This is a genomic window from Paenibacillus sp. J22P90, from assembly GCF_059692195.1.
Genome location: NZ_JCAUAY010000002.1, coordinates 1,153,429 through 1,211,099, shown reverse-complemented (window position 1 = coordinate 1,211,099; position 57,671 = coordinate 1,153,429). Strand labels below are relative to the sequence as shown.

At 46.8% G+C, this 57,671-nt stretch carries 50 protein-coding genes, 2 riboswitches and 1 other annotated feature (2 of these 53 only partly in view); of the genes, 42 read left to right on the top strand and 8 right to left on the bottom strand.

The window, feature by feature from the left end:
• From AC58UX_RS09985 to AC58UX_RS09900, 18 genes are all read left to right on the top strand, one after another.
• A protein-coding gene (locus AC58UX_RS09985) for a hypothetical protein (RefSeq protein WP_497251953.1) crosses the window boundary here: on the top strand, window positions 1-309 show its 3' portion. It extends 219 nt beyond the left edge of the window; 309 of the gene's 528 nt are visible here — the last part of the coding sequence; its start codon lies off the left edge, out of view; its stop codon occupies window positions 307-309.
• Window positions 310-340: 31 nt separating this feature from the next.
• Window positions 341-490: riboswitch (cobalamin riboswitch) on the top strand.
• A 162-nt stretch (window positions 491-652) separates the two neighbouring features.
• Window positions 653-1,669, top strand: coding sequence for an ABC transporter substrate-binding protein (locus tag AC58UX_RS09980; RefSeq protein ID WP_497251951.1), 1,017 nt, complete (start codon window positions 653-655; stop codon window positions 1,667-1,669).
• Window positions 1,669-2,706 carry a FecCD family ABC transporter permease gene (locus tag AC58UX_RS09975; protein WP_497251949.1) on the top strand — a complete coding sequence of 346 codons (1,038 nt, stop codon included), beginning with the start codon at window positions 1,669-1,671 and terminating at the stop codon, window positions 2,704-2,706. The genes AC58UX_RS09980 and AC58UX_RS09975 overlap by 1 nt, the downstream gene beginning before the upstream one ends.
• A 5-nt stretch (window positions 2,707-2,711) precedes the next feature.
• Window positions 2,712-3,488 carry a heme ABC transporter ATP-binding protein gene (locus AC58UX_RS09970; RefSeq protein WP_497251947.1) on the top strand — a complete coding sequence of 259 codons (777 nt, stop codon included), beginning with the start codon at window positions 2,712-2,714 and terminating at the stop codon, window positions 3,486-3,488.
• A gap of 23 nt (window positions 3,489-3,511) precedes the next feature.
• Window positions 3,512-4,582: a nicotinate-nucleotide--dimethylbenzimidazole phosphoribosyltransferase gene (gene cobT / locus AC58UX_RS09965; protein WP_497251945.1), complete on the top strand. Its 1,071-nt coding sequence runs from the start codon at window positions 3,512-3,514 to the stop codon at window positions 4,580-4,582.
• Window positions 4,583-4,608: 26 nt separating this feature from the next.
• Window positions 4,609-5,169, top strand: a complete 561-nt coding sequence (gene cobU / locus AC58UX_RS09960; RefSeq protein WP_497251943.1) for a bifunctional adenosylcobinamide kinase/adenosylcobinamide-phosphate guanylyltransferase — start codon at window positions 4,609-4,611, stop codon at window positions 5,167-5,169.
• A gap of 37 nt (window positions 5,170-5,206) precedes the next feature.
• Window positions 5,207-6,181, top strand: a complete 975-nt coding sequence (gene cbiB, locus AC58UX_RS09955) for an adenosylcobinamide-phosphate synthase CbiB (protein WP_497251941.1) — start codon at window positions 5,207-5,209, stop codon at window positions 6,179-6,181.
• A complete protein-coding gene (gene cobS / locus AC58UX_RS09950) occupies window positions 6,157-6,978 on the top strand; it encodes an adenosylcobinamide-GDP ribazoletransferase (protein WP_497251939.1) in 822 nt (273 codons plus the stop codon). Before cbiB ends, cobS begins: the two co-directional genes overlap by 25 nt.
• A gap of 26 nt (window positions 6,979-7,004) precedes the next feature.
• Window positions 7,005-8,120, top strand: coding sequence for a threonine-phosphate decarboxylase CobD (cobD, locus tag AC58UX_RS09945; RefSeq protein WP_497251937.1), 1,116 nt, complete (start codon window positions 7,005-7,007; stop codon window positions 8,118-8,120).
• The gene (locus AC58UX_RS09940) at window positions 8,117-9,703 is read left to right on the top strand and encodes a cobyric acid synthase (RefSeq protein ID WP_497251935.1); all 1,587 of its coding nucleotides are present in this window, start codon (window positions 8,117-8,119) and stop codon (window positions 9,701-9,703) included. Before cobD ends, AC58UX_RS09940 begins: the two co-directional genes overlap by 4 nt.
• A 1-nt stretch (window position 9,704) precedes the next feature.
• Window positions 9,705-10,274, top strand: coding sequence for a cob(I)yrinic acid a,c-diamide adenosyltransferase (locus AC58UX_RS09935; protein ID WP_497251933.1), 570 nt, complete (start codon window positions 9,705-9,707; stop codon window positions 10,272-10,274).
• The gene (locus tag AC58UX_RS09930; RefSeq protein ID WP_497251931.1) at window positions 10,271-11,212 is read left to right on the top strand and encodes an RluA family pseudouridine synthase; all 942 of its coding nucleotides are present in this window, start codon (window positions 10,271-10,273) and stop codon (window positions 11,210-11,212) included. The genes AC58UX_RS09935 and AC58UX_RS09930 overlap by 4 nt, the downstream gene beginning before the upstream one ends.
• A 127-nt stretch (window positions 11,213-11,339) precedes the next feature.
• Complete coding sequence (locus tag AC58UX_RS09925; protein ID WP_497251929.1) at window positions 11,340-11,705, top strand: arsenate reductase family protein; 366 nt, start codon at window positions 11,340-11,342, stop codon at window positions 11,703-11,705.
• Between the two features lie 7 nt (window positions 11,706-11,712).
• Entirely contained in the window at window positions 11,713-12,813 is a 1,101-nt protein-coding gene (locus AC58UX_RS09920) for a site-2 protease family protein (protein ID WP_497251927.1), read from the top strand.
• Window positions 12,814-12,839: 26 nt separating this feature from the next.
• Window positions 12,840-14,015 carry an aminotransferase class I/II-fold pyridoxal phosphate-dependent enzyme gene (locus AC58UX_RS09915; RefSeq protein WP_497251925.1) on the top strand — a complete coding sequence of 392 codons (1,176 nt, stop codon included), beginning with the start codon at window positions 12,840-12,842 and terminating at the stop codon, window positions 14,013-14,015.
• A gap of 90 nt (window positions 14,016-14,105) precedes the next feature.
• On the top strand, window positions 14,106-15,272 hold the full coding sequence (locus AC58UX_RS09910; RefSeq protein WP_497251923.1) for a DNA sulfur modification protein DndB: 1,167 nt from the start codon (window positions 14,106-14,108) through the stop codon (window positions 15,270-15,272).
• On the top strand, window positions 15,272-16,447 hold the full coding sequence (locus AC58UX_RS09905; protein WP_497251921.1) for a DNA sulfur modification protein DndB: 1,176 nt from the start codon (window positions 15,272-15,274) through the stop codon (window positions 16,445-16,447). The genes AC58UX_RS09910 and AC58UX_RS09905 overlap by 1 nt, the downstream gene beginning before the upstream one ends.
• A gap of 169 nt (window positions 16,448-16,616) precedes the next feature.
• Window positions 16,617-16,808 (top strand): hypothetical protein, encoded by a 192-nt coding sequence (locus AC58UX_RS09900; protein WP_068666109.1) that lies wholly within the window; start codon window positions 16,617-16,619, stop codon window positions 16,806-16,808.
• A gap of 94 nt (window positions 16,809-16,902) precedes the next feature.
• Here the strand turns inward: AC58UX_RS09900 and AC58UX_RS09895 are convergent, their stop codons facing one another.
• The gene (locus tag AC58UX_RS09895) at window positions 16,903-17,928 is read right to left on the bottom strand and encodes a LacI family DNA-binding transcriptional regulator (RefSeq protein WP_497251919.1); all 1,026 of its coding nucleotides are present in this window, start codon (window positions 17,926-17,928) and stop codon (window positions 16,903-16,905) included.
• A gap of 482 nt (window positions 17,929-18,410) precedes the next feature.
• On the opposite strand from AC58UX_RS09895, the gene AC58UX_RS09890 reads away from it, so the two are divergent.
• From AC58UX_RS09890 to AC58UX_RS09875, 4 genes are all read left to right on the top strand, one after another.
• Complete coding sequence (locus AC58UX_RS09890) at window positions 18,411-19,730, top strand: sugar ABC transporter substrate-binding protein (protein ID WP_497251917.1); 1,320 nt, start codon at window positions 18,411-18,413, stop codon at window positions 19,728-19,730.
• 92 nt (window positions 19,731-19,822) lie between these two features.
• On the top strand, window positions 19,823-21,136 hold the full coding sequence (locus tag AC58UX_RS09885; protein ID WP_497251915.1) for a carbohydrate ABC transporter permease: 1,314 nt from the start codon (window positions 19,823-19,825) through the stop codon (window positions 21,134-21,136).
• Window positions 21,133-21,981, top strand: a complete 849-nt coding sequence (locus tag AC58UX_RS09880) for a sugar ABC transporter permease (protein ID WP_497251913.1) — start codon at window positions 21,133-21,135, stop codon at window positions 21,979-21,981. The genes AC58UX_RS09885 and AC58UX_RS09880 overlap by 4 nt, the downstream gene beginning before the upstream one ends.
• A complete protein-coding gene (locus AC58UX_RS09875) occupies window positions 21,978-23,549 on the top strand; it encodes an alpha-amylase family glycosyl hydrolase (protein ID WP_497251911.1) in 1,572 nt (523 codons plus the stop codon). Before AC58UX_RS09880 ends, AC58UX_RS09875 begins: the two co-directional genes overlap by 4 nt.
• A gap of 451 nt (window positions 23,550-24,000) precedes the next feature.
• On the opposite strand, the gene AC58UX_RS09870 is transcribed toward AC58UX_RS09875, so the two are convergent.
• On the bottom strand, window positions 24,001-25,752 hold the full coding sequence (locus AC58UX_RS09870; protein WP_497252155.1) for an alpha-glycosidase: 1,752 nt from the start codon (window positions 25,750-25,752) through the stop codon (window positions 24,001-24,003).
• Window positions 25,753-25,988: 236 nt separating this feature from the next.
• Between AC58UX_RS09870 and AC58UX_RS09865 the strand changes: the two genes are divergently transcribed.
• The 3 genes from AC58UX_RS09865 to ssuE all read left to right on the top strand — a co-directional run bounded on the left by AC58UX_RS09865 (window position 25,989) and on the right by ssuE (window position 30,246).
• On the top strand, window positions 25,989-26,216 hold the full coding sequence (locus tag AC58UX_RS09865) for a DUF7667 family protein (RefSeq protein WP_497251909.1): 228 nt from the start codon (window positions 25,989-25,991) through the stop codon (window positions 26,214-26,216).
• An 82-nt stretch (window positions 26,217-26,298) separates the two neighbouring features.
• Window positions 26,299-29,544, top strand: coding sequence for a glycosyltransferase family 39 protein (locus AC58UX_RS09860; RefSeq protein ID WP_497251907.1), 3,246 nt, complete (start codon window positions 26,299-26,301; stop codon window positions 29,542-29,544).
• Between the two features lie 159 nt (window positions 29,545-29,703).
• Window positions 29,704-30,246, top strand: a complete 543-nt coding sequence (gene ssuE / locus AC58UX_RS09855; protein ID WP_497251905.1) for an NADPH-dependent FMN reductase — start codon at window positions 29,704-29,706, stop codon at window positions 30,244-30,246.
• Between the two features lie 62 nt (window positions 30,247-30,308).
• Here ssuE and AC58UX_RS09850 read toward each other — a convergent pair whose 3' ends face one another.
• Entirely contained in the window at window positions 30,309-30,464 is a 156-nt protein-coding gene (locus AC58UX_RS09850) for a hypothetical protein (protein WP_497251903.1), read from the bottom strand.
• Between the two features lie 113 nt (window positions 30,465-30,577).
• On the opposite strand from AC58UX_RS09850, the gene AC58UX_RS09845 reads away from it, so the two are divergent.
• The 8 genes from AC58UX_RS09845 to AC58UX_RS09810 all read left to right on the top strand — a co-directional run bounded on the left by AC58UX_RS09845 (window position 30,578) and on the right by AC58UX_RS09810 (window position 42,175).
• Window positions 30,578-31,453 carry a 5'-3' exonuclease gene (locus tag AC58UX_RS09845; protein WP_497251901.1) on the top strand — a complete coding sequence of 292 codons (876 nt, stop codon included), beginning with the start codon at window positions 30,578-30,580 and terminating at the stop codon, window positions 31,451-31,453.
• A gap of 422 nt (window positions 31,454-31,875) precedes the next feature.
• A complete protein-coding gene (locus tag AC58UX_RS09840) occupies window positions 31,876-33,216 on the top strand; it encodes an ABC transporter substrate-binding protein (protein WP_497251899.1) in 1,341 nt (446 codons plus the stop codon).
• Window positions 33,217-33,419: 203 nt separating this feature from the next.
• Window positions 33,420-35,240: a sensor histidine kinase gene (locus AC58UX_RS09835; RefSeq protein ID WP_497251897.1), complete on the top strand. Its 1,821-nt coding sequence runs from the start codon at window positions 33,420-33,422 to the stop codon at window positions 35,238-35,240.
• Complete coding sequence (locus AC58UX_RS09830) at window positions 35,215-36,822, top strand: response regulator transcription factor (RefSeq protein ID WP_497251895.1); 1,608 nt, start codon at window positions 35,215-35,217, stop codon at window positions 36,820-36,822. The genes AC58UX_RS09835 and AC58UX_RS09830 overlap by 26 nt, the downstream gene beginning before the upstream one ends.
• A gap of 127 nt (window positions 36,823-36,949) precedes the next feature.
• Window positions 36,950-38,284 carry an ABC transporter substrate-binding protein gene (locus AC58UX_RS09825; RefSeq protein WP_497251893.1) on the top strand — a complete coding sequence of 445 codons (1,335 nt, stop codon included), beginning with the start codon at window positions 36,950-36,952 and terminating at the stop codon, window positions 38,282-38,284.
• Window positions 38,285-38,356: 72 nt separating this feature from the next.
• On the top strand, window positions 38,357-39,226 hold the full coding sequence (locus AC58UX_RS09820) for a carbohydrate ABC transporter permease (RefSeq protein WP_497251891.1): 870 nt from the start codon (window positions 38,357-38,359) through the stop codon (window positions 39,224-39,226).
• Window positions 39,226-40,044 carry a carbohydrate ABC transporter permease gene (locus AC58UX_RS09815; RefSeq protein ID WP_497251889.1) on the top strand — a complete coding sequence of 273 codons (819 nt, stop codon included), beginning with the start codon at window positions 39,226-39,228 and terminating at the stop codon, window positions 40,042-40,044. The genes AC58UX_RS09820 and AC58UX_RS09815 overlap by 1 nt, the downstream gene beginning before the upstream one ends.
• A 4-nt stretch (window positions 40,045-40,048) precedes the next feature.
• A complete protein-coding gene (locus AC58UX_RS09810) occupies window positions 40,049-42,175 on the top strand; it encodes an alpha-galactosidase (protein WP_497251887.1) in 2,127 nt (708 codons plus the stop codon).
• A 47-nt stretch (window positions 42,176-42,222) separates the two neighbouring features.
• Here the strand turns inward: AC58UX_RS09810 and AC58UX_RS09805 are convergent, their stop codons facing one another.
• Window positions 42,223-43,071 (bottom strand): AraC family transcriptional regulator, encoded by an 849-nt coding sequence (locus AC58UX_RS09805; RefSeq protein ID WP_497251885.1) that lies wholly within the window; start codon window positions 43,069-43,071, stop codon window positions 42,223-42,225.
• Window positions 43,072-43,245: 174 nt separating this feature from the next.
• Between AC58UX_RS09805 and AC58UX_RS09800 the strand changes: the two genes are divergently transcribed.
• A complete protein-coding gene (locus tag AC58UX_RS09800; protein ID WP_497251883.1) occupies window positions 43,246-44,730 on the top strand; it encodes a tagaturonate epimerase family protein in 1,485 nt (494 codons plus the stop codon).
• 73 nt (window positions 44,731-44,803) lie between these two features.
• On the opposite strand, the gene AC58UX_RS09795 is transcribed toward AC58UX_RS09800, so the two are convergent.
• Both AC58UX_RS09795 and AC58UX_RS09790 read right to left on the bottom strand, forming a co-directional pair.
• Entirely contained in the window at window positions 44,804-45,115 is a 312-nt protein-coding gene (locus AC58UX_RS09795) for a hypothetical protein (protein WP_497251881.1), read from the bottom strand.
• Between the two features lie 52 nt (window positions 45,116-45,167).
• The gene (locus tag AC58UX_RS09790; protein ID WP_497251879.1) at window positions 45,168-45,461 is read right to left on the bottom strand and encodes a DUF3055 domain-containing protein; all 294 of its coding nucleotides are present in this window, start codon (window positions 45,459-45,461) and stop codon (window positions 45,168-45,170) included.
• Window positions 45,462-45,665: 204 nt separating this feature from the next.
• Between AC58UX_RS09790 and AC58UX_RS09785 the strand changes: the two genes are divergently transcribed.
• Both AC58UX_RS09785 and tyrS read left to right on the top strand, forming a co-directional pair.
• The gene (locus AC58UX_RS09785; protein ID WP_497251877.1) at window positions 45,666-46,679 is read left to right on the top strand and encodes an HRDC domain-containing protein; all 1,014 of its coding nucleotides are present in this window, start codon (window positions 45,666-45,668) and stop codon (window positions 46,677-46,679) included.
• A gap of 67 nt (window positions 46,680-46,746) precedes the next feature.
• Window positions 46,747-47,007 (top strand) — a binding site (T-box leader).
• A 57-nt stretch (window positions 47,008-47,064) separates the two neighbouring features.
• Entirely contained in the window at window positions 47,065-48,324 is a 1,260-nt protein-coding gene (gene tyrS, locus AC58UX_RS09780; RefSeq protein ID WP_497251875.1) for a tyrosine--tRNA ligase, read from the top strand.
• An 82-nt stretch (window positions 48,325-48,406) separates the two neighbouring features.
• Here tyrS and corA read toward each other — a convergent pair whose 3' ends face one another.
• Window positions 48,407-49,345, bottom strand: a complete 939-nt coding sequence (gene corA / locus AC58UX_RS09775) for a magnesium/cobalt transporter CorA (protein ID WP_497251873.1) — start codon at window positions 49,343-49,345, stop codon at window positions 48,407-48,409.
• Between the two features lie 301 nt (window positions 49,346-49,646).
• Complete coding sequence (locus tag AC58UX_RS09770; RefSeq protein WP_497251871.1) at window positions 49,647-49,874, bottom strand: hypothetical protein; 228 nt, start codon at window positions 49,872-49,874, stop codon at window positions 49,647-49,649.
• Between the two features lie 246 nt (window positions 49,875-50,120).
• Window positions 50,121-50,249: riboswitch (SAM riboswitch) on the top strand.
• A gap of 111 nt (window positions 50,250-50,360) precedes the next feature.
• Between AC58UX_RS09770 and metA the strand changes: the two genes are divergently transcribed.
• The 6 genes from metA to thrS form a co-directional block, all read left to right on the top strand.
• Window positions 50,361-51,305, top strand: a complete 945-nt coding sequence (gene metA / locus AC58UX_RS09765) for a homoserine O-acetyltransferase MetA (protein ID WP_497251869.1) — start codon at window positions 50,361-50,363, stop codon at window positions 51,303-51,305.
• Between the two features lie 49 nt (window positions 51,306-51,354).
• Entirely contained in the window at window positions 51,355-52,524 is a 1,170-nt protein-coding gene (locus tag AC58UX_RS09760) for an aminotransferase class I/II-fold pyridoxal phosphate-dependent enzyme (RefSeq protein WP_497252153.1), read from the top strand.
• Complete coding sequence (locus AC58UX_RS09755; protein ID WP_497251867.1) at window positions 52,521-53,699, top strand: trans-sulfuration enzyme family protein; 1,179 nt, start codon at window positions 52,521-52,523, stop codon at window positions 53,697-53,699. The genes AC58UX_RS09760 and AC58UX_RS09755 overlap by 4 nt, the downstream gene beginning before the upstream one ends.
• 136 nt (window positions 53,700-53,835) lie before the next feature.
• Window positions 53,836-54,972, top strand: coding sequence for a cyclic dehypoxanthinyl futalosine synthase (gene mqnC, locus AC58UX_RS09750; RefSeq protein WP_497251865.1), 1,137 nt, complete (start codon window positions 53,836-53,838; stop codon window positions 54,970-54,972).
• 403 nt (window positions 54,973-55,375) lie between these two features.
• Window positions 55,376-56,323 carry a putative sporulation protein YtxC gene (locus AC58UX_RS09745; RefSeq protein ID WP_497251863.1) on the top strand — a complete coding sequence of 316 codons (948 nt, stop codon included), beginning with the start codon at window positions 55,376-55,378 and terminating at the stop codon, window positions 56,321-56,323.
• A 342-nt stretch (window positions 56,324-56,665) separates the two neighbouring features.
• Window positions 56,666-57,671, top strand: partial view of a threonine--tRNA ligase gene (gene thrS, locus AC58UX_RS09740; RefSeq protein WP_497251861.1) — the 5' portion only. 929 nt of this gene lie beyond the right edge of the window; the window shows 1,006 of its 1,935 coding nt (coding positions 1-1,006); the start codon lies at window positions 56,666-56,668; its stop codon lies off the right edge, out of view.

The following is a 57,671-nucleotide window of genomic DNA, read 5'->3' as shown; positions in this document are numbered from 1 at the left end:
GTTGAGCTAGCAGCTGGTGGTAACGGGATCTTCATCTTGGGAGAAGAGCAGTTCAAAGGCTTGAGCAACCAAGCGGGGTTCGTTTCTTTAGATAACACGATTAATCCTGCAGATTACCCTGACGGGGTTATCGAAATTAAAGAAGAAGGCAAAGCGGCTGAAAAACATTTATATGGCATCCCATTGAACGGGAATAAATGGATGAAAGAGCAAGGCTATGAAGGAAAAGGGCTGTACGCGTTCATTCCTCAGAATGCTCCGAAAATGGACGAGTCCTTGAAAGTCCTTAAAATCATTGCGGAAAAGTAAGAGAACGTCTATAATCGACAAATAGTTGATCGTATAATTTGCAATCATAGGTTCTCATAAGCTTCTTGGAAGGTTATGAGTTTAGGGGAAGCCGGTTCAAATCCGGCACGGTCCCGCCACTGTAATTCAGTCTTGCGAAAGTCTGGAGAGTCAGGATACCTGCCTATGATGCCGTTACAACATCCTTCGAGGAAAAGGATCGCGTTAAATCAGGAAGCAGCGTAAGCATGTGCGTTGCCCAATACCGCGATTTATCGTCTCCTTCGTTCCTAGTGAACAAGGGGACTTTTTTGTTTACATAAGATTGGATCGAAAATGATGAAGTAGAAAGAGGGTTTATTAGATGATACAAACTAGGATCAAAAAGGGGCTTATTTTAACATTAGCGTTTGCAACAGCTATTTCTTTAGCAGCTTGCGCAAAAAAGGAAACCGAAATCTCGGATCCTTCCAAGCTTGGCGGTGAGGGGACGAAGGCACCGACAACAGCAACAACATCAGCACCAGTCACAGCGAAGAAAACGACATATCCTTTGAAAGTGAAGGATGCAACGGGGAAAGAATTTACTTTTGACAAGGCGCCAGAGCGTATCGCCTCGGTTTCCCCAGCAGAGACAGAAGCGCTGTTTGCAATAGGACTTGACGCCAATATCGTCGGTGTATCTGATTTCGATGATTATCCAGAAGCGGCTAAATCGAAGCCGAAACTGGGAAGTATCACGAAACCGAACATGGAGGCCGTTATTGCTTCCAATGCATCGCTTGTCATAACAGGTGTATCCATGAGCGCAGAGTCGGTCCAGAAGCTGCGTGATTTAAATATTAATGTTTTTAAAGTTGAGCCGAAGACGCTAGATGACGCCATTACTAATATTCAAACGTTTGGACTTATTACGGATCATCAGGAGCAAGCGGATAAAATTGTTGCTAAAATGAAAGCAGATCGTCAAAAGGTTGTAGATGCTGTGAAAGACGTGAAGCAGCCGAATAAGAAGAAAGTATATATGGAATTTGCCCCAGGCTGGACTGTGGGAAGCGGAGAGTTCATGGATGAACTGATTACGCTCGCAGGTGGCGTTAACGTAGCTAGCGATAAAGCAGGTTGGTACGAAATCAGCGAGGAGAAGATCATTCAACAGAATCCAAACGTGATTTTGTTTGCAAATGGAATCGTGGACTTCAAAAGCAAGAAGCCGTTAGAAGAAATCATTCGTACGCGCGGTGGTTGGGATGCCATTGATGCCGTAAAAAATAAACGCGTGATAGGGCTCGACCAAAACTTGGTAAGCCGCCCAGGTCCGAGATTGACGGACGGTTTATTGGAAATGGCGAAAGGGATTTATCCTGAACTGGTGAAATAATGAAAAGAAAATTGATGCTAGGGGGAGGAGTAGGAGTTATACTCCTTCTTCTTTCTATTGTGGTGAGTTTATCCATTGGCTCAGCCCAGCTTCCCATTTCACATATTGTGGGGATCTTGGCGAAGCATCTTCCGTGGATTGGGAGTCATATCGAAGTAAACTGGCCGGAAACTTCCGAGCAAATCATGAATAAAGTACGAATCCCGCGTGTGCTGCTAGGCATACTTGTTGGGGCTGTGCTTTCCATCGCAGGCGCTGGTTTTCAAGGGGTTTTACGCAACCCGCTAGCTGACCCCTACTCGCTTGGCGTTTCTTCAGGTGCTTCCGCAGGGGCTGCTTTTGTTATTTATTTTGGGCTGCAATTCTCCTTGTTTGGGCAATGGTCGATCCCGATACTGGCTTTTGTGACGGGGCTAATTTCCCTGTTTCTGGTCTTAAAGCTGGCGATGATTGAAGGGAAGCTGAAAATGGAGACGCTGATTCTTTCTGGTGTTGTGATGCAAGCTTTTCTAGGTGCGTTCGTGTCCTTCTTGGTATCCATTTCCAATCAAACGATTAATGAGATTATTTTTTGGCTGATGGGAAGTCTAGCGATGCGAGGATGGTCATATACGTATATGATTTCACCGTATCTATTGATTGGTCTAGTCGTTCTGCTAAGCTATGCGAGATCGTTAAATCTGCTTGCATTAGGTGAGCGTCAGGCGGCTCATCTCGGTGTTCATGTGGAGCGTACCAAGGTGATTGTGCTGATCGCTTCTACCTTGATTACAGCTGCAGCCGTATCTGTGGCGGGGGTAATCGGCTTCGTTGGATTGATCGTACCGCATTTAGTTCGAATGTTGGTTGGTCCCGACTATCGATTGATTATTCCTTTATCCGCCATTGGCGGAGGGATTTATGTGTTATGGGCAGACACCTTAGCTCGCACGCTGCTTAGTCCTACGGAAATTCCGCTCGGTGTGATAACGGCGTTTCTGGGTGCGCCATTTTTTGCCTACCTGCTCCATAAAGATAAGAAAACGTTAAGAGGTTGATCACGATGATTAAAGTGGAGCAGCTCGGTCAGAGTTTTCATGAACAAATAGTTTTGGACCGGATTAGCTTTGAGGTTCGGCAGGGGGAGTTTTTTGGGATTATTGGACCCAATGGCAGCGGTAAATCTACCTTGCTTCGACTTCTCTCCGGCATGGATCCAGTTCGACAAGGGCATGTGACGGTAAAAGGAAAGCCAGTTTCCTCGTATTCGCGAAAAGAACTGGCTAGATGGCTCGCTGTGCTTCAGCAGGATGCATTACCCCCCGTTGGCTTCACGGTTCGTGAAGTTGTGGAGATGGGACGCTACCCGTTTCAAAATTGGCTTGGCGAGGATACAGCTGAGGCAGATGGGCTTATCGATGCGATCCTTGCAAAGCTCGAACTGGAAGCGTTTGTCGATCGTACAATCGAGCGTTTAAGTGGAGGAGAACGTCAGCGGGTAGCGTTAGCGAAAGTGATGGCGCAGCAGCCTAGTTTGCTTATGCTGGATGAGCCTACGACCTTTTTGGATATCGGTTATCAAATACAGATGATGGATTATATTCGCAGCTGGCAGCAAGAGTCAGAGCTTACGGTCGTTGCTGTGCTGCATGACTTGAATTTGGCGGCGCAATATTGCACGCGATTGATGATTGTGCATGAGGGTCGAGTGACTGCCATCGGAACACCGAAAGACATTATTACGAGTGAACGAATTGCCGAAGTGTACGGCACAGAGCCGATTGTACTGAAGCACCCTGTGAGCGAGGCGCCGCAGATTTTATTACAACCAAGGAAATAATGAAGAGCCGGAGGATGACGATAATGAACAGACTACATACCTTGATTAACGCGATTGAGCCCATCCATCAGGAGGTGGCACTGCAGGCGAATGACCATCTGAACCAATTGACCAAGCCGCAGGGCAGCTTAGGTAAGCTGGAGGATATCGCACGACAAGTCGCAGGAATTACAGGCGAAGTGATGCCTACTTTTGATAAAAAAGCCGTTATCGTCATGGCTGGTGACCATGGTGTTTGTGAGGAAGGCATCAGTGCCTTCCCAGCAGCAGTAACGCCACAAATGGTGCTCAATTTCTTGTATGGCGGGGCTGCAGTTAATGTTCTAGCTAGACACGCTGGAGCTGATGTGGTTTGTGTCGATATGGGGGTCAATGCAGAGCTGGAGCACCCGAAACTCGTCTCGCGCAAAGTAAGAATGGGTACGCGCAATATGGCGAAGGAAGCGGCGTTAACGCTAGAAGAGACGATTCAGGCGATAGTGGCGGGCAGCGAGATTGTGGACGATTTGGTGGCAAAAGGCTACCGACTTTTCGCCACGGGCGAAATGGGTATTGGGAATACAACGGCAAGTGCGGCGATTTTATGCGCATTGACGGGGTTAGACACTGGCCTTGCTGTGGGCCGTGGAACGGGGATTGATGATGCGACTTGGCTGCATAAGCAGTCGGTTGTGAATAGGGCGCTAACAGTGAATGGGCTGATTGGCGTGAATGAGGGCTCAAGCGCCGAATATGCGCTTGAAGTTTTAAGAAAGGTCGGCGGCTTGGAGATCGCCGGGCTTGTTGGGGTGATCCTGGGAGCGGCGAAGCATCGCTGCCCGGTTGTCGTCGACGGCTTCATCTCGTCGACAGCGGCGCTTGTGGCGAGCCGATTAGCTCCGCTAAGCGCGTCTTACATGCTCGCCTCGCACTTATCGCAGGAGCAGGGACATACGAAGCTGCTCGAGTCGGTTGGCCTCGCAGCGATGCTGCAAATGGATATGCGGCTCGGCGAAGGCACGGGAGCTGTGCTTGTATTCAACCTGATCGATGCCGCAGGCAAGATCATGAAAGAAATGGCGACATTCGAAAGCGCAGGCGTGTCGCGAGGGTAAGTACATGAGGGAAGGAGGCGGACACGATGGCGGTCCTGGTAACGGGCGGAGCGCGCAGCGGCAAGAGCTCCTTCGCAGAGAAGCTGGCGATGCATCGCAGCAAGCAGGGGGTTTACATCGCGACCTCCCACATCTACGATGAGGAAATGAGGGAGCGGGTGGGGCTGCACCAGCAGCAAAGGCTTCTCGCGGGTTTCCCTTGGGAAACTCGGGAGGAGCCGTATGCGCTGCGGGCTTGTCTCGAGCAGCTCCACGAGAGCGGCGAGGGAGCTGTGGTGTTGGTCGACTGCCTCACCCTGTGGCTGACGAATTGGCTGCTCTTCTACGAGAAGGAGAGCGAGGTCATTCAGCTCGTAACGAAGCAAATCGATGAGCTCGTGAATGCCGTGTCCTCCTACAGTGGACAACTTATCTTGGTCACGAATGAAGTTGGTGACGGCATCGTGCCGGTGTACCGGCTAGGTCGTCAATTTAGAGATTTGGCTGGACGGATGAATCAGCGATTAGCTGAAGTCTGTCAGCAGGTATTTCTCGTTACAGCGGGGATTCCGATCGAACTAAAGAGCAGAGCCTATGTTTTAGACTAAAAGTTGCTTGATGCAAGTATAGAAGGGTGATGCCCTTATGTGGATATATACATGGCAGGAAATCGTCGGGATGACAGCCGCTGCGATCATATTGGATTGGCTGATTGGTGATCCGAAATGGCCCACTCATCCTGTAATTATCATTGGCCGTTGGATTCGTTGGGTGGAGGGGCGGCTCTATCCAAAAGGTCAAAGCGTAAGAGCGTTGCAATGGAAGGGTGCCCTGCTAACACTTTCAACGATCACACTAAGCTTTCTAGTCGTTCTTGTGCTTGTACATTTCGCGAACGATGTTCATCGCTGGTTGGGTTACGCCGTGTCGACGTGGCTGATCTCCACGACGGTGGCGATCAAAGGCTTAAAAGATGCCGCGTATCTGGTCTACAATCCGCTGCGGGAAGGCAATCTCGCGGATGCTCGCAAGTACACCGGCTACATCGTTGGCCGGGATACAGATGCGCTCCACGAGCCGGAGCTCACGCGAGCCGTCGTGGAGACGGTCGCGGAGAACATCGTGGACGCGGTCATCGCGCCCTTGTTCTACGCGCTCATCGGCGGTGCGCCGCTGGCGATGCTATACCGTGCATCGAATACGTTGGATTCGATGGTCGGTTACCGAAATGACAGATACCGTCATTTCGGCACCGCGTCGGCCCGCTGGGACGACGCCATGAACTGGATCCCGGCGCGGCTGACCGGGCTCCTGCTCATTCTCGTGGCCCTGGCGAAGCCGGGCCTCTCAGCCTCGCGCGCAGCGGCGGCGATTCGCCGCTTCGCGCATCTACACCCCAGCCCGAACAGCGGGATCCCGGAGTCGGCGGTTGCCGGAGCACTCGGGATCGAGCTTGGCGGGCTGAACGCCTATGGCGGCGCTGCTAGTGAGCGCGCCCGCCTGGGCTGGCCGCTGCGGCCGCGGACGCAGCAGGATATTGTGCACGCCGTGGGCATGCTTTACGGCGTCAGTTATGTAGTGATGGGAGGACTCCTGTGCGTCATACTCATACTTTGGTAGACTGGCTGCGAGCTGTCACAGCAGCCTTTCAATTCCTAACACGTCTGCCGATTCCAGTGCAGATTGACTATACCGAGCGCGTCTTTCAGCGCAGCTCCATATTTTACCCTCTTGTTGGCGCCGTAATCGGCGTCATCCTTTTAACCGCCGGAGAAGGACTCTCCCATGTAGTACCGACCATGCCAGCAGCTGTCTTGCTCTTAACGATCTGGGTAGTTCTCACTGGCGGACTTCATCTCGATGGCCTCATGGATACGGCAGATGGCATACTGAGTCACCGACCTCGCGAGCAAATGCTTGAGATCATGAAGGATAGCCGCGTGGGCGCAATGGGCGTGATTGTGTGTGTACTTCACTTGCTGCTAAAATTTTCATTGCTATACACCATGCTGGATGCAAACGATCTATATGAACAAGGAAGTTTGCTTATCCTGTTGGCGATCATCCCTGTGTGGAGCCGTTGGTTCATGGTTGCTGCCATTAAAAGTTGGCCATACGCAAGACCAAATTCCGGGTTAGGCAGCCTGTTCCGTGGCGTTAACTACAAGCATGTCGCTGTATCCTTCTTAGTAGCTCTGTTAACAACTACGCTTTTCATTACCTTCTCTAACCCAACCTCCTGGCCAAGCTGGAGCATCGTCTTAGGCTTCACGGCCATTACAATTGTTGCTGGGGCAGCTATCGCCGCCTACATCAGCAACAAACTTGGCGGCCTTACAGGAGATACCTACGGTGCTTTAAACGAGCTTCTGGAAAGCGTGCTTTTGCTCGGAGTTATCATCATCATTCACATGTAGAGCATGTAATCCTTAGAAGGAAAGGAATGAGCATTATGTTAGAGCGTTACGGACACGGTGGTGATCTGTGGACGGCGGCAGAAGCTTTTGGTCGGCCAAAGGAGCAGTTTCTAGATTACAGCTCGAACATGAACCCTCTCGGACCTCCCGAAGTGGTGAAAGTGATTTTGGCAGAGAGCTGGCGCGATATCGTCAAATATCCAGATCCGGCTGTTCGTGATTTACGCCGCAAGCTAGCGCAGAAATACGAGATCGATCCCGAGAGCATTTTAGTTGGAAATGGCGCAGCGGAGCTAATTGATCTCATCATTCGGGTGCTGAAGCCAAAAACGACAGGGCTTGCAAGGCCTTCTTTTAGCGAATATGAAGAAGCGGTGCACAAAACGGGTGGCAAGATAACGAATATCCCGTTACGTCCTCAGCATCAATTTGAACTGCAGTGGTCTGATCTCGAAGCCGCCTTGCCTGTTGCCGACTTGTTTTTCCTAGGGTCTCCGAACAATCCCACCGGTAAAGTTCTTCCACGCCCTTTATTGAATAATCTTCTCCACAGTCAGCGCAAGCTTGTACTTGATGAGGCTTTTATGGATTTTGTTCCTTCGGAGGCGGAGCATTCGCTGCTGAAGCTAGCTTCTACAAGTCACGATCTCAACGTGATTCGCTCCATGACGAAGTTTTACTCGATCCCGGGCATTCGTTTAGGTTTTATGGTAGCTCACCCCGATCTTATTAAGCAGCTGCGAGAGCAGCAGGTACAGTGGAGTGTGAATTATCTCGCGCAGCGCATAGGTGAAGCGGTTTTGGATGATGTGGTTTTTGAACAGTCGACAAGGGACTGGTTACAAACGGAGAAGCCTTGGCTCACCCAGCAGCTGGAAGGATTAGGATTGGAAGTCGTAGTGAGCGATGTGAATTTCCTACTATTCTCGTTTCCTGAGCCGACGGGGATTCATGTAAAGCAAGCTCAACAGCATTTGGGACATCAAGGTATTCTCATTCGTGATGCCTCGTTGTTTGAAGGGCTGAACGAACGCTACTGTCGCGTAGCTATTCGGCTTCGCGAGGATAACGAGCGTTTAGTTCAAGGTTTGCGAAATATGATGAGCGACTTAGCTAGGGATGGAGGTACAGACAGACCATGACTCAATCCAAAGTTCTAATGATTCAAGGCACAGCCTCAGATGTAGGCAAAAGCATTCTTACGGCGGCACTATGCCGAATTTTTGTTCAGGACGGCTTGTTGACTGCGCCTTTTAAATCACAAAATATGTCCCTTAACTCCTACATTACGTTCGATGGCAAAGAGATCGGCAGAGCGCAAGGCGTGCAAGCGGATGCGTGCCGAATCGTCGCCACGACAGACATGAACCCGATTCTGCTCAAGCCTAAGCAAGACATGGTCGCACAGGTTGTCGTACACGGGAAGCCCTATGCAGATTTGGATGCAAGAACGTACAGAGAATCCTATTTGCCACATGCGGAAACGATCGTAAAAGCGGCATTAGAACGACTTCGCAGCGACTATGACATGGTTGTGCTGGAAGGTGCGGGAAGTCCGGCTGAAGTCAATCTGAAGGATCGCGATATCGTTAACATGAGACTTGCTGGTTGGGCAGATGCACCAGTGCTCCTCGTGGCTGATATTGATCGTGGCGGTGTTTTTGCTTCCATTGTGGGAACACTTGAAATCTTGACTCCTGAGGAAAGAGATCGGGTAAAAGGCTTTATCATTAACAAATTTCGTGGCGATGTCAGCTTGCTGAAACCCGGTTTGGATTGGTTAGAAGAGCGCACAGGGATACCAGTTCTCGGTGTGATTCCCTATTTGCAGCAGCTCGGTATTGAGGATGAAGATTCCGCGTCCCTCGATTCCAAAAGAGCACAGCTCCGCAAAGTCGCCGCCCCTAAGCGCTCAGACCAACTGGACGTCGCCGTTATTCGCCTGCCTCGCCTTTCTAACTTTACGGATTTTGATCCGTTAGAAGAGGAATTGGATGTGCATTTTAGATATATCGAGCATCTCTCTGACTGGGGAGAGCCGGATGTGGTCTTACTTCCAGGAAGTAAGAATACGATGGAAGACTTGCATTATTTGAAGGAATCTGGCATAGCTGCGAGACTCGTTTCTTTTGCCCAAGATGAAAAAGGTTGGATCGTTGGTATTTGTGCCGGTTATCAAATGCTAGGTATCACACTTTCGGATCCGGGCAGGTATGAATCCGAGCATGAGGAGCTTGAAGGCTTAGGCTTGCTGCCGACCAAGACCGTATTCACGCCGGATAAGCGGACGGTACGGGTGCAGGGGAGAAGCACGCTTTTCACAACAGAGTCTAATCCTATAGAGATTGACGGTTATGAAATTCACATGGGACGAACGCAGTATGTGCATGAGCTCATTGCTCCTTTCCAAATCGCCGAAATAATGGCTGTTGCCTCTATTCAAAATGAAGCGACGCTTCATCAGGACGGGGCAGTCTCTTTAGATGGGCGAGTGTGGGGAACTTACATCCATGGCATTTTGCATAATGATGATTTCCGTAGAGCATGGTTAAATCAGATTCGCGCGCACAAGGGGCTGCCGTCGGTCGAGCAAGGGCTTCGTTATAAGGAGCGCCGTGAAGCAGCATTTGATCGATTGGCTGAGCACGTGAGGGCGCACTTGGATATGAAGCGATTGTATGAGATGATTGACGTAACACATCCTACGAAGCGGGAGGGGTTTTGAGATGAAAATCTATACACGTACGGGAGATGCCGGCCAAACTAGCGTAATCGGCGGTCGTGTGGACAAAGATGATGACCGAGTCGAAGCTTATGGGACGACGGATGAGCTGAATAGCTTCCTAGGTCAGGCAATGAGCTTCATGGATCCGCAGAAATATCCAGATTTATTGCCAGATCTGCTGCAGGTTCAGCATGAGCTGTTTGATTGCGGAGCCGATCTTGCGCTTCTGAAGCAGGATTTGCGACCCTATAAAGTAACGGCAGACATGGTGGATACGTTGGAGGCTTGGATTGATAAATATGATGCGGAGACGCCGGATATCACTCGCTTTATTTTGCCTGGGGGAGGAACGGTTTCATCTACCTTGCATGTTTGTCGAACCGTATGCCGCCGAGCGGAACGTCTGGTCGTAACACTCGCACGCACACAGGAAATTAATCCCGAGGTGCGTCGATATTTGAACCGACTGTCTGACTTTTTCTTTACGATTGCCCGTACAGCGAACTTCCGTGAGGGCATCGCAGATGTGGAATATATACGCAGCGCAGAGGTGTTTAAACGTAAATCATGAGCTACTATGAACCATTAGTATACATTGTTCCGCCTGAGGAAGAGGGCTTTATTCTCAAAACGGTGCTGCAAAAAAGATTGATGGTCTCACGGAAATTGTTATCCCGCATTAAGCTCACGGAACGAGGGATCACAGTCAACGGGGAAAGGCAGTACATCAATATCAAAGTAAAGGCTGGCGACCGTGTGGAAATTCGGATGGAGGAGGAGCAATCGGAGGATATTTTGCCTCAGGAGCTCCCGCTGCACATTCTTCACGAGGATGAGCATCTGCTTATCCTGGCTAAAGATGCAGGGATCATCGTTCATCCGACGCATGGTCATTATGTGAATACGATTGCAAATGGGGTCGTGCATCACTGGCAGCAAGCGGGGATTACGTGCCGTTTCCGTCCTGTGCATCGCTTGGATCAAGAAACCTCAGGCGTGCTCGCAATTGCCAAAACACCTTATGTACATCAGCAAATTTCCGAACAAATGATTCAGCATCTTGTGAAAAAAGAATACCTTGCCTTCGTTTGGGGCACGGTTGCTTCACCTACAGGCACGATTAATGAGCCTATTGATCGTGATGATGAGCAGCCCCATGTACGCGTCGTCAGGCCTGATGGATATCATGCGGTGACCCATTATGAAGTTGTGAAACAATTCGACAAAGCAGCCCTCGTTCGGATTTGGCTGGAAACGGGGCGAACGCATCAAATTCGCGTGCATATGCGACACTTAGGTCACCCGCTGTTGGGGGACAAAATGTACACCTTGCCTCAATTCGAAGTGAATATGGCAGAACTTGAAGCTAGTGAAAAGTTACACCGGCAAGCGCTACATGCGTATAAACTGGGCTTTGTGCATCCAGGCACAAGGGAATGGACCGAGTTTCAGGCGCCTTTGCCAGCGGATTTATCTGAACTTGAGCAATGGTTAGCCAATAAAGGGTGAAAAATCAAAAACCATTCCAATTTTTGGATGGTTTTTCTTTGCAATTGCTTGACTTTCCTTGGAAATTAGCCCAAAATTTTAAGTAGTTCTATAAGATCATCATACGGCATAAAGGAGTTATTACAACATGGGAGTTAAAGTGTATGGTTACGATAAATGTGGGACGTGCCGAAGTACAGTAAAGTGGCTGAAAGCGCACGAAGTTGATATTACAGATCAGGTCCCTTTATTTGAAACGCCGCCTTCCTCAGTAGAACTAGCGGAATTGCTGAAGTTAAGCGGTTTGGAAATTAAGAAGTTTTTCAATACATCAGGTGAAGTCTACAAAGAAATGAATTTGAAAGACAAGCTGCCAGGCATGTCACAAGAGCAAATGCTTGATTTGCTTGCCTCGAATGGGAGATTAATCAAGCGCCCGATTGTAACCGATGGCCACCAGGTGACCGTAGGCTTTAAAGAGGATGTTTTTGAGGCTGTTTGGGCGAAAGGGTGATGTGTACGTGGGAGACGACAAGAAGCCAACACGTAAAAAGTCACCGCTAGCCATTGGAGGATTCATCGCTGTTCTTCTATCGCAAGGCAAGCTGCTTCTTACCGCATTGAAGCTTGGCAAGGTCGGCGGCGCAATCATCTCGATGTTTATCACGATCTGGGCATACGCCTATTTGGCACCCTTGCCGTTTGCGATTGGGCTCGTACTTATGATCCTAATTCACGAGCTAGGGCACGTGCTTGCAGCGAAGATGAAAGGGCTTCCGGTTTCTGGTATTCTCTTCATTCCATTTTTCGGTGCTATGACTAGAATAAAAAGAAATCCCTCAGATGCAGTAACGGAAGCATTTATTGGCTTTGGAGGGCCGATTTTAGGTACAATCGGTGGATTGCTTGCATTTGCTCTAGGCGTTTATTTGGATTCGGCCATCATTGTTTCAGTAGCATATGCAGCTTTTTTTCTAAATTTGATAAATTTATTGCCGATTAATCCCTTGGATGGCGGGCGAATCTCAACGGCGGTAACACGATGGCTATGGCTGCTTGGTTTAATTGGCGGGCTCATATTCATTGTCTACATCGACAGTTATTTTTCGACTAAGGTTATTTTCATTCTCATTTTGGCGATGTTTGCATGGGATTTGTACAAGAAATATGTGCGATATCGCCATAAAGAAGAGCGTGTTACAGTCGCTTCTCGATTCGAATTCCCAGCCAATCATTTATTGCAGCAAGGTTATATGATTCCGGGGGAGAATCACACACGTGACTTGGACTACGTTACCTATTCAGAATTACAAGGACCAGGCGCTGGCCGACAAACCATGGTCATGTCGTGGCAGGGTATTGGATTTGAGGGGCAAGCTTATTTACCGGTTCAGTCCATCGTTAAAAGAGTGCAATTGGTCAAAGTAGATCGTATGAATAAAGAAGATGGCTTGCATCTCGGTCTCCAGATCCAAGTCGAATACTCCCCGCTGGGGTTACAGGAACATTATTATGAAGTGCCAGTCAAGACTCGCTGGAAGTTCGGTATCTCGTATTTGGTGTTAATCTTATTTTTGCTATATATGATTAGACTTGTTCATCAAGTCGGTATCATTACATGAATTTTACATAAACGAGGAAGCTATCGATGACATTTAAAGGATCTAAACGGCTGCAACAGCTAGGCTCGGCTATTTTTTCGGAAGTGGCAGAATGGAAGAGAGAGGTTATGAACCAAGGGGTGGACGTCATAGATTTAGGTATAGGAAGCCCTGACCTACCTCCTTCTGCGCGAATTTTGGAAGCTATGGCTGAGGCTGTGCGCAACCCTATGCATTACGGTTACCCCACATCTGAAGGGAGCTTGGCGTTTCGCGAGGCTGTAGCCAGATGGTATCACTATCGTTTCGGAGTCGAGCTCGATGCTCAAACGGAAATTTTGACCTTAATGGGCTCACAAGATGGGCTTGCTCACTTAGCGCTTTCACTCTGTGATCCTGGGGATATCGCGATTGTCCCCGATCCAGGTTACCCCATATATTCGGCTAGTCTCGTGTTGGCGGGCGTAGAGCCCTATTTACTTCCGCTGCGTGCAGCTAATCAATTCTTACCCCAATTAGAGGACATCCCAGATGACGTGGCTGCTAAGGCGAAATTCATCCTGTTAAACTATCCAAGCAATCCGTTGTCTGCTGTTGCAGATCGAGCGTTCTTTGAGCATTTAATTGCCTATGCCAAGAAGCATGATTTGCTTGTTGTACACGATCTTGCCTATTCCGAAATGGCCTTTGACGGCTATAAGCCGATGAGCATTTTGGAAATTGAAGGTGCTAAGGAGGTTGCCGTTGAATTCCATTCTTTATCCAAAAGCTTTAATATGGCAGGCTGTCGTATCGCGTTTCTAACCGGTCATGCAGATGCAGTCAAAGCGCTCAAGACACTCAAATCGAACATTGATTATGGTGTATTTGGAGCAATTCAGGCAGCAGGCATTGCAGCTTTGGAAGAAGACATGGAAAACGATCACACTGTCTCAAGTACGTATGAGAAGAGACGAAATGCATTTATTTCGGCATTAAATGATGCGGGATGGGTCATTCCACCACCGAAAGCAACGATGTTTATTTGGGCTCCCATACCAAAGGGTTGGACGTCTCGACAAATTTCCCGGGAAATGTTGTTTCAGGCCGGTGTAGTTGTCATTCCTGGCGATGCATTTGGCGCTGAAGGAGAAGGATTTGTCCGTATTGCTTTAGTGCAAGATGAGGCTCGATTACTTGAGGCAGCAAGGCGTATAGGAGATTGGCTACGAACCTTAGAATGAAAGTTAGAGATATTGGTAAAAATAGGAGAATGAGAGACATATGTAACTGTAAGGCTTTACGATAATTTATATGTTGAAAGGGGTAAGCATATGGATGCCATTTCTTCACTGTCAGAGTTGTTAGCTGATCAGAAGCCGTCGTCGTACGTAGAAATTCCCGGAATTTTAGGACAGACGTTCGGGCAAGCGACAATAGCTGCTACATTACCTATTAGCAAACTATTTTCTATTTTCGAGGTTGATTTAGAAGTACAACGTGCGATCATTCCACGTAACCTGTCCAAATTAATTGACTATGTGAATTTATACTTAGAGGATCGCCAGCCTATCTATTTCCCAGGTATTATTTTCTCAGCAAGAGGTGCAGGGCATTATGATGATGAGCATCAAGCCCTTCGACTTCAGCCGATTGAGAAATTGTACGTGGTTGACGGTCAGCACCGATTAGCGGCATTTCAACGGATTATGGAAACGCTGCAAAGTCAGATGGCACGTGCGAAGGATCGCCGTGAATATGACAAAATGGAAGAGATCACAGAAAAGCTGCGCCGTCTTTATGCGTTCCCGATCTCAACGATGACGTATCTGGATATCAACGCACGTCAGGAGCGTCAATTGTTCTCTGACATCAACAAGCTTCCTCGTAAACTTGGTGGTAACTTGGCTGTGCTTCGTGATCAGCGTCGGTTCTATCATGTGGCTGCGACGGAGCTAGCGGCGAAAGCGCCTGCCATGCAGCGTCTGACCGTGGATATGTTCTCGGAGCGCGGAAAATCGCCTGAGTATTTGTTCTCCTATCACTTGTTAATTGAGATTCTGGTGGGATTGTTTGAAGGCCGAATGAAATCAGCGGCTCGGAATAACAACTATCAGTATGCGGATAAAGATTTACAAGAATTAATCTCGCTTGCTGGCGGTTATTTTAATGGATTACTGACACATCTGCCATCACCAGCTAAGGGTGAAATTGTGTGGTCCGAGAATATCCAAATTGCGTTAGCCTTGTTCATGCACGAAGAGGCGACGAAAACAGGCAGCTTCAACCGCTATGCGCTGGAGCATGCTTTGAAAATTTTACCTCATGTGAATTGGAATAGTATTTACGCTGGCGAAGAGAAGGATCGTTTGCCGAGACGTACACGTATCATGAAGGCATACAACCATATTAAGAACTTCTATCAAGAGCAGAATGCGTTCCTGATCAGTGATGCAGATGCCTATAAAGCTAGTTTTGCCAATAAGGAGGACGTGAGCTAATGGAAGGATTACGCCTAAAAATGACCATCCATCCGTTCTGCGAAAGGTTCGGTCTCGCGACTGTTGCCTTACGCGTTCAGGACCTGCTGAACTACACGATGATCGATCCTATGGTTCAACGGAAGCTAAGTAATATGCAGCGCCGGAAGATCTCTACTTATTTGCAAGAACGTGAGTTGGACCATGTGTTCTTTGGCCCTGTTACACTATCACTTCGTGAGGTGAATCAGCTCTCCAAAGGGGCAAAAGAGTTCCTATTGCGTCATGGTTCGAAGCTGTCCATTCTAGATGGCCAACATCGTATTCTAGCGCTTGGTTATGTGAATGATCAGATGCAGAAGGAAGTTCGTCGCTTTGAGAAGAAGCTGGCTTTGCTTAAGATTAAGCAACGTAAGTTTAGTGACGATGCGGACATTAAGCAAGAGGTTGAGGAAACAGAAGGTACGATTAATCAACTTGAGGGAAGACGTTTAGATTTGATGGAAACACAGCTTGCTGTGCAAATCTATATTGGGTTAACGGAGGAAGAGGAGCAGCAGCTATTCGGCGACATCAACTCCAAGGTCCAGCTTGTTAGTAAGGAGCTTGGGCATTCCTTCGATTCCATCGATCCGCTTAATCTGGTTATTCAACAAGTTGTGGATCATAACGTCTACCTGAAGGCAGCAGGCGTGGAAAGACGCAGTAACTTGACGTCCTTTAACCGCAATTTTACATGCTTCAGCTGGTTGTATGCGACGGCAACGATGCTGTTCTCAGGCAGAATGCAGCCTTCCTACGAGCTACAGCGTAAAATTCGCCACGATCCATCGACCTATGTTGAAATCTTGCATCAGTTCTTTAATACCATCCTGCCGATGATGCCTGAGCAGCCAGGATTGGCGCAATATACTTCCGCGAACCGTGTGATTCAAGAGAGTATTGCGCTCTATGCAAATCGTTTCTTGTTCCCGAATGGGGAGTATAACGATGAGTGGACACAGTCCTTACAATTGCTGGAAGGTTTTGATTGGTCGCATGATAATGAAGAGTTAATCTATGTATTTGGCGCATTGGATAATGGCAAAATCAATCTCATTCACGAGAAATCGTTGAAAAAGCATGTGAAACTCGTGCAATTCTTCCTTGAAGGCACGGATTCTGCTAGCGATTCCGAAGAAGTATCCTCCGCTTAAGCGGAGAAATAGAAAACCTTTCTATCTCAAAGTTGGTTGAGATAGAAAGGTTTTTTTGTGTTCTAATCTTTCATTCTTAAAATATACGCATCCACTTCTTCATTCGTCTATATCAAAACGGAAAAACTAGAATACTATATCATATAAAGTTTGAAGGGAGGAAAACACAATGAGTTGCTCCGTATATGCTACTTTGGCTCATGTTGGACTTGGAACTGTTATTACTATCCATGCAGGTACTACACCAAATCATACAGGTAGATTTCTAGGTATCCAAAATGGTAATGTTGTCATCGCAAATAACGCTGGTACTGTCTTCTATTTCCCAGTGGATAAAATTGCCGTTGTTCACATTCCTTAATGATTGTTGCAAATTGATAGTAAGTTGAAAAGCAAGAGAGCGGACGAGCTCTCTTGCTTTCTTCTGTTCGCGCGTATATGACGAAAAATGATCATCAAGAATGAATGGAGTGAAGAGACGATTCTCTTGTCATCAATCGATGCGGAATGATGATGTGATTGTGATGAATCTGTTCTCCCTTCACGGCTTTAATCAAGGTTTGTGATGCTGTATAACCGAGCTGATAGATACCGATATCAATAGAGCTGATCGGTGGGGAAGATAGCTCCGACATGGGAATATTGTTAAAACCAACCAAACTAAGGTCAGTAGGCACTTTGTAACCAAGCTCAGTGACCCCGCGAAGAACGCCGAAAGCAACAATATCATCAATAACGACAAGAGCGGTAGGACGTTCAGGCAAATTCATAAAAAACGACATGGCGCGATATCCGCTTTCTTGCAGAAATTCACCTTCAACAATCCACTCGGATTGGATTCCTAGCTTGGCTTCTCGCATGGCTTGTACATATCCATCCATACGATCGCGTGAAACGATGAGGTTAGGAGGACCGCTCACGAAGCCAATACGCTTATGGCCTTGGGCGATGAGATGCCGCGTCGCATCATAGGCAGCTAGGACATTATTATTATCAACGGATAATACCTCAGGGAAATCCTCGCTTCGACCCACAAGGACGAATGGGAATTTCATCTCTTGCAAGAAGGAGATCACAGGGTCGGATTTACGAGAATAGAGCAGAATGATACCATCGACTCTGCGTCCTTTGACAAGTCTCGTAATCGCTTCGACCTCTTCACGTTCAGATGTACCAGTGGTCATCATCAGGTCGTAGCCGCTGCGTGTAGATTGTGTCACAACACCGCGAATGATTTCGGAGAAAAAGAGATTTAAGAACAGTTCTTCTGCCGAACGAGGCAGTAGAATACCAATTGTTTGCGTAGTTTTGGATACGAGACTCTTAGCCATCACATTCGGGTGATAACCCAATTCGTCCATAATCTCTTTCACTTTGTTAATAGTTGCCGAACTAATACGCGGATGTCCGGATATAACACGGGATACAGTGGAAGGAGAAACCCCTGCTTTCTTTGCGACGTCGATAATCGTAACGGACATGGTCCGAACCTCCAGTGCAAACGATTGTGCTCACGAATCGTGATGCGTTATTTTCTATGTTAGCTATTTCTAAAGCAAAAGTAAATCATTAGCATGAAGAATAATGTTTTGTGCAATTTGCATACGACATTGTGCAAATAGTTGCAATGTGGCATTCGTGAATTATTTTGAAATACTTCGATAATAGGAGTATTTGAAAGGGAATGACCTGAAATTTCGGATAAATCGCCGAATTTAATCTGTGCAAACGTTTTTACAAACGAAGAGTTGTGTTGTATGATAACACATGAATAAAGCGCTTTCAATCAATTTATTCACATTGATCAAGCACATTTATTCGCTGGATTAGAAAATTTAAACTAATCTCAACCCAAATGAGCAAACGTTTGCACAAATTTGTGAAGTCGCTTACATTTGTTCGCAAGCCAGCAATACTACGCTAAGATTGACTATTTACCTAATATGAGAGGGGTCTTACAAAAATGAAAAAATCACTATCCATGATTGCAGCTCTATCCGTTGTTGCACTATCTGTTACGGCATGTTCTTCCACACCTGAGGAAACAGCAAAGCCTTCAGCAGCAGCAGCAACTGAAGCGCCGAAAGCTACTGCAGCAGCAACGACAGCAACAACAACTGATAACGATATGGGTCTTAAACCAGAAGCTGGTGCCAAACTCGTTGTTTGGGATGCACCGGATCAAAAAGCATTCATTGAATCTATTGCGAAGCAATTCGAAGCAAAATATAAAGTGCCTGTAAAATTCGAAGAAGTGAACCCGCCGGATCAACCGGCAAAATTGACTGCAGACGGTCCAGCTGGTGTAGCAGCTGACGTAACTGTAATCCCGCATGATAACTTAGGAAAAATGGTATCTGCAGGCTTGTATCTGCCGAATGATGTGTTCGCAGATCAAACGAAAAAAGACAACGCGGAAGCTGCTGTACAAGGAGCGACCTTCAATAATACATTGTTCGGTTACCCGAAATCCGTTGAAACCTACGCTTTGATCTATAACAAAGACTTGGTGAAAACACCTCCAAAATCATTCGATGATGTAGTCGCTTTTGCTAAAACGTACAATGATCCTGGTAAAAACAAATTTGCTTTCATGTTTGACATTGGAAATTTCTATTTTGACTATGCGTTCCTAGCAGGTCCTGGTGGATACGTATTTGGTAAAAATGGGACAGATAAAGCAGACATCGGTCTTAACAATGAAGGCGCGGTTGCTGGAGCGAAGTTCTTTGCTTCTTTGAAAAAGGATGTACTTCCTGTAAAATCCGGCGATGTAACGTATGACATCAAAAAAGGTCTCTTCACAAGCGGTACGCTTGCAATGGATCTTAATGGACCATGGACGATTCTTGATTACAAAAATGCAAAAATCAACATTGGCGTAGTACCAATCCCAACGATTAATGGCAAGCCAGCTGTATCTTTTGCAGGTATCAAAATTTTAGGTGTTAACGCTTATACGAAATACCCGAACGCAGCTAAACTATTTGCTCATTTTGCGACTTCCCAAGCGGCTCAATTGGAGAACTTCAAAATTTCCGGTCAGCTTCCTTCCAATAAAGCAGCAGCTGAGGATGGCAGTGTGAAAAACGATGAGCTAGCTAACGGCTTCCTGCAACAATTGAAAACGTCCCAAGCAATGCCTTCCATTCCGGAAATGGGCAACATCTGGACACCAATGGGCGCAGCGCTAGGCGATATTTGGAACGATGGCAAGGATCCTAAAGCAACGCTAGACAACGCGGTTAAACAAATTAAAGATACGAACGCAGCAACAAAATAAGATTTGTATAACGACTTGTATAGGTTGCGGACACCCGTCGAGGAATCGGCGGGTGATTCCATTCTAGGATAGGGAAGGAGCTGGCTGAAGAAATGGGAACTCATCGTCGCATGGCGGCTGCTTTATCTGTAATTAGTCTTGGCCTTGGACAATTGTATAATCGCCAGTATATGAAAGGGCTCCTCCTGCTTCTCATCGAAGTTGTAGGACTCAATTATTTTATTAAAAACTTGAGTCACGCGATCTGGGGACTGTTTACACTGGGGAAAACCCCAACCCATTTCGAAACGATCAATGGTGTTGCCAAAACTGTAAAAGGAGATCATTCCATCTTCCTGATGTTGGGTGGATTGATTACATTGCTGCTGTTTTTCCTCTTCGCTGTCGTGTATGTGATGAATATTAAAGACGCTTACCTAACAGGGAAGAAACGGGAAGAGGGTAAGCAGCCCGCGAACTTTGCACAATCTGTACGACATGTGTTAGATAAGCGTTTTCCGGAGATTTTTCTTTCCATTCCTATCATAGGTGTATTGTTCGTCACGATTTTGCCGATTATTTTTACGATATTGATTGCCTTTACGAATTACTCTGGTCCCGATAATCTGCCGCCAGCGAAGGTGCTGAAATGGGTAGGCTTCCGAACGTTTCATGATTTGATTATGTTCAAAACATGGAGCTATTCCTTTTTCCACATCTTAGGCTGGACTATTATTTGGGCGGTTGTAGCGACTTTCACGACGTATATGGGTGGGGTTCTGGTCGCGTTACTCGTGAATCAAAAAGGCATTCGCCTTAAAGGCATGTGGAGAACGATCTTCATCATTCCCTATGCGATTCCGCAGTTGGTTTCCTTATTGGTTATGAAAAATATGTTTAACGGACAATTTGGTCCGATTAATCAATACTTGGGCTATTTCGGCTTAGGCAAACTTCCTTGGCTGACGGATCCCACGATGGCGAAAATTACCGTAATTATCGTCAACATGTGGGTTGGTATTCCGGTTTCTATGATTCTCATTATGGGCGTATTAACTGCGATTCCGAAAGATCTATATGAGGCTGCAGAGGTAGATGGAGCATCGGCATTCTTAAAGTTCCGTCTCATCACGATGCCGTTCATTTTATTTACAACAGCGCCGTTACTGATTATTCAATTTGCAGGTAATATCAATAACTTTAACGTTATTTTCTTATTGACCAAAGGTGATCCGGTTAACGGGAAATACCAATATGGCGGAAGTACAGATTTGCTCGTGACTTGGCTGTATAAGCTGACGTTGGATCAACAGAAGTACAATATCGCGGCAGCGGTCGGGATTATCATCTTCTTTATGATTGCTTCGCTTTCCATCTGGAGCTATCGGAAAACGCGCTCATTCAAAGAGGAGGATATGATCCAATGAAAACTACGGGCAAAAAAACGAAATTTACGTTCGGTCTGCTTTTAAGCTATATTGTGCTGGTTATCATTGCGATCTGTTGCATCTATCCTGCACTTTGGGTTGTATTAGCCTCATTCCGGCCAGGTGCCGCGCTGTATAGCCCGACATTGATTCCGAAAAGCTTAACCTTAGACCACTATCATGAGTTGTTAACCTCAACACGCTTTAAATTTACAACTTGGTATTGGAACACGCTGAAAATCGCTACGTTGACGATGATCTTCTCTACCATTCTAACGACGATTAGCGGCTATTCTTTATCTAGATTCCGATTCAAAAGCAGAAAAACAATCATGACGGGTGTGCTCATTTTGAGTATGTTTCCAACGTTTATGAGCTTAACCGCTTTCTATGTCTTACTGCTGCAGCTAAAATTATTTGATAACATTTATGCGCTAGTAGCGATTTATTCGGCGGCAGGCTTGCTGCAAGCTTTTGTGGTAAAGGGCTTTTTTGATACGATCCCGCGGAGCTTGGAAGAATCGGCGCGCATTGATGGCGCATCGAACCTGCAAATATTTATAAGAATCATGCTGCCGCTATCTCGGCCAATGCTAACGTATGTCGCACTAATGTCCTTTACGGGTGCGTGGGTTGATTTTATTTTGGCCAAAGTCGTGTTGCGTTCCAAAGATCACTGGTCCGTCGCGGTTGGCTTGTTCGATTTAGTGGATAAGGAACAAAGCAGTAACTTTGCGCTATTTGCGACTGGGTCGGTGCTAATTGCCCTGCCAATTACGATACTATTCGTATTCTTACAGCGCTTCCTCGTTGATGGCTTAACGGCCGGAGCGTCCAAAGGATGATAAGATCCCGTAGGCTGAATCTGATCTGGATGCTCGGGTTGGCGCTTGTGCTGATGGTGACAGGATGCTCGAAAGGGAAGACCAACGAGGGTAGTGGCAATAACCACGGCGTGTTTTATGAGATTTTTGTCCGTTCCTTTCAGGATTCGAATGGCGATGGGGTCGGTGACCTGAATGGGGTTACGGACAAGCTCGACTACTTAAAGGATCTGGGGATCAAAGGGATTTGGCTAACACCAATCATGACTTCCCCTAGCTATCATGGTTACGATGTGACGAATTATTATCAGATAAATCCTGAGTTTGGTACGATGGCTGATTTTCAGGCATTGACCAAAGAGGCGCATAAACGCGGGATTCAGGTTATTATGGACTTGGTTGTCAACCATACTAGTTCCGAAAATCCTTGGTTCATTGAAGCTGCAAAAGATAAGAACAGTCCTTATCGTAACTGGTATACGTGGGCTGAGGATCAAGGGAGGCCTGCTGTCGGTCAAAGTGCGGCTGGCGACAAAGCCTGGCATGTTAAGAATGGCAGTCATTACCTCGGTATTTTTTGGGAAGGTATGCCGGATTTGAATTTTGACAATACGGATGTTCGCAAGGAAATGATTAAAGTCGGCCAATTCTGGCTTGGGCAAGGTGCCGATGGCTTCCGTTTAGACGCGGCTAAGCATGTTTATGAAGATTTTACCGACTCTAAAAAAGATCCTCAAACCTCGCTGAAAAATGTTGCTTGGTGGAAAGAATTCCGTGCAGGTCTGCAGGAAGTCAAAGAGAATGCTTATGTGGTCGGAGAAATTTGGGATAGTATCGCTGTGATTGCGCCTTACTTGGACAAAGCACTCGACTCAGGATTTAACTTTGATTTAGCGAAAACATTGATTAGCTCTGCCAATACAGAAACCGCAGGAAACATCGCGTTCACCCTTGAACGGGCTTACGGGTTATATGACAAAACCTCTAGCGGCAAATTCATTGATGCGCCATTCCTGTCCAATCATGATCAGACGCGGGTGATGAGTGCCCTTCAGGGTAATGTGAATCATGCGAAAATGGCTGCAGCCCTGCTGCTCACGATGCCAGGCAACCCGTTCCTTTATTATGGCGAGGAAATCGGCATGCTGGGGATGAAGCCGGACGAGTACTTGCGGGAGCCGATGCATTGGACCGCTGCTGGCGGTGGTGGTCAGACGACTTGGGAAGCTCCGCGGTACAATAAAGAAGGAGCACCGAATGTGGCTGATCAGCTGAAAGATTCGAGTTCGTTGCTGAATCAGTATAAGAAGCTGATCCAATGGCGAAATGACGAGCCTGCTCTGCAAAGCGGGAAGATCAGTGAGTTTAAGGCGAGTAATGAGCACATCGCGGCTTTTGTCAGAGGCGAAGCCAAGGAAGCGCTGCTTGTTGTTCATAACCTCTCCGGTCAGGAGCAGGTGCTGGATCTGAGTGAGGAGCAAGTGAATACTGGATTCACGAAGGTGAAACGGTTCACGGTTAAGGGTTGGAAGCTGGATGGGAATAAGCTGGTTGTGCCTGCTTATTCGAGTGTGATTTTGAAGAAGTAGGGAAAGTAGACCCCTTCCGCTGCGCTAGAATGCGTGGTGGAGGGGGTTTTTGTGTTGGTGGGATCGGGAGTGCACATAGGTATGGCAGATGGGAAGGATAGGCTCGGAAAGCGTGCTTAAGTAGGGTGAGTGAGGAGAGTAGGCCAATCCCCCTATTCCTCCATCTGTAATGATGAAAATCATCACGATAGAAGGAGGAACGAGAGGAATGTGCTCTGTAGTGATGACAAACGCGCTTACAGAAGATGACGAGGCGAGAATTCTCTGATTTCTCATGTGGAATGATGAAAATCATCAATACAGAAGGAGGAATGTGAGAAATTAGCTCTGTAGTGATGAAAATCATCACTACAGATATGGAAACGTGATAAATACGCGCTGAAGTGATGAAAACATGATTACTGCTGCAGGAGGGGCACGAAACCCCAGGAATCGCAGCAACGCCACGCGATTATTCCGCGCGCAGCACGGCGTAGCCGTACGCCGGCAGCTGCAGCCGCAGCTTGCCGCCGGCCGCCTCGGCGGCGGCGCCGCCCTCGAGCGCATCGCGCCAGCGGCGCTCGCCAGAGACCTTGACGCTCAGCTGCGCAGAGCGTCGCTGCGCGTTAACAAAGATGAGCACCCGCTCATCTTCGTTAACGCGCTCGAACACAAGCCGGGCATCGCCCGGCTTGGCGTGCAGGAAGCGCAATGCGCCGGTGCGCAGCGCTTCGGTGTTGCGCCGCAGGGCGATGAGCCTGCGGTAGAACTCGAACAGGTCGCGGTCCTGTAAGGACGCGTCCCATTCCATGCAGCGGCGGCAATCGGGGTCGCCGCCGCCGCTAAGCCCTACCTCGTCGCCGTAGTAAATACACGGCGTCCCCGGGAACGTGAACTGAAGCAGCGCGGCCAGCTTCATTCGACGCTTATCCTCTCCGCACTGCGTAAGCAGGCGAGGCGTGTCGTGGCTGTCCAGCAGATTGAACGCAGCTTCGTTAGCTTGCTGCGGGTAACTGGCCAGCTGGGCACCAACCGCATTGGCGAAGCCATAGCCGTCGAGCTTGCCCGTGGTTACGAAGTCGAGCACCGCCGTCGTGAAAGGATAGTTCATGACAGCGTCGAACTGGTCGCCTTGCAGCCACATCATGGAATCGTGCCAAATTTCACCGAGGATATAAGCATCTGGATTGATGCGTTTCACCTTGTCGTGGAATTGACGCCAGAAGTGATGATCGAGTTCGTTGGCCACATCGAGGCGCCAGCCATCGATACCGATTTCTTTTACCCAGAATTCAGCGACCTCCAGCAAGTAGGCTTTAACCTCTTCGTTCTCCGTATTCAGCTTAGGCATGATTGGCTCAAAGGCAAAAGTCTCATATGTTGGGATGCCATCATCATCCACACGAAGCGGCCACTCTTTGACATGGAACCAGTTTGCATAAGCAGAGTCAGCACCTTTCTCCATGACATCGACGAATGGTGGAAAGGTAAGCCCGCAATGATTGAATACCGCATCAAGCAGGACGCGAATTCCGCGACGATGGCAAGCCTCGATTAACGCTTTTAAAGTCTCATTGGTGCCAAATTGCGGATCTACTTTCCTATAATCCCTAGTATCATACTTATGATTGGTTGTCGCTTCGAACACAGGTGTGAAATATATCGCAGTTATGCCTAACTCAGATAAGTGGTCCAAGTGCTGCTGCACACCTGCCAAATCTCCGCCAAAAAAATTCGTTGGCGTAGGCTTGCCGCCCCAAGGCTCAACCCCTTCGGGATCTAAGCTTGCGTCGCCATTAGCAAATCGCTCCGGGAAAATTTGATAAAACACGGCATCCTTCACCCAAGCTGGCGGCTTAAGAATGTCAGCAGGATTGAGGAATGGATACTCAAACATCCCATTCGAATCCGCTGGTTCCTTAGGGAAAAAGCCTTGCTCCGTTAACCAGAGCTGCTCTTTGCCATTCTGCAGCTTAAAACCATATCGCAAGCGCCGATAAGGCGGCTGGATTGCAGCTTCCCAATAGTCGAATAACGCATCACTGGTTAAAATACGCATTTCAACATAATTTGAGGTACGCTCCCATGCATATTTATCCCCGGCGTACACATAAACCTTTTTCACGTCATCACGTTTCGTACGAATTCTAATATGTACCGTTTTCTCATCGTAGGCATAAGACCAGTTTAATTTCGGGCGGTGATAGACCGCTTCAATGACCATCGACATCCAAGGAGCCCCCTCTGGGTAATTGTGAAATATACGCAAAAAACAGGTACTGACCCCCATTCGAAAGTTTCGAATCCGAGGTTGTACCTGTTAGGTAGCATTGCCTTTATATTAGTTTAATTATAAGAAAATAAACGGATAGGGTCTAGTCTTTTTTATTGTTTCGAGTCTCCCTACTTTGTCCATACTACATAATAAAAGCGACTTCACGGAGCAGGGGGCTAAGAACGATGTTAGCCGTTCATCAACGTATGGCGGAATTATGGACATTACGCAGAGCTAGAGAGTTAACTCGAGGCGAGCAAGAGGAATTAATGCTTTGCATGGAAGCGAACGCGACTTATGTATGGAACCGATTAAAACTAGAAAATTTATCGCTCTGTGCCTCCATGACTGGGGACTATGATTGGCTGCATGACATTTGTGAGCGCATCGAAAAGATTGAACCGAAGCACTGACCTTAGCGTCGGTGCTTTTTTCCTTTTCTGGATGCGTGTGGACAGGTATAATAGGGAGAGTTTAATGCTAAGGAGATGTCGCATGGTAAGTTGGTTAAAACAACGGGGAGTAGCTCCCTATTCATTCTACCTTTTAGGAATCATGCTTCTGATTGCACTCATACTTAGACTAGTTTTGGCCCCCACATGGGTGGGCTATGATACGGACGTGCGAACGTTCATGGCGTGGGCAGATCGCGCATATACGGTTGGATTAAAGGACTTATATACGAATGCCAAAGATTATTTCCTAGATTATCCCCCTGGCTATATGTACGTCTTATATGTTGTCGGCTTCTTACATCATAAGTTTTCAATACCTTGGGAGAGTGAGGGTTCCTTACTCGTCCTTAAGTTTCCGGCCATCCTAGCGGATCTCGGCACAGTTTATCTACTGTTCCGCCTAGCGATCAGCAAACAAGAGGGTGCACGTACGTGGAAGCAGGCACTCTGGATTGCCGCCATATTTGCCTTCAACCCAGCCATTTGGTCAAATTCAGCGGTATGGGGACAGGTCGATTCTTTTTTTATGCTCTTTATTGTCGCCACATTGTTGATGCAAATGAAGGGCAAGCTGCCACAAGCGGCCTTCTTTATCGCACTAGCGCTCTTGCTTAAGCCGCAAGCGCTGCTGTTTGGCGTATTTCTGTTGATTGATGTCATACGGGCACGCAACGCGATGGTATGGTTGTTGAGCGTCCTTACGGGCATAGCTACAATGGCCGTTCTCTCGCTTCCTTTTGCAGTGGGCAGGGGCTATGGTTGGATGATCGAGTTGTATTCAGGCACATTGGCTTCTTATCCGTATGCGTCGCTGAATGCGTTTAATCTATTTGCCCTGCTCGGCGGAAACTTCATTGACATGAACAGCGGTCTCGGGCCCTTGTCCTATAAATGGATTGGACTTGTCCTGATGACGTTGTCCATCCTCTATGTTTGTCTGCTCTACTGGTTGGGTAAGGGGCGACGCGGTGCTGTCTTGTACATATCCTTTTTATTTATAACGGCTGTATTTATGTGTATGACCAAAATGCACGAGCGCTATTTACACTACGGCTTATTGCTAGCCTTAACGAGCTTTATTTATATGAAGGATCGCCGGATTTTATGGCTTTTTATAGGCTTTAGTATTACACATTTTATCAATATCGGCGATGTGCTCTTGCGCAGCTTCCATCAGGACTATCATATCCCGCGATATAATCCTTTGATGCTGACGGTTTCGGCGATCAATGTTATGATGTTTGTCTATGCATGTATATTGGGATGGAGGCTTTTCGTGAAATCGGATCAAGATGGGACTGTGGAGGAGACAATACCTCTAGTGAATGACAAGGTTGACGTGCATCCAGATCAGGATGAGCCTGAAGTAAAAGCAACGGATACAAGGGAGACCCCGCTGTGGAAGGCGATTTTCCAGCCTACAGAGGATCATATAGAAAGAAGTAAACGGGGGCGCTTTTTTTCGCGTAAAGATGCCTTGTATCTTGGAGCTCTAGTGGTGGTTTATGCGATCATTGCCTTATTTCATTTAGGCGGGCATAAGGATCCAACGACGTTCTGGAAACCTACGAATGCAGGAGAGACGGTTATTGCCGACCTCGGTAGCACACATCAGATTACACGTATCAATAGCTTTGCTGGTGTAGGGGAAGGTGCGTATTCGTATTGGTTTTCGAATGATGGCGAGCAGTGGCAGGATGCCACTGCCGTAAAATCGGACCATACGAAGGTGTTCACGTGGTATACCGTTGAAGCGAACAAAGAAGCGCGTTATGTCAAGATTGTGATCGACACGCAAGAGAGCGCCAAGCTGCATCTGCATGAAATTGGGATTTTCGGAGATGGGGGAACGACGCCATTACCGATCGCTAGCGTGAAAGAAGTAGATGTTAATGCCTCCGATGAGGGCAAAACATCCCATCTATTTGACGAAGCGAGCGTTGTCCCTTACACGCCTACATATATGAATGGCACGTATTTCGATGAGATTTATCACGCAAGAACAGCTTATGAGCATCTTCATAAGATCGAGCCGTATGAGAGCACGCATCCTCCGCTGGGTAAAATATTCATCTCCATCGGTATTTATGTGTTCGGTCTGAATCCTTTTGGATGGCGGATTATCGGTACACTATTCGGTATTGGAATGATTCCGATTATGTATGTGTTTGCGAAGCGGATGTTTGGCCGTTCCGAATATGCACTTATTGCTGCATTCTTACTTACCTTTGATTTCATGCACTTTGCGCAAACGAGAATATCCACGATTGATGTGTATGGTGTCTTTTTCATCATGCTGATGTTCTATTTCATGTATCGGTATACAACCTTGAGCTTCTTCCGCGAAAAGCTTTGGGCGACGTTAATTCCGCTGGGTCTTTCCGGATTGTTCTTCGGCATCGGTGCTGCGTCCAAATGGATCGTCATTTACGGCGGAGCCGGTTTGGCCGTGCTACTAGCAATTTCGCTATGGGAGCGATACAGAGAGTACCAATTTGCCAAGCGATTACTGATGACGGAGAGCAGGTTAGATGAAGATGAGGAACCTGTAGACGTTGGAGAGGAACGTTTCCATCTTACAGAGGCTGAGTCAACGAAGCTTCAACGTGTGCAAAAGCTTTTTATCCGCAATACATTGCTAACTTTACTCTGGTGTGTACTCATGTTTGTCGTCGTGCCGCTGGGTGTTTATACGCTATCTTATATTCCTTTCATGATGGTGCCAGGACCAGGACATAATCTGAAGGATGTTGTGACTTACCAAGTTCATATGTACAAATACCATAAAGATTTAGTTGCTACGCATCCGTTCTCGTCACCTTGGTGGGAATGGCCGATGATGCTGCGTCCGATCTGGTATTATCAAGCGAAGTTGATGCCGCAGGGCATGCTTTCGAGCATCGTGTCATTCGGCAATCCGCTGGTGTGGTGGCCGGGCTTTATAGCGGTGTTAATGTCCTTCTATATTGCCATCACGCGTCGAGATAAATTGTTGCGAGTGCTGCTCATTGCTTACTGTTCACAATATTTACCGTGGATGTTGGTGCCAAGATTGACGTTCATTTATCACTATTTTGCTATGGTACCGTTCCTAGTTCTGATCTTAACTTATTACATCAAAGACTATTTGGAGCAAGGTCCGTTGCATAAAAGAAGATGGGTATACGGCTACTTAGCCGCCGTCTTTGTACTATTCGTCCTGTTTTACCCGATTTTATCAGGTATGATCATACCGTCTAAGTATTCGTTCTTTTTACGGTGGATGCCAGGTTGGAATTTCTTTTAGTCTTGCGCATTGACGTCCTCCAAAAGCCATGGTAATATAATTCCAAGTGAATTACTATGAATTAAATTAGTCGACCCGACAGCAGGAGACGTCATCTTTGTATCGAACAAAGGTATTGGCGTCTCTTTTTTTTAACATTACACATGGAGAGTGAATCAAATGGCTAAAGTCGTTATCATTTCAGGAAGTCCAACCCCAACCTCACGGTTACACGGTGTAATCGAAGTCGCCAAAAGCGATCTTCTGCAAGCAGGTTTAGAAGTAGACTGGATTAAAGTCCGGGACATTCCTGCAGAGGACTTGTTATATGCGAAGTTTGACAGCGAGGCTATTGTCAATGCAACGAAGCGTGTGGCTGATGCAGATGCTGTTTTAGTAGCTACGCCAATCTACAAAGCTTCCTACACAGGCGTATTGAAAGCATTTCTGGACCTTTTACCGCAAAAAGGACTCGAGCGTAAAATTGTGCTTCCACTAGCGGTTGGAGGAACCTACGCACACTTGCTGGCTATCGATTATGCCCTCAAACCTGTACTTTCTGTGCTAGGCGCTCAGAATATTCTCCAAGGCGTGTATGTCCTAGATAAACAAGTCACATGGGGCGATCAGGGACAGGCCATTTTGGATGATGAAATTTCTGCACGGTTGAACGAATCCATAACTGAATTTGTACAAGAAATTAAATGGCATACTAGCCGCTAGCTGCGAATACAAACAAAAACCGTTACTTCAGTTGTTGAAGTGACGGTTTTTATTTTCGAAAACTACGCTTCAACTGTTGCTGGGAACACACGACTGGATGGTCTACGGACCTTGTAGGTTTGATAGAGACCATATGTATCAGCCCCTAGTATGAATTGTGCTTTAATTTCATTGTACCCGACCCATTGGTAGCGCGCAATCATCATAGTTGGTGTCATTGGTAACTTTTACTGATGGCGGGTTTTTCGTGTCGGGAACAGTTGTCCCGTGCTATACTACTCGTAGCGAGTTTATTTTTTGATAGGCTTTATACGAATGGGAGCGATTATAAATGTCACACAATTCATCTGAATCCGTGCTGCTTGTTGACGGCATGGCCTTATTATTTCGCGGTTTTTACGCTACTTCATCCAGCGGTTATATCATGAGAACGGATCATGGCGTGCCTATTAACGGTGTTTATGGATTTCTAAAATATTTGCTAGACGCGATAGAAACATTCAAACCTACTCACGTTGTGTGTTGTTGGGATATGGGAAGCACAACCTTCCGTACAGAGAAGTTTGAAGCCTACAAGGCGAATCGGGGGCCGGCTCCCGAGGAGTTAATTCCACAATTCGATTTGGTCAAGGACGTGACAGCTAGCTTTAACATTCCGAATGTAGGTGTAGCTGGTTATGAAGCTGATGATTGTATCGGTACCTTGGCTCGTACATACAGCCCTCATGCGAAAGTGCAAATCCTTACTGGGGATCATGATATGCTGCAGCTTGTCGATGAGAATACAGAAGTTATTATTATGAAAAAAGGATACTCCAACTACATGGTCTACACGCTAGACACACTCATGGCGGAGAAGAGCTTAACCCCTGCTCAAATCATAGATTTGAAGGGATTAACGGGAGATACGGCAGACAATTATCCTGGAGTCAAAGGGATCGGGGAGAAAACAGCAACGAAGCTGTTGAATGAGTACCAGAACATCGCGGGCATTCTAGAAAACCTAGCCGCTCTTCCGAAGGGCGTTCGCTCCAAAATCGAAGCTGAGCTGGAAATGCTTCATCTTTCGCTTGATCTGGCAACGATTCGCTTGGATGCACCAGTTGCTTGTGCGCTTGAAGATTGCGCTTGGGCGATGGAGCGGGAGAAGGTTGTAACCAAGTTCGAGGAAATCGCCTACAAAGGTTTATTGAGACTGATCGGTTAGTACGTTATATAAGGGACAATAGCTACTAAGAGGTCGAAAATGCAAAAAGGCACTTATTTTCGAGGAAAACGGCGAAATAGAGGGAAATAAGTGCGAAAGTGCAACCTTTTGGATCGAAAAGGTGCTTAGAAGAGGCGTGGCGGCGGAAATAATTGCCTATTTGCACATGTATTTTATATCGAGCGGTCAAGCCGCTAAAAAAGGTTGCCTTAATGCACTTTTGCAGCCTTCATAGCTGCATGCAAGAGAGGACCCCCACGCCATATTCATGGCTGGAGGGTCCCTTTTTTTCATCCACCTTATCTGAAAATTGAACAAAGAGAACGGAATTTTCCATTACTATCTGTTAATTTTTAGAAGATAATAGGGAATGTAAGCGATTACCTGAACTGAAATGTACGTAAAAAAGGGGAGATTTAACCATGAAAAAAGCAATCGTTTCGTTAATGTCATTATCCATGATTTTTACTGCAACTGCTTGTTCTTCTGGTACTTCTAATAATCAAAGTGGTGGAGCTACAACAGCACCAGCAACAACGACGACTCCTAGTGCAACAGTTAGTGCGAGTAAAGACCCAGTTAAGCTGCGTATTGCATGGTGGGGCGGTCAAGCTCGTCACGATTACACACTTAAAGTAATTGAAATGTATGAAAAAGCACATCCAAATGTAGATATCGAATCGGAGTATGCAGCATTTGATGATTATTGGAAAAAGCTTGCACCGCAAGCTGCCGCTAATCAACTCCCAGACATTATTCAGATGGACATCTCGTATTTAACGCAATACGGTGGAAGAAATCAGCTCGCTGATTTGACACCTTTTACGAAGAGTAAAGTGCTCAATGTCGATGATGTAAGTCCAAATGCCGTATCCGGCGGTCAAGTAGGCGGGAAGCTTGTTGCGATGAACTTAGGGGTCAATGCTTTAACAAGCATGATGGACTTCGAAATGTTGAAAAAAATAGGCATCACGCCACCAGAGAAGAACTGGACATGGTCTGATTTGGATGCGATTACGACGAAAGCGAAAGCAGCCGGTAAAATCATGGGCGGCTTCCGGGACGACGTATTCTTCCCTTACTATTTGCGTACCCTAGGTCAAAAAATGTATAACGCCGAAGGCACAGCGCTAGGCTACACCGACGATAAGCTGTTCGTGGATTATTTTAGCCGCATTCAGAAATGGTATGACGCTGGAAGCTTGCTGCCGCTCGATAAAGCTGCTCAGAAGAAAGGTACACCTGAAGATGATGAGATGACATTAGGGAATTCTGCTTCCTCTAATGGCTGGTCCAACCAATTCATCGGTCTAGCGACAGCTTCTAAACGTGATCTCGTGCTGCAACCGATGCCAGGTCCTGACGCTACGAAAGGTTTGTTCCTCAAACCAAGTATGTATTGGTCCGTCGCAAGCAGCTCCAAAGTACAAGAAGAAGCAGCTAAATTTATTGATTTCTGGATCAATGATATTGAAGCAAATAAAATCATTAAAGGCGAGCGCGGGGTACCTGTCGCTTCTAAAGTGAAAGAAGCGTTGAAGCCGCTATTGAGCCCGAATGAAATTAAAGTTTTCGACTACGTGGCGTGGGCTGAGAAAAACAGCGCACCGATGGATCCTCCGAACCCTGTTGGTTCCATTGAAATCGAGAAGCTGCTGAAAGATACCGTTGAGAAAATGCTATATAAGAAAATTACCGTACAAGAAGCGGCAACATCCTTCCGTAAAGATGCAACGGCTATTTTGGACAAAAATAAAAAGTAACATAAGGTTTTCATAACAGGTACCCATTGTTGAACACTTTTAAGAAGTGTTTAGACGATGGGTACCTGTTTAGCGTCATTTGTGAACCAAAAATTTGAACATCAAGATGACAAAAAGTTGAATTGTAAGAAACAGGATAGATGTTACAATGTGGTATAATCGATCGAATTTTAATTTGAACAACAGGGGGAAGTTGGGATCGCATGATCAGGTGGCTATTTATTAATAGGAGCATCCGTACAAAAATTGTTTGGAGCAGTGTCCTCATCTCCTTGATCCCCATGCTTGTACTCTCCATGATATTTTATAAGTCGAGCACTCGTTCTTTGGAAAATTCGATGTTCCGAAGTTCCGATCAGAATGCCGAGTATTTATCTGGGTATTTGGATCAATATTTTAGCAATATTTCTTCGTCAGCCCTGCAAATATATGGTTTTGAACGCATTCTGAATCTTATGGAGCATGGGGCTAACTATAATGATGCTGATATCATTTTGCTCAGGGAATCGATTAAAAACTATGATTTGCTTATACAGAATAAAAACAAAGACATCATTAAGATCATGATCTTCGGTAAAGAAAATAAGCTGGAAGATTCATGGTCCAGGGCGGCTAGCTACGAGTCCGTCAAAATGGATCAGATGAGCATTCCCCATTATAAGGAGATGCTCGATTTGCCATTCCAGCAAGCGCTTATGTTTACGTATAAAGACGTCACACTAGAACAGGACTTCTTTGTTTATTCGATTCCTATTTATGACCCGTTCTATAGAACGAAGTTTGGTACGCTCGTTTTTTACATTCAGAGCAAGGAATTATCGAAGATGATTGAAGCGAATAATCATTCGCCGAACGTCATCGTTTTGCAGAACGCCAGTGGCGAGCCTTTCTATCAGACGAATAGTAAATATGCAGATATCATACCGAAATATGAAAAGCCAGAGATCAGCTCGCAAAATGATCCTAAGAACATTCAGTTTTTGAAGAAGACTGATCTACTTGTCGGTACTTCTCGTCTCAACTATGGCAATATTTCGCTTTCCATCGTGTATCCCAACCCGGAGCTGGAGCAGAATCGCAGGAATATTTTGCATACGACGGTCGGGGCGTTTATTTTCGTCATGCTGAGCATTGCACTGCTTTCGATTCTCGCGCAGCACTACATTACCAGACCGATCAAGCTGCTCGGAAAGGCGATGAAAACGGTTCGTAAAGGCAATTTTCATGTCAGTTTGCCGCAGGATGCCAATTATCGTGATGATATCTCGGAGCTGACAGGCAATTTTAATTTCATGACAGATAAAATCCGCGAGCTGATTGAATCCAAATACGAAATGCAGCTGCTCAATAAAGAAGCGCAAATTCTTGCGCTGCAGATGCAGATCAATCCGCATTTTCTATACAATACGCTGCAGACGATCGGCGGCAAGGCTGTACTGATCGGGGATTATGAAATTCACGAGATGTGTCGCGCGTTAGGCGATATGTTTCGCTACAGCTTCTATGAAGGCAATGTAGCTTCGACGATTGGTCAGGAGCTTGCCCATGTGAACAACTACTTGTACATCCAACAGCTCCGCTTCGAGGAGACGTTGCAGATTGAGTTTGACGTCGCCACGGATCTGATGGACTGTGCGATCATTCGATTCGTCATGCAGCCGATTATTGAGAATGTCATTGTGCATGCGTTCAGCAAACGGGAGGAGGAGCAGTCCCTTCGGATTGGTGTGTGCGTACTGCGGGAATCGGATTCCGTTGTACTGACAGTGAAAGATAATGGACCAGGCATCGAAACGGAAAAGCTGGTTGCGCTACGGTCTTCGTTCGAGAACAAATCGACAGACGTTTTCTACGGCGTATCCATAGGGCTCAAAAATGTGCATGAGCGACTGAGACTGGTTTATGGATCGCCATTTGGCCTAGAGGTGGAGAGTGAGTTAGGGGGCGGAACGACGATTCGCATACGAATTCCGTACAATCATAATGGGGGTGACAGCTTTGTACAAAGTAATGGTCGTGGATGACGAGTCGTTAGGAAGGAAATCCGTCTGTAAAATGATTAGTGAGCTTGCTCTGGATGTGGAAGTTATTGCAGAGGCGAGACATGGGGAAGAAGCGTTGGAGCTTATACGCATTAGCAAGCCACATATTGTTGTGACGGACATGAACATGCCTGTTATGAACGGTCAACAGTTTCTAGAAGCCTTATACACCAACTATGCGGAGATCAAGGTAATTGTCATTAGCGGCTACTCGCAATTTGAATATATGAAAGCGGCAGTGACTTATCAGGCGTGTGAGTACGTGCTGAAGCCAATTTCCCTGTTGGATTTGAAAAGTGCGTTAGTGAAGGCGATGGAGGCAAGCCACAACCATTTGACGCTGCAGCAGCAAAAGAAATTCACCCAAGATATGTGGCAGCTCCGCAGAGAAGTGTTCCTTGGGCATGTCACTAGCCGCCGTATCACGAATGTGGCAGATATTCAGGCGCAAGCAGAAGAGCTTGCTATCTCAAGCGCTAGAGGCGGCTTCCGGTTAGCTGTCTGTATGTTCCGCAACTTTCATAACATATCCATCAAGAAATTCCATGGGAATGCAGATTTATTAATGTATAGTATCGAAAATATTTTGGCTGAAGTGCTCACTTCTAACAGCCAGGATGTTGCCCCGCTCATCTATAAATCGGACGACAGGATGAGTCTCTGTCTATTTGCACCAGAGTCCGCCTACGATGAGACACGTATCCGCCAGTTGCTTACGTCCTTTCATAACGTGATAAACCAGATGCTGCAGCTTGATGTGGTAGCTGGATTAAGCAGTGTGTTCAACAAGTTGGAACGGCTGCCAGAGGCGTTTGACATGGCCAATGATCAGTTGAGAAATAACGTGCTGCAGGCAACTCATATTTCGTTAAACTCCCCTGACCAAATTACAACCGCGGCACCTGCTTCTTCGGAGTTGTTAACGGTTTTTGAGCAGAAAACCTTGCAGCAAGCGTTAGCCGCAGGGAACGGGGCCGAGAGTCGCGAGCTGCTGCGGAATTTGCTGCACAAAGCGGATAAAATGAGCGGACTGACTATCCGTGAAGGTCAGCGAGCGCTGAAAAAGCTTACAGAAATGGCCGCGGCTGAGATTTCAGACATGGTGCTTACGTATCCGCAGCTCTTCGATGCACGTTCGGTCACGGGCATTGTGGATCATATGCAGTTCAACCACTTCATCGAACAGTTCACCGAGGCTGCCCAGGACTATCATGCGAATAAAGGAACGACGCCATCCGTGCATTCCATGCACGAGATTGCTGCCTATTTAGATGCGCACTATTTTGAAGACATTAGTCTCATCGACATGGCCACGCGCTTTCATCTCGACCCAAGCTACTTAAGCAAGCAGTTTAAATCTGTGACCTCTGAGAATTTCATTGAGTATGTGACGCGTAAACGGATGGAAAAGTCGTGCGAGCTGCTGAACATGTCCGAATATAAAATTAGCGAGATTTCCGAGCTTGTGGGCTATGAGAATCAGCGTTATTTTAGCCAGGTGTTCAAAAAGTTCACGGGACAGACGCCATCCGAATACCGAGAAAAGTATACGGCAAAGACTTAAATACCAAAATTTTGAACATCAGAACGACAATTTATTTTATTACGATTCCTTCTTTCAGCGCGTAAGATAGGATTCAGAACAAAGGTGCACTGTTCTAAACCGATAACGAGGAAGAGGGGTAACAGATATGAACAAGTTTGCAAGTGTAAGTGTTTCGACAACGATGGTGGCACTTTTATTGTCAGCGTGCGGCAGCAGCAGCGATACGAATAGTACGACATCGCCAGCAGTAAGCAGCGAGAGTAAGCCAGCTGCTACTGCGGCCGCAACGGCAAAAGTAGAGAAACCAGTTACGATTTCGTTTATGCATTTCAAAAGTGATGTCACAGACGGTGTAGCCAAAATTGTCGAACAGTTCGAAAAGCAGAACCCTAACATCAAGGTCGAAGTACAGCCTGTTAAATATGATGATTATTACACCCTTTTGAAAACGAAAATGGCCAGCGGCGACATTGTGGACGTGTTTACGTTAAATGCAGGCAGCAATACGAAGCTGCTGCATGATGGCGGTTACCTTGAAGATTTGACGGGTAAGGATTTCATGTCCAACTTCGATCCTGGTGTATTGAAAGCGCAAGCGACCGACGGCAAGAACTATATCATGCCAGTTAATGCTACACCAATTGCCGTTTTTTATAACAAAAAAATATTCAGCGATCTCGGGATCCAGGTTCCTAGAACGTACGATGCGATGATTGCTGCTGCTAAAAAAATCAAAGAAGCGGGCAAAACACCTTTCGCCCTTGGCTGGAAAGACAACTGGACATTAGGGATGTGGTTGAGCCGAGACCTGCCTAGCAATACGACGCTGGTAGAGAAGCAAGCCGACTTCTTCTCCAAAGTAGAAAAGGGTACAGCGAAATTTGCTGACAACCCTGCGTCCAAAACGGTGATCGCCCATGCACAAGATTTGTTTGACCTCGGTAACAAGGATCAGCTTGGCGTCGATTACAACGGTGTCGTAGATCTCTTCTCCAAAGGCGATGTCGGAATGATGTACATGGGGACTTGGCCTTTAGCCGATATTCAGAAGAAAAATCCAGAATTGTACAAAACAGGAATGGGCTACTTCCCGTATCCATTCAGCAATGATGAAAGCTTGAATAAGCTTGAATTCAACCCTGATGCTTCTCTTGCCGTGAACAGCAAGTCAGCGAATAAAGAGGCCGCTTTGAAATTCCTTGCATTTATGGCCAGCAAAGAAGGCGGAGATGCTTGGGTGAAAAATATTAACTCGCTCAGCTTTGTCAAAGGTGCTTCAACGGACATCGCGCCAGCGGTTAATGATCTTAAGCCGTATTTCGATAAAGGACTAACGTACGATTCGCAATCCTTTATTACCACGACCATTGATTGGAACTCACAATTTACACAATATGTTCAAAAGGTGTTTTTCAAGAAAGCAACACCTGATCAAATCATTAAGGATCTCGATGACTGGGTTGCCAAAAATCATAAATAACGAAAGCGTTATAACGGCATAGGCAGTTGCCTATGCCGTTATTCATCAGAAAGGGAAAACCTTATGGGAAATATGAAACGAATGATTCGTGGTGAGTTCTGGTATATGCTGTTCCTTATTCCGGGTATTCTGTTGTTTACGTTAGCAGTCCTCATCCCATTTGTAATAGGAACGAGATATTCCTTCACGAGTTGGGACGGTGTTTCACGCAAGCTGACGTATATTGGGTGGGAAAACTACGTGCATGCTTTTCAAGACTCGGACGTATGGGCCGCGCTTGGAAATACGTTTAAATACGCAATTATTCTCATGGTTCTTGTGAATGTGCTATCTCTTCTGCTTGCTTTGCTTCTGGATTCATATTTGAAGTTTAAGAACTTGTTTCGGACGATTTTCTTCCTGCCGAGCATTCTCTCTATTGTATTATCTGGATTTATTTGGAAATACAATTTTAGCACAGGCTTTCCTAAGTTGCTGACCATTTTCGGGTTGGATGTGACAAGTCCGCTAGGCAATCCTGATCATGCTTTATTCGGACTGATTTTGGTAGCTTTGTGGCAGGGTGTGGGCGCACCGATGATTATCTATATTGCTGGTTTACAGGGCATTCCAAGCGAACTCGTGGAGAGTGCCAAAATGGACGGAGCTGGTGCTGGTCGTGCGTTCTGGCATGTCACACTTCCGCTGCTTGCACCTTCGATTACGATTAATCTGCTGCTCGTGTTGACCGGTTCGCTCAAAGTATTTGATCTTGTTTGGGTAACGACGCAGGGTGGACCGGGGTTCGCAACGGAGGTTATCACAACGTTCATCTATAAAACAGCCTTCAATTCGTTTAAAGCAGGTTATGGCATGGCGTTATCGATGATTTTCTTCGTCATTCTAGTCATCGTGACGATTGTGCAATTATCCATTTTCAGAAGACGGGAAGTGGAGATGTAATGAAAATCACACGATATAGCACGTTCGCTGCCGTTGTAATTCTGGCTATAGTGTTTGTATTTCCGATGTATGTCGCGATACTGATGTCGCTCAAAACAGCGAAGCAAACCTTTGATTCCTTTTATTCCTTGCCTACGAGCTTGAATTTTGCGAATTACACGCATGCATGGAGTACGTCCAAGTACCCTGCAGCCTTTATCAACAGCTTGATAGTAACTGGCATCTCCGTTGCATTGATTATTTTCGCTTCTGCACTTGCAGGGTATGCGATTGCGCGCAGAAGTAAGCCATTTTATAACTTCATTTTTATCCTATTCCTATCGGGTATGATGGTCCCATTTCAAGTCATTATGCTGCCACTCTACCAGATCGGAAAATCGTTCCATCTCGTGAATTCACACTGGGGACTAGCGCTGATCTATGGCGGTTTTGGTGTGCAGATGGGCGTACTGTTTTACACAGGTTTCGTGAAAGGCATTTCACGAGAAATTGAAGAAGCCGCTAGGATTGATGGCTGTTCGACACCGGGTATTTTTATCCGAGTTGTGATGCCACTGCTCAGACCGGTTACTGCGACTGTACTCGTTCTGAATGCCTTGTATATTTGGAACGATTTCTTACTCCCGCTGCTCTATCTGCAAGATAAAAACTACCGTACGATCCCGCTGCAGCAGTACTTTTTCTTTGGTCAATACAGCAGTGACTTAAATCTCGCTTTTGCCTATGCGGTTATGGGCATGATTCCGATTATCATCTTTTTCTTATTCATGCAGAGATTCATCATCAAAGGGATTGCCGCCGGAGCGATCAAGGGATAGAAACATGGAGGAGAGAGCTGTGACTATAACGTATTTGGAAAAAGAAAAGATCTTTGAAATTCGCACCGACAAATCTTCCTATGTGTTCGGGATCAATGATAAAGGGACAATTCAGCACTTGCATTGGGGAGCTCATGTGGAGGCTTCGGATTGCGGGCATTTACTTTCAAGCAGGCTGCACAGTTCTTTTGATGCGGAAATCGATAGAGAAACAGAGGAGTATGGAGGCTGGGGTGGCTGTCATTATGCAGAACCAGCGCTGAAAGTTTCTTTTGCAGATGGTGTTCGGGACTTGAAGTTGAAGTATGAAGGATATCGCGTTGTGGGCGAAAATGAAATCGTACTACGGATGGTGGATGCTTACTACCCATTACATATTGAAGTTCGCTATAAAACGATCCCTGAATACGATCTGATTGAACGATATGTGCAGGTGCACAATGGCTTGAACGAGTCCGTTCGCATTGAGCAGGTCATGGCGGCTGTGTGGACGGTGCAGGCTCTACCTGATTACCGGATGACGCATGTGACAGGCCGCTGGGCAGGTGAGTACCAATTAAGGTCGACGGTCTTGTCAGAAGGAAAAAAGGTGCTGGAATCACGCAGAGGATTCACGGGTCCTCATTCTAATCCATGGTTCGCTATCGACAATGGAAAAGCGGACGAGACAGCGGGGAACGTGTGGTTTGGTGCGCTGGGCTGGAGCGGCAACTGGAAAATCGTTGCGGAGAAATCGACATTCGGGCATGTGCGAATCGTAGGGGGCGTGAACGATTTTGACAGCGCCTTTGTGCTCGCACCTGGTGAAATGTATGCTTCGCCTGTATTTATCGGCGGATTCACTTCGGGCGGATTCGGTCAGATGAGCCGTAACTTGCATAAGTACCAGAAGGATTACGTGCTGCCGACAAAAGAGCTGCGTAAAGTGCTGTACAATTCGTGGGAGGCGACTGAATTCGCTGTAACCGTGGAAGGGCAGAAGGAGCTTGCGGGTCAGGCTGCTCGTCTAGGAGTGGAACGATTCGTCGTAGACGACGGCTGGTTCGGCCAACGTCATAGTGACAAAGCAGGCTTAGGTGATTGGTACGTCAATGAGGAGAAGTTCCCGAATGGCCTCGAGGAGCTGATCGATCACGTCAAAGGACTAGGGATGGAATTCGGGCTATGGGTAGAGCCAGAATCCGTCAACCCTGATAGCGACTTGTACCGATCACATCCGGAATGGGTGTATCAATTTCCAACGCGCGAAGGTACGCAGCTGCGCAATCAATTGTTGTTGAATGTGGGGCTGCCCGAAGTGAAGGAGTTCATCCTCGACTTTATGACAACCTTGCTTACGAAGTATGATATCCGATTTATCAAATGGGATATGAATCGAACTGTTACAGAGCCCGGGGGTATGGCATCAGGACAGGATATTGGCGCCTCCATGTGGATCCAACATGTCGATCACTTGTACGCTATTTGGGCAGAGTTAAGGGAGCGATTCCCCCATGTTGAGTTTGAGACATGCGCAGGCGGAGGCGCGAGGATCGATCTTGGTATTTTGCGCTATGCCGACCAAGCTTGGATTAGTGACAACACGGATGCGCGTGACCGCTTAGCGATTCAAGAGGGATTTTCTTATGCCTACAGCCCGTCTGTCATGATGTGTTGGGTAACGGAATCGCCGCATGGTTTTAATGGCAGGAGTCTCCCTTTATCGTATAGATTCCATAGCGCGATGATGGGTGGCTTGGGTATTGGGGCGAACATCAGCAAATGGTCGGAAGAGGAATTGGAGGAAGCGAAGCGTTACGTTGAGCTGTATAAGGAAATTCGGCCGATTATGCTGAATGGCGACTTGTACCGGCTGTCATCGCTACGAGATTCGAATGTGGCTGCTTATCAGTACAACAGCACGGATTGCAGTCAGAGTGTTGTTTTTACCTTCTTGCAATCGCAGTATTTTGGAGCGGAAACGCGGCATTTACCTTTGCTGGGGCTTGAGTCACATGCCACCTATGAGGTGCAGAGCGACGATGGCGAAGCCTGTGTCCGTCATGGTTCTACGCTCATGAACCTCGGCATTCCTTTAACCTTGCGTGGGGATTATAAAAGTAAGATGATACGCGTAAAACGTTTGGATTAGATTGGAATTGGAGCCCGCAGCTTGCGGGCTTTTTCTGATGCTCCTTTCTATTGCACAACCGCCGACTGCCTATATCGCAGCGGCGTCATTTTCGTCATCTGGCGGAAAACACGCCCGAATTGCACAAGGGAGCCGAAGCCAACTTGCTCGGCGATCACGATTACTTTTAGCCGGGTCGTTGCCAGCAGCTTCTGCGCTTCTTGCACACGTACAAGATTTACATATTCAACTAGTGAGAACCCAGTTATTTCCTTGAACATCCGGCTTAAATAAGCGGGGCTGATTTCAAACTGCTCGGCTAGCTCTTCGAGGCGCACGGGCTCAGCGTAATGGGTGTTGATGTATCGCACAATGGTCGATATTTTCCGATGCAAAGGAGAGACATGCTCAGGTGAAGTGACGGGATGTACACTTACGAATCGTGCCGTGAACAAGAGCAGCTCGACGAGGTAGTGCGTGATGGCAAAGGTTTGTCCAAGATGGGGCTCCTTCGCTTCATGAATCAATTTGTCGAGAATGTCTTCGACTACTCTTCGTGTAGCTAAATCCAATCGAAGTACAGGCGTAGCATGCGTGAAGGCGTCAAGCAGGAAGGGAGCCTCATCTTTCATGCGCTCCAACAAGCTGTCACTGAAATTAATGACGACGCGTGCATGTCCTAGTCGATCCGAATCAGAAGTGGCATGCAGCTCACGGCGATTTATGAGGACCAGATCTCCAGGGAGGATGAGATAGGAGCGGTCACGAATGAAATACATGCGCTCGCCTTCATACAAATAGTAGAGCTCGTACATATCATGCATATGTTGAGTCCTCTCGAAGGGGCCGGAGCGATGAATATGCTGAATGTAAAAAGGGCCTTCATCTTCATTGCCGAAGGTGACGGTACGCGACATAGGGATACTCCTTCATTGGAAATGATGTATCTGAAGTATATCACAAAATTAGTGAAAAATATGAATAGTTTCAACTTAAAATAGGAACAGATGAAGAGAAAACGCTCGTTACTTGCGCTAAAATAAAGTTATAGAAACCTAGCAAACGTTTGCAAAAATAGGAGGAAAATTGACATGAACGCACTTATAGAAGCAGTACGCGCAGGAAAAGTAAACGAGTTCTCATCCGACGTGGTAAAAGTATATGCATCATCCCAAACACAAGTGGGAGACACTACGCTTTTGGTGGTACGTACAACAGAAGGTAAGCGTCTATTAGCTGTTGGCAGCGGCGAGTTGTATGATGCCCTGCAAGGCGACGTTGTAGAAGGCGGGAAAATTGCTCCGTTAACACATGAGAATCGTTTGGTTATTAATCAATTTTTGCCATATACAGCTCCACAAGCGTTCGGTACACAAGTTGCGACAATGGGTTTAGGCGATCGACTTGGCATCGCAAGTCCTGGTCATATCCAAACAATTCGCGGCAAAGATATTCGTCCTGTTTTGGCACAGCAAAGTATTCGTGAGCTTGCATTGACAGGCCGCACGTATGAGGATGTTTTGGACGCTGCTGCATATGCAGTTCTGCAAGAAGGGTACAAGGATGGCTATGGCGCTGACGGCGATCACTTGAAAAAAGAAGCGGACATCGAGTACGCGTTGCGTCTAGGTTTTACGATGTTGACCCTCGATTGCTCTGAGAATATCGACAATACGATTGAATCCATGTCCGCAGCAGAAATCGCAGCGAAATACGAGCAGCTGCCAGCTAGCTTGCGCAGCCGCTATGAAGAGCGCTATTTGCAAACAGCGCCAAATGTACCAGGAGCAACGCTTGCATACACAGCGGAAGCTTTGAAGAAAGATGTTCTCATTTATGATGCAGCGATTAATTTCATGGAAGCGATCTACCGCAAGTATATCGTGACACTTGATCGTGCGGTTGATTTCGAAATTTCCATTGATGAAACAGCGACACCGACGTCCCCTGAAGCACATTATTTAGTAGCGAATGAGCTGCGTGATCGCGGAGTTACAATTTTCAGCATGGCGCCGCGCTTCTGCGGGGAATTCCAAAAAGGGATCGACTACATCGGAGATATCGCGCAGTTTGAGCGTGAATTAGCGAGTCATGCGGCGATTGCTGTTCATTTTGAATATAAGCTTAGTATTCACTCCGGCAGTGATAAATTCAGCGTGTTCCCGTTGATCGGGCAATATACGAATGGCTTGTTCCACATCAAAACAGCAGGTACGAACTGGCTGGAAGCGGTACGTGTGATCGCGAAGGTGAGTCCTTCCCTTTACCGCCGTATGCATCAGTTTGCGCTTGACCACTTTGTTGAAGCGACAGCTTACTACCACGTAACGACGGACATTAGCGCAATTGCTCCGCTTAGCGAAGTTTCCGATGCGCAGCTGCCAGATTACATGGAAGAGAATAATGCGCGCCAGCTTCTGCACATCACGTATGGTCTGCTCCTTCAAGCGAAAAATGAGGATGGCAGCCGTACCTTTGCAGACGAGTTTTTCCAAACGATGGCAGAGCAAGAAGATGTATTCGCCGAAGGACTTCGTTATCATATTGGCAGACACTTGGAGCTGCTTGGTAAATAAGCAACTAAACAAAACGCCGCAGACATCAAATTCCTTGATGTTTGCGGCGTTTCTTTGTGGCGTTTCGTTGTTCCTAGGACAAGCCTTCCGTAGAAGTTCCTAGCTCATCATCTGCGCCAGGATAGTCTCTGGAAATGCCTTCATGCAGCTCGCGATTCTCATAAGCAAAACGGTTGGTCGGGCGCTGGTCTTCTCGCCAAGGCGTGCTTTTCCCAAGAGACTCTGACAGCATGCTAGTGCCGTAGGGCCCTTCAGGGAACTCCTCGGGGATCATGTCGTTGCGCTGCGACTCTACCGTCTTGAGGTCCGTGTATGCCGCGAGGCGGTCTTCTGAGAGGAAGCCTAATCCCTCTACTTGGTTGGTTTGTTGTGACTTCTTACGCATGGATAAGCCTCCTTGTCAGGTTGGTCTTTTTCCAGTGTCCCCCGTCACTTCCTTAAATATCCGTGAAATGAATCGAACCGATAATTTGGCTTAAAAATTCGGTAAGCTCTTGGGCTTGTTCTTCATTTAGCTTAAAAACGTGCTCCAGATAGCCTTCTTCGTCCAAATCGTCTGGCCCAATGACTGCGCTGCGTCCCGATTGCAAATCGATGACTAGCTTTTTGCCATAATAACGTGTCGTTGTCATAATTGCGAGGTCAAAACGGTGTAAGGCTTTTCCAACGAAACAGACAAAACGCGTTGTTGTTTCTTCTTGATGATCATATAAAAAGTCATAATCAGACATAAGGGCCCTCCATTCTCTTAGTAGTATGGGTTCATTATACCCCATAATGGCTCGTCAACAAAACGGCTTGCGCCTAACTTACAAACATGGTATGATTTGGATATTAGAAAAAGGAAGCACCTATTTCTGTCCTAACGGGCGGAGTAGGTGCTTTTTCGTTTTTCTAGACCTATTATTCGCGATATGACTGGAGGAATTTAAAGGATGAACATTGTATTTTTGAACACGTTGGAGAAAAATTCGGGGGACCAGCACGTGCTCTCCGCACAGGTATCGATTGCCGAAGAGCAAGGCATTTGGAGTGTTCATTGGCGTGAACCTGACGCGGTAGGTGCACTTGAACAGGAGATGTGGTACGAGGGCATAAGCTGGGATGAGATGCTGTATGCGTTCCGCCAAGGCTTGCGTGAGAAAGTACGTATCGGCTTCAGGCCGTTGGTCAGTACGGAATTAGATCTTACGCAGGGCCTGACGGGGAAAGCGAAAATGACGCAAATGCTAACGTACTACTGTGAGGAAAATCCGAATGAAGAAATGTTCGAGACTTTGCGCACATGGCGCCGCGAGCAAGCTGCGCGGGAGAAGAAGGCGCCTTATATCCTCGCAACGAACCGTGTTCTGCGGATGATTTCTGTCTTCTTGCCGCAGAGCAAGGAAGAGCTGCAGCAAATTCCTGGCTTCGGTGAGCAAAAAACAGCGATGTACGCGGAGCAATTGCTTAGCCTGATCGGCGAATGCACACGTACGAACGGTTTTCCTTTGGATTGGGTTGCGAATTACGTCGACACGATGAAATTCGAGGGCTGGCTCCTCGCTCAGAAGGAGCAGAAGCTGCGTATTGAGCTTGATCGTGAAGTCAGCAAGCGTAAGCTGCTTGAAATCGTTGCTGGCGGCGGCAGCTTGGCCGATCTGCAAGCGAATCTGACGATGCCGCGAAGAGAGCTGCTGCTTTGGGTGGAGGATTTGGATCGTGAAGGCTACGATATGGATCCGCTTGTGGAAGCAGAGCTTGCTTCGGTCCCTGAGGAAGAGCAGATTAAGGCGTGGAATGCGTATGAATCGGAAGGCGACCGCTACTTAAAGCCCGTCCTCAAGAGCCTCACAGGAACCGAGGAGTTGAAAGGCAGGGAGCTGGACAGAGCGTATGAATGGCTGCGCCTGCTTCGGTTGCGTTTTCGCAGAGAGAAGGAAAGAAATACGATCCAAGCTGCTAGTTAATGCGTATTGACAAAGCTCAGCAGGGTATGTTTAAATGGTCAATAATCTAATAACGGTCAATGCGATGACGAACATGGGCAAAGCCCGAAGTAGGAAAAATGCCGCTGCTGCAGAGAGTCGGTGGAAGGTGCAAACCGATGCAAGCATATTTCTGAATTACAGTTCTGAGTTGGTGGAGGGAACGTGTCTAATCCGGCATCAGTAGCTTACACCCGGCAATTAATTTTGTCGTTAATTTTCTAAGTGAAAGAGAAGCTTCAAGCCGTTAAGGCGTGCAGCCGGTCTCTTTAATTAGGGTGGTACCGCGAGACAACATCTCGTCCCTTTGTGGACGTTGAGGTTGTCTTTTTTGTGTTTCATTTAACCAATCGAACGGAGGGATCGTATGTTTTCATGGGATAAGCTAACCGTAGATCAACAGCAGCAAGTCGAACATCAATTAAGTATTCTCAAGCGCGGAGCAGCAGAAATCGTGCCGGAAGAAGCGTTGAAACAAAAGATTATGAAGGCCGTTGTGACAGGGACACCGCTTAAAGTTAAGCTAGGCTTAGACCCGTCTGCACCTGATATCCACATCGGTCATACGGTCGTTCTGCAAAAGCTTCGTCAATTCCAAGATTTGGGTCATGAGGTGCAGCTCATTATTGGTGATTTTACGGGTCGCATTGGGGATCCGACAGGGAAATCGGAAACGCGCAAACAGCTATCGGAAGAAGATGTGAAAAGCAATGCGCAAACGTATCAGACACAGCTTGCCAAGGTGCTGGATTTGAACAAAACGTCGTTCTACTACAACTCCTCATGGCTGGGTGAGCTGCGCTTTGATGATGTTCTAAGACTTGCTGGTAAAGTGACTGTCGCCCGAATGCTCGAAAGAGATGACTTTGCCAAACGCTATGCGGCGAACCAGCCGATTCATGTCCATGAGTTTTTCTACCCTTTGATGCAGGGGTACGACTCTGTTTCCTTAGAAAGCGATATTGAGCTGGGTGGAACCGATCAGACCTTCAATATTTTAATGGGGCGCACACTACAAGGCGCCTATGAGATCAAGGAGGGGCAAGTGGCAATTTTGATGCCGTTGCTGGAAGGGCTAGATGGCGTGCAGAAGATGAGCAAAAGCTTGCGCAACTACATCGGGATCGATGAGCAGCCGAATGAGATTTTCGGCAAAACGATGTCCATTCCGGACTCGCTGATGCTCAAATATTACGAGCTTACAACCGCCTTGTCGAATGAAGAAATCGAAGAGCTGCGGCAAGGATTTGAAGCGGGTACGATCCATCCTCGTGATGCCAAGCTGAAGCTGGCGAAACTGTATGTCGGGATGTACCATGGTGCTCAAGCTGCGGAGGAGGCGGAGCAGCACTTTATTACCGTTTTTCAAAAGCGTGCATTGCCAGATGAAATTGAGGAAGTGAGCCTGAACCGCAATGACTTAGATGCAGGGCACATCTCGATCATTAAGCTGCTAGTCAGCTTATCGCTTCAATCCTCGAATGGGGAAGCTAGGCGGAGCGTGGAGCAAGGGGCTGTGAAAATCAATAAGCAGAAGCTGACTGATATTCATGCGCAAATAACCCCAGAGGATGGCGATATCCTGCAGGTGGGCAAACGGAAGTTTGTCAAAATCAAGCTCTCGTAGTAGCCAGACGCACAAAAGGGTGACTTCTCAGCAACGTTCTGCTAATAGTCACCCTATCTATTCTATGAACACGCTGATTCACTCACAGCCATTCTTTCTTGCGGAATAGCACATACATGGCAATACCCAGGACGCCCATAAATGCTAACACGAATTCATCCCCATGCTCAGTTATATGCAGGCCGAGAATATTATCGAAATTCATCCCGAACACACCGGTAATGAAGGTCAAGGGCATGAAGATCGTCGTCAAAGCGGTAAACACACGCATGATATCATTCGCACGGTTCGCTAGGCTGGATTGATAAGCTTCTCGTAAGTTCCCCATGAGATCGCGGAGCGTATCGAACGTATCGACAATTTTGACGGCATTCTCATAAATGTCTCCGAAATACTTCTGCAGCTGATGATCGATCAGTCTCAGTTCTTTCTTGCCTAGCGTTCCGATAACGTCACGTTGCGGCACTAGCATTTTTTTCAACCATAAAATCTCTGAGCGCAGACCGATAATCTCGTTCAAATGCGATTTCTTCGTCGCCATGAGAATATCTTCTTCCAGCTTTTCAATTTTCGCTTCAATTCGGTCACCGACAGCCACATAGTTATCGACGACGAGATCGACTAAATGATATAAGAAACGATCGGCGCTGTTTACTTCTTCCTCCCAGAGGAAGGGCTTGAGCGCACGAAGCTCATTAATTTTTTGACGTGTTACGGTAATGATCACATGTTTACTTAGGAATAGATTAAGTGCGCGTAGAAAAATTTCTTCATCATCGAAACGAATGCTATTAATCACTATGAAATAATGGGAATCATAAAATTCAATCTTAGGACGCTGTTCTTCCTCACTTAGACAATCTTCTACGGCCAAATCATGCAAATGGAACAGAGGCTGAAGCAATTCCAGATCCTCAATCCCTGCATCAATCCAGTAGAAGCCTTGACTTGGAGGTGTAAGTGCAGCGGTCACATCATCAACTAACGTAAAAATACCATTTTGAACCAACCGTGTTTTCATCTGCCCACCCCTTTGAATGGAATCAGCCGATTAGTTCATCTAGAAGAGCAACGCTCTGGACGATGGAATAACCGACTTCATTCCTACACTTTGAAATTGTTTACTCGCCTTGCAGGTGCTACTCCTCGGTTCTCCGTCCAAGCGTATGCCCTCCTTTTCCGTCCGTGTCGAATACTTGTCTAGTATACCCGTTCATATATCACGTTTCAAGCCATAAAGTTAGATGAAATCAAGGAAATTGTCGTCTAGATAGGGTATGGCAGCAGGGCTGTGTTTGTGCTAAAAAATAAACCGCCAAATCTTATTTGGCGGCACTAAGAATCTTATTTTTAATATTCATGTACATAAGGATTAACTCAGGAGCACCGCGCTCCATCAGATCGTCTTCACTTTCAGCCCCGTAGATGAGGGGAAGCTGAGCGGCAGCCATTTCGGCTTGCTCCAGCGTGGGTTTGACGTTTTCAGTTAAGGTGAAGTAGCGATGCAGGGAGGCGAATACTGAGAAATTATCTGTTGTTTGGGTTGACATAGTAGACCTCATTTCTTTGATAAATTCCTGTGATGAAGAGGAAAATCGACGATGAAGCTTGTCCTACTTGTTTAACCTTCGAAACCAGAGTCTAAACTTTATCCTACCTAGATACATATTGTATCACAAAATGAGAAACTTGAAAGCAAAATTTTTGCTAAATAATTCCTTATGCATCGACAAGCCCAACCATCTTGACATTCGTTTAATTTATAGTATGATAATGCTAATCGCATACGTTACGTTTTCTTATCAAGAGTAGGTGGAGGGACTAGCCCTATGACACCCGGCAACCGACAAACCTTTGCAAGCAAAGGGGAGCACGGTGCTAATTCTTGCGGAAACGCTGTTTACAGCGAATCTGGGAGATAAGAGAAGGACATTGACTTTGACTTTCCATGGCCTTTCTCTGATTCCAGAGAAGGTCATTTTTGCTTTTCATACATGTTCGTACCTAAACTAAATTAAAGAAGAGGAGTGAACAGGATGCCGATCAAGATTCCTGACAACCTGCCTGCCAAAGAAATTTTAAACCAAGAGAACATCTTCACCATGGATGAGTCTGTCGCGTATCATCAGGATATTCGTCCACTTCGCATCGCCTTGCTTAACTTAATGCCGACCAAAGAAACGACCGAGACGCAGCTGTTGCGCTTGATCGGAAACACGCCGCTTCAAGTGGAGTTCGTGTTGTTGCATCCCAAAACCCACACTTCCAAAAATACGTCACTCGAACATTTAGATATGTTTTACAAAACATTTGATGATATCAAAGACGACAAGCTGGATGGTATGATTATTACCGGAGCGCCTGTTGAGCAGATGGATTTTGAAGACGTGAATTACTGGGAGGAGCTGACGCAGATCCTCGAGTGGAGCAAACAGAATGTCACTTCCACGCTGCACATTTGCTGGGCGGCTCAAGCAGGCTTATACCACCATTTTGGCGTACGTAAATATGGTCTAGATAAGAAGATGTTTGGTGTATTCCCGCATACGGTGAGCGTACCCAACACCAAGCTGCTGCGCGGTTTCGATGAAGTGTTCAATGTTCCGCAGTCCCGCCATACCGATATAACTCGTGAAGATATTGATCGATGTCCGGATTTGGAAGTTTTGGCCGAGTCAGAGGATTCAGGGGTTTATATCGTTGCAACGAAGGATGGCAAACATATTTTCGTAACAGGGCATTCGGAGTATGATGCTTGTTCATTGAAATGGGAATACGATCGCGATGTAGCGAAAGGGTTGCCTATCGATATTCCGAACAATTATTACCCGAATAACGATCCAAGTAGACAGCCTTACAACACTTGGAGAGCGCATGCGAACTTGCTGTTCTCGAACTGGCTGAACTATTATGTATATCAAGAAACACCTTTCGAACTGACCGTTAACATCAATGAAAGCTTGGCAAGTTCGCAATTGTAGTCTGTATTCTGTAGTCATCGAACCCACATCCTGAGGAGGAATTCCCTTGTTGAAAATCGAAAGTCGTCTCGCTCAAATTGGCTCTATCGAAGAACCTGTTACAGGTGCTGTTAGCTTTCCTGTTTATCAAGCAACTGCGTTTCGCCATCCTAAGCTAGGGCAAAGCACAGGATTTGATTACGCACGTACGAAGAGTCCTACGCGTAAAGTGCTTGAAGATGCCATTGCTCAGCTTGAATCCGGAGATGCAGGCTTTGCTTGCTCGTCAGGTATGGCGGCATTGCAAACGATTTTCGCATATTTCAGCCAAGGTGATCACTTGATTGTTTCCTTGGATTTATACGGCGGTACGTACCGTCTATTAGAAAGAATCATGTCCCGTTTTGGTGTAACCGCTACGTACGTGGATACAAATGATTTGGATGCTCTTGAAGGCGCGTATCAACCGAATACGAAGGGTCTTGTTATCGAAACGCCAACGAACCCGTTAATGATGATTACAGATCTTGAACTCGTATGTACTTGGGCCCGTAAAAAGGGCATCGTATCCATCGTCGATAACACGCTGCTTACGCCATATCTACAACGCCCAATTGAGCTTGGCGCGGATATCGTCATCCATAGTGCGACGAAATACTTGGGTGGACATAATGACGTACTTGCCGGTCTGATTGTGACAAAAGGAAAAGAGCTTTCGGAGCAAATGGCTATTCTTCATAACTCCATTGGCGCTGTGCTTGGACCACAAGATAGCTGGCTCCTCATGAGAGGGATGAAAACATTGGCTCTTCGCATGGAGCGCCATGAGCAGAATGCAACAGCGATCGCGAACTTCTTGCTAGCGCATGAGTTGATCACTGACGTTTACTACCCAGCGCTGGAGTCTCACCCAGGACATGAAGTTCAAAATAAACAATCCAGTGGAAACACAGGGATTTTCTCTTTCAAAGTAAAAGACGCGAGATTGGTTGAACCGATTCTTCGTCATATCAAGCTCATTGCCTTCGCGGAAAGCTTAGGCGGGGTTGAATCCTTGATGACGTACCCAGCGGTACAAACACATGCGGACATTCCGCTTGAAATTAGACAGCAAGTTGGTGTAGATGACCGTCTGCTTCGCTTCTCCGTCGGGATTGAGCATATCGACGATTTGATCGCCGATCTGTCGAATGCTTTGGCGTCCGCGCAAGCTGAGTTGGAAGGAGCTTCGCAATCATGAGCCATTCTTCATCAGATAAAGAAAAACGTAAGCCCCATGGCAAATTTGCCACAAGACTGATTCATTTTGGCGCAGAAATCGATGAAGCGACAGGGGCATCCAGTGTGCCTTTGTATCAGGCTTCAACCTTCCATCAAGCTGATTTGGAAGCGAATCAGGAGTATGACTATACACGGTCTGGTAATCCGACGCGTCAGGCGTTGGAGGATTACATCGCATTGTTAGAAGGCGGAACGCGCGGATTTGCGTTCGCTTCTGGGATGGCTGCCATCTCATCTGCGTTAATGCTTTTGTCACAGGGAGACCATGTGATCTGTACGGAAGACGTATACGGTGGTACATATCGCCTGCTAACAACGATTATGAATCGCATGGGCGTGGAATCCACGTTCGTGGATATGACCGATATTGCTCAGGTGAGAGCAGTCCTTCGTTCCAATACGAGAGCGGTATTCATCGAAACGCCTTCAAATCCAACGCTTCGCATTACGGATATCGGTGAGATTGCTGCTTTTGCGAAGGAGCATGATTTGCTTACGATGCTGGATAATACCTTCATGACGCCATATCATCAGCGTCCAATCGAGCTAGGCATTGACATCGTGCTTCACAGCGCGACGAAATTCCTTGGCGGGCATAGCGATGTGCTAGCTGGCCTAGCTGTTGTAGCGAACGACACGCTTGGTCGTCGGATGAAGCAAATTCAGAACGGCATGGGCAACGTGCTCGGTATTCAAGATTCATGGCTGCTCATTCGCGGTATGAAAACGTTGCAGGCACGGATGGAAATGTCCGAAAAAGGCGCGCGCAGACTAGCACAATGGTTGAGCGAGCAGCCTGATATCGACGTGGTTTACTACCCAGGATTGCCTAATCACCCAGGTAGAGAAATTCACGAGAAGCAATCCAAAGGATACGGAGCAGTAGTCTCCTTTGATGTTGGCTCTGGCGAGAAAGCGAAGAAGCTAATGAGCAAAGTGAAAATTCCACTCGTAGCGGTTAGCTTGGGCGCTGTAGAGAGCATTTTGTCATATCCGGCCATGATGTCACACGCAGCGATGCCGAAAGAAGTTCGTCTACAACGCGGTATCACGGACGGTCTCGTGAGATACTCCGTGGGACTCGAAGATATCGAAGATATCATTGAAGATTTGGAACAAGCCTTGCGTAGTTAAGTACCTCGTTATTCAGAAATTATCCATATTTACAAAGGAATAACACGTGGAAAAAGCAGCGATTTGCTGCTTTTTTGGCATGAGTATGGTACGATTAATGGATACGAGCCTTCAGAAAGTAAAGGAGTGAGTTGCAATGAAACCGATCGATCGCATTTTAAATAAAGCACAAGCTGGCGGACGAATTGATGTTGAAGAATGTATTACACTGTTCGAATCCGATCAAATAGAGAAAATTGGCGACACCGCCAATCAAATTATGAAAAAGTGGCACCCGGATCCGATTACGACCTTCGTCATTGGGCGCAATATTAACTATACGAACATCTGTGATGTATATTGCCGATTCTGTGCGTTCTACCGTCAACCGGGATCAGCGGAAGGTTATGTATTGCCGGATGAAGCGATCTTTCAGAAGATTCAAGAAACCTTGGATGTTGATGGCACCGAGATTTTGATGCAAGGCGGCACAAATCCGGATCTTCCATTCAGTTACTATACGAATATCTTGCGCGAGATTAAGAAGCGCTTTGATATTACGATGCATTCTTTTTCACCTGCTGAAATTATGAAAATGAAGGAAGTTTCCGGCGGCTTATCGCTAGAGGAAGTCGTTCGTCAATTACACGAAGCAGGACTTGACTCCTTGCCAGGCGGCGGAGCAGAAATCCTGGATGATCGTACGCGTCGGAAGATTTCCAGGCTGAAAGGTTCCTGGCGCGACTGGATGGACGTCATGCAGACGGCGCACAAGCTAGGTATGCATACAACAGGAACGATGGTTATCGGCTTCGGCGAATCCATGGAAGAGCGTGCGCTGCATATGCTGCGCATCCGCGATGCGCAGGATGATGTGCTGCTGAAGAAGCTGAACACACCGGGCTTCCTGGCATTCATTCCGTGGACGTTCCAACCGGACAATACGAATATGAAGGCGGAGAAAGTGACGCCTGAAGAATATTTGAAAACGTTGGCGATCAGCCGCATTATGCTGGACAACGTGCCGAACTTCCAGTCCTCCTGGGTCACGATGGGACCTGAGGTTGGTAAGCAGACGCTAAGCTACGGCTGCAACGATTTCGGCAGCACGATGATCGAAGAGAACGTCGTATCCGCGGCGGGCACTACGCACAAGGTCAACGTTAGCTCGACGCTGGACATCATCCGCCAAGCAGGCAAAATCCCTGCGCAGCGTAACACGAAGTATCAGATTCTGCGTGTGTTTGACGATGTGAATGCGAAGATTGATCGTGATTTTGTGATGCAGAACTAAAATGGTTTTTGAGAGAAGCAGCTGCGGCTGCTTCTTTTTACGTGGAAATTTAATCTTATCTTCAGCTACCCTTCAGGTAACCGAAGGTCAATAAGCGTAGAATGGGGGAACACCACAAATTTGAGATTGAAGATCGGAGTGATGATTGTGAAACTGCTTAAAAATTTTATGCAAGGATTCCTTTATGCTTTCGTCTCGATTGGTGCTCTTCCGTTCTTACTCGTGAAGATTCTGATTGAGCAACTGTGACGAACCACTTTTACTTTCATGAGGGGCAGCTAGATGCTGCTCCTTTTTTGCATTCTTCCGCCCTTGCGCAAATGGCAAATTGTTCGTTGTATATCTCCCTCCTCTCGACCATATACTCTTAAGAGGAGGATGCATAGATGGAAGGAGTGAGCACATGGAACTGTTTGCAATTGCCCTAATCGATGTCGAGGAATCCTATGTACGTTCGCTGAGCGCACAGGTGAAGCAAGCGCTGCAGCATTTACATATCGCAGAAAATGGTTTAACAGCTACTTATATGTGGAGTGAGGCGCGTGCTTTTATTTACGTGGAAGCGGAGGCGGGAAGTGTACGCCACGACCCGCAGGTTCATGAAGCGCAGGTAAGAGCCTGCTTAGCGGAAGTGTTGGCGAGTCACATTGTAGCGGACAAGGAACCCAGCATCTTGCGCAGCTTAATTACGAAGGATTTTAAATATGAGAAGTTAACGGACATTGAAGCGATTGAAGGCTATTGTAAGCAATCTTTGGTCCAAGAGAGCGGGCTGGAAGGGTTGCCGATGATCAACAGCAGTCCAAGTCGGCTTCGTCGTATACAAATTCTCAAGGAACAAATGATGGCCTTGCTTGAAGAGAATTCGCAGCTCAGCTTAGATGGCTTCTTGAAATTCCGAATTCAGGAGTATAAAGAAGATCTGAAGGAAATTGTTGAGTACGCCATTGATGAGTTTATGATGGATCGTCAATACCAAGAATTTATTTCGCTTCTGCAATATTTCGTCTACATTCAAGAGGCCAAAATACCCGCGGCCCATCTGATTCACAAAGGCGGACATGAGTTTGTCATTTTAAATGACAGAATGGAGCCCATTGATGCGAATGATTTTGATGCAAGCTTTCGCATGGAAATGCTGGAGAAGGATATCAATCTCGAGGATATGATCGTGAGCACGTTAATTACCGTCTCGCCAGCCAACATCTACATTCATACGCGAGACCCTGAATTGACCATCATTAAAACGATAGGGCAGATCTTCGAGGATCGCACCTCGGTGTGCAGTTATTGCCGCACTTGTGACCTTTATCTGGGGGATGCCAAAAAACAGGATCAACTATCCCCTTGACCTTGCTCTGTTCGCCATTTATAATAGTGATCGAAGGCGTTAGTATCAAAGACAAGAACTTCTGTATGAACTGCTCAGAGAGAGGAGACCAGGCTGCAATCTCCTTCAGCGAATCGGATTGTTTACCCCTTTGTAGCCGTATTGTGGAATTCGTCCTGACTTGCAGGTCGATACTATACAGTACCGGAGTCATTCCCGTTAACGAATGCTGATGAGGATTCGACATATTCAGGTATGAGCGAATCGAACTAGGGTGGAACCACGAGCTGAGCGCACTCGTCCCTTTATGGGATGTAGTGTGCTTTTTTGCGTTCAAATTAACTTATTAGGAGGTCATGGAAGATGGTTGTACAAGTAAAATTACCAGATGGCGCAGTAAGGGAGTATGCAGTAGGGACGACCATTGAACAAGTGGCAGAATCCATTTCTTCCGGTCTGAAGAAAAATGCAGTTGGCGGCAAAGTAAACGGGAAATCCGTAGATCTTTCTTTTTCATTGGACAATGATGCGGATGTTGAAATCTTGACGCTGGATAGCGAAGCGGGTCTAGAGATGTACCGTCACAGCACAGCGCATTTGATGGCGCAAGCGATCAAACGTATCTATGGCAACAAAGCCGTTAAGTTAGGGATCGGTCCTGTAATTGAGGACGGCTTCTACTATGATATCGATTTGGAAACTCCGCTAAACCCTGAAGATTTGGTTAAAATCGAGAAGGAAATGGAACGCATTTCGAACGAGAACCTGGCGATTACACGCCGTGTTGTTTCCCGTGAGGAAGCGATTCGTATTTTCACAGAGCTGGAAGATCCGTTCAAGCTGGAATTGATCCGTGATCTGCCTGAGGATTCCGTTCTAACTATTTATGATCAAGGTGAATTCTTTGACCTTTGCCGCGGGCCGCATTTGCCTTCAACTGGCCGCATTAAAGCGTTCAAATTGTTGAGTGTTGCGGGTGCCTACTGGCGCGGCGATGCAAAAAATAAAATGCTGCAACGCATCTACGGAACTGCGTTCCCTAAGAAAGCGCAGCTGGATGAGCATTTGCACCTGCTTGAAGAAGCAAAGAAGCGCGATCACCGTAAATTAGGCCGCGAGCTCAAAATGTTTGCTTTCTCACGTGAAGTTGGTCAGGGCTTACCGCTTTGGCTGCCAAATGGTGCGAAATTGAGACGTACAATGGAGCGTTACATCGTTGATTTGGAAGAGCGTCTAGGTTACGATCACGTATATACACCGGTTTTGGCGAATGTTGAGCTATACAAAACTTCCGGTCACTGGGAGCACTACAGCGAGGATATGTTCCCGAAAATGGTCATGGACAATGAAGAGCTTGTTCTTCGTCCAA

Bases quoted from the DNA above. Each gene is read 5' to 3' on its own strand.
- AC58UX_RS09835 (WP_497251897.1), top strand. From the start codon at position 33,420: ATGATCAGGTGGCTATTTATTAATAGGAGCATCCGTACAAAAATTGTT.
- corA (WP_497251873.1), bottom strand. From the start codon at position 49,345: ATGAAAACACGGTTGGTTCAAAATGGTATTTTTACGTTAGTTGATGAT.
- AC58UX_RS09975 (WP_497251949.1), top strand. From the start codon at position 1,669: ATGAAAAGAAAATTGATGCTAGGGGGAGGAGTAGGAGTTATACTCCTT.
- AC58UX_RS09860 (WP_497251907.1), top strand. From the start codon at position 26,299: ATGGTAAGTTGGTTAAAACAACGGGGAGTAGCTCCCTATTCATTCTAC.
- metA (WP_497251869.1), top strand. From the start codon at position 50,361: ATGCCGATCAAGATTCCTGACAACCTGCCTGCCAAAGAAATTTTAAAC.
- AC58UX_RS09905 (WP_497251921.1), top strand. From the start codon at position 15,272: ATGGAAGGATTACGCCTAAAAATGACCATCCATCCGTTCTGCGAAAGG.
- AC58UX_RS09745 (WP_497251863.1), top strand. From the start codon at position 55,376: ATGGAACTGTTTGCAATTGCCCTAATCGATGTCGAGGAATCCTATGTA.
- AC58UX_RS09890 (WP_497251917.1), top strand. From the start codon at position 18,411: ATGAAAAAATCACTATCCATGATTGCAGCTCTATCCGTTGTTGCACTA.
- cobD (WP_497251937.1), top strand. From the start codon at position 7,005: ATGAGCATTATGTTAGAGCGTTACGGACACGGTGGTGATCTGTGGACG.
- AC58UX_RS09785 (WP_497251877.1), top strand. From the start codon at position 45,666: ATGAACATTGTATTTTTGAACACGTTGGAGAAAAATTCGGGGGACCAG.
- cobU (WP_497251943.1), top strand. From the start codon at position 4,609: ATGGCGGTCCTGGTAACGGGCGGAGCGCGCAGCGGCAAGAGCTCCTTC.
- tyrS (WP_497251875.1), top strand. From the start codon at position 47,065: ATGTTTTCATGGGATAAGCTAACCGTAGATCAACAGCAGCAAGTCGAA.
- AC58UX_RS09810 (WP_497251887.1), top strand. From the start codon at position 40,049: ATGGAGGAGAGAGCTGTGACTATAACGTATTTGGAAAAAGAAAAGATC.
- AC58UX_RS09805 (WP_497251885.1), bottom strand. From the start codon at position 43,071: ATGTCGCGTACCGTCACCTTCGGCAATGAAGATGAAGGCCCTTTTTAC.
- AC58UX_RS09980 (WP_497251951.1), top strand. From the start codon at position 653: ATGATACAAACTAGGATCAAAAAGGGGCTTATTTTAACATTAGCGTTT.
- cobT (WP_497251945.1), top strand. From the start codon at position 3,512: ATGAACAGACTACATACCTTGATTAACGCGATTGAGCCCATCCATCAG.
- AC58UX_RS09870 (WP_497252155.1), bottom strand. From the start codon at position 25,752: ATGGTCATTGAAGCGGTCTATCACCGCCCGAAATTAAACTGGTCTTAT.
- AC58UX_RS09825 (WP_497251893.1), top strand. From the start codon at position 36,950: ATGAACAAGTTTGCAAGTGTAAGTGTTTCGACAACGATGGTGGCACTT.
- AC58UX_RS09915 (WP_497251925.1), top strand. From the start codon at position 12,840: ATGACATTTAAAGGATCTAAACGGCTGCAACAGCTAGGCTCGGCTATT.
- cbiB (WP_497251941.1), top strand. From the start codon at position 5,207: ATGTGGATATATACATGGCAGGAAATCGTCGGGATGACAGCCGCTGCG.
- AC58UX_RS09800 (WP_497251883.1), top strand. From the start codon at position 43,246: ATGAACGCACTTATAGAAGCAGTACGCGCAGGAAAAGTAAACGAGTTC.
- AC58UX_RS09820 (WP_497251891.1), top strand. From the start codon at position 38,357: ATGAAACGAATGATTCGTGGTGAGTTCTGGTATATGCTGTTCCTTATT.
- AC58UX_RS09795 (WP_497251881.1), bottom strand. From the start codon at position 45,115: ATGCGTAAGAAGTCACAACAAACCAACCAAGTAGAGGGATTAGGCTTC.
- AC58UX_RS09925 (WP_497251929.1), top strand. From the start codon at position 11,340: ATGGGAGTTAAAGTGTATGGTTACGATAAATGTGGGACGTGCCGAAGT.
- AC58UX_RS09845 (WP_497251901.1), top strand. From the start codon at position 30,578: ATGTCACACAATTCATCTGAATCCGTGCTGCTTGTTGACGGCATGGCC.
- AC58UX_RS09970 (WP_497251947.1), top strand. From the start codon at position 2,712: ATGATTAAAGTGGAGCAGCTCGGTCAGAGTTTTCATGAACAAATAGTT.
- AC58UX_RS09850 (WP_497251903.1), bottom strand. From the start codon at position 30,464: ATGACACCAACTATGATGATTGCGCGCTACCAATGGGTCGGGTACAAT.
- AC58UX_RS09940 (WP_497251935.1), top strand. From the start codon at position 8,117: ATGACTCAATCCAAAGTTCTAATGATTCAAGGCACAGCCTCAGATGTA.
- mqnC (WP_497251865.1), top strand. From the start codon at position 53,836: ATGAAACCGATCGATCGCATTTTAAATAAAGCACAAGCTGGCGGACGA.
- AC58UX_RS09910 (WP_497251923.1), top strand. From the start codon at position 14,106: ATGGATGCCATTTCTTCACTGTCAGAGTTGTTAGCTGATCAGAAGCCG.
- AC58UX_RS09815 (WP_497251889.1), top strand. From the start codon at position 39,226: ATGAAAATCACACGATATAGCACGTTCGCTGCCGTTGTAATTCTGGCT.
- AC58UX_RS09840 (WP_497251899.1), top strand. From the start codon at position 31,876: ATGAAAAAAGCAATCGTTTCGTTAATGTCATTATCCATGATTTTTACT.
- AC58UX_RS09885 (WP_497251915.1), top strand. From the start codon at position 19,823: ATGGGAACTCATCGTCGCATGGCGGCTGCTTTATCTGTAATTAGTCTT.
- AC58UX_RS09895 (WP_497251919.1), bottom strand. From the start codon at position 17,928: ATGTCCGTTACGATTATCGACGTCGCAAAGAAAGCAGGGGTTTCTCCT.
- AC58UX_RS09865 (WP_497251909.1), top strand. From the start codon at position 25,989: ATGTTAGCCGTTCATCAACGTATGGCGGAATTATGGACATTACGCAGA.
- AC58UX_RS09875 (WP_497251911.1), top strand. From the start codon at position 21,978: ATGATAAGATCCCGTAGGCTGAATCTGATCTGGATGCTCGGGTTGGCG.
- AC58UX_RS09790 (WP_497251879.1), bottom strand. From the start codon at position 45,461: ATGTCTGATTATGACTTTTTATATGATCATCAAGAAGAAACAACAACG.
- AC58UX_RS09755 (WP_497251867.1), top strand. From the start codon at position 52,521: ATGAGCCATTCTTCATCAGATAAAGAAAAACGTAAGCCCCATGGCAAA.
- AC58UX_RS09880 (WP_497251913.1), top strand. From the start codon at position 21,133: ATGAAAACTACGGGCAAAAAAACGAAATTTACGTTCGGTCTGCTTTTA.
- AC58UX_RS09900 (WP_068666109.1), top strand. From the start codon at position 16,617: ATGAGTTGCTCCGTATATGCTACTTTGGCTCATGTTGGACTTGGAACT.
- AC58UX_RS09770 (WP_497251871.1), bottom strand. From the start codon at position 49,874: ATGTCAACCCAAACAACAGATAATTTCTCAGTATTCGCCTCCCTGCAT.
- ssuE (WP_497251905.1), top strand. From the start codon at position 29,704: ATGGCTAAAGTCGTTATCATTTCAGGAAGTCCAACCCCAACCTCACGG.
- AC58UX_RS09930 (WP_497251931.1), top strand. From the start codon at position 10,271: ATGAGCTACTATGAACCATTAGTATACATTGTTCCGCCTGAGGAAGAG.
- AC58UX_RS09935 (WP_497251933.1), top strand. From the start codon at position 9,705: ATGAAAATCTATACACGTACGGGAGATGCCGGCCAAACTAGCGTAATC.